Raw genomic sequence first — 57,671 nt, forward strand, 5'->3', positions numbered from 1 at the left:
GAGAAACTTCCCGAAGTTCAGTCTGCTTTGGTGTTGCAATATCAGAAGGAAAATAAGGAACGGTTGAGAAAGGTTTCTTTGGTGGATCATTTGGAGGAAAGGAAGGTGGAGAATGGGGTTTTGTACTTGAGAGAAAATAAAAATATGAAAATTGCGGAATCGGGTATGAAGTGGAATAGGTGACAAGTTGATAAAATAGTTTTGTTTATTTTTCGCCAATTCAGTAGCATTAATATTCAAAAAAAACATTTGAAGTTTAACATAAAAAATTAGACTTTAAATTCTTTTGTACAGATAATCTTAAGTTATTAATAGAGCTTACCACAATTTTTACTATTTGTGAATATTTTTTTTCTTTATATCTTTACTTCATATAAAATCTTAAAGTGTTTTGCTTTAAGTCCCTAACAGAAAACTGGTAATTTTTAAGACAACGGGACTGATAAGTAAGAACGCTCACGCCGTGGCGTGGGCGCTCTCTTATCCGTTGTCGGGTATACCAGTACCCCTGTTTGGGTAAGTGTAATGTCCTGCGCCATTTTTTGTAGGACTCCACGTATGAAAAAATACTGATAATGAGCACTATACCTGAAAGAAGCCCTGAAATTGACAATAGCATATTTACTGTTGGGAAATATAATGTCTCGGGAAAATCAATTATTAATCTTACAAATCGATTCTATCTAGATATTTCTAAAAAATTTCTGACCGACCAAGAGTTTGAGATAATGGAAAATATACTTCTGAAAGGATATTCTTTTCAATCTGTTTCATCCGAATTTGGAGTGTCAAAAGAGTCAATCCGATATATTTACAAAAAGACATTTTTTAAAATCAAATCAGTCTCAAATCTTGTATTGGAAATTAATGATTTAAAGGAAAAAAGAAATCAGCTTCGTGCAAATTATATTTTAGAATATAGACAGTTGATTAAAAGAAAAATCGGCGATGAAACGTCATTTGTCGACAAAAAAATTTCAGACAGTCATTTTCCTTTCAGTAGGAGATTGTGGAATATGTTTGAAAAATTGGATATCCATAAATTTAGCGATCTATTTGCAATCCCACTTGAAACTTTTCCAAAGTTTAGAGGTTTTAAAGGAAAATGTTTGCAAGAGTTTATTCAATTTATTGAATTCGAAAATCTTGAAGAAAAATTTGAGGGTGATTTCTTTTTTTTCAAAAGAAAATTTAAATAGATGATAATTAATTTGCAGGACGCTCTATTTTCGGAACCTGGTTTAGAGAGACAGTTTCTACTGGATTATTTTTGAGGAAAGGAATTGCATTCTTTAAAGAAAGTTTCCAATTGGTAATCGGTTTTCCCAAATTATTTTTCCAGCAGTTTTCCATCCAAGCATCGTATTTTTCTTTCAGCAAATTTTCTAGGTGGTCTTGGTAAAATTCAACTGTTTTTGCGAAAGCGAGAAATTCAGCAAAAGTTGGAATTTGAGATTGTAAATCCGAAATTTGAGATTGTGATAGTTGGTGAATAGAACTTCGTTTAATAGATTTCGGTTTTGTAAAATTAATTTCAGAAGAAACATTTTTTGATTTTGGTGGAACTTTCTTTTCACTTTTAAGTTCTTCCTTGGCTTCGTTGTTAATCAGACTTTTATTAGACTTAAAATCATAATACACTGAACCTCCTTTTGGAATTTCGTAATCTAAAAGTCCACTTGCTCTTAATTTATCCCTGCAAATTTTTACTGTATTTCTTCTAATGCCCAAGTCTTTGGAAATCTGAGAATCTGAAAGCGAAAAATTTTCTGTCTGAAGTTTTTCCATTTGCCAAATCAAATACAAATACATTGCGACACTAGTAATTCCTAATGTTTGATAATCATAGGTATTCCAAAAATTTTTAGCAAATTTTTCATATCTCATTTCAATCACCGATTACTTTCTGAAAAAAGTTGAAGTGCTTTTTCAACATCAATCACAATCACTTTTCCGTTTTGGATAATTGCGTCACCCAAAATCCCCGAAGCTTTAATGTTATAAGCTTTCGAACGGGAAACACCCAAAATTTTTGCCAAACCTTTTATTCCGTATTCGTAATTCCTTTCTTTGGTAATTTCTTTGTGAAGGTCTTTGAACTCTTCAATCGTAAGTTGCCATAGATATTTCTTGTTATCAATGCCGTCAGTTACCTTCATTATATTTCTATTATTTTTGAATATTTTACTAATATAATCGGTTAAAATAACTCTTCAAAAGAGGATTTTACAAGTTGTGTAATTTTTAAACAGGTTGTTAACAGATCATTCCAAATACCCTTAAACATTCATTTTCTCTTATCTTTTGATATTTCATCGTAACCAAAAAGGTTAAACATTTCACGCATTCTTGAGCGCAGGCGATTTCCATAAATGGATTCAATTTCACCAGCGGTAAGATTAGTGGTTATATGCGTAATCAATCCTTTTTCCTTGTACAAATCGTAACGAGTTAGCAGAATTTCCGCCATTACATTGCAATCGTTTCCGAAATATTTCGAGGTAGTTTCCGCTCCAAGATCGTCAAAGCAAATAGAACGCATTTGCCTTGTTTCATTGTAAAGGTTGCCACGAGAGTATTTTTCAATAGTTTCAAATCCCGTTTGCATAAATTCTGAAACAACCTGACGTGTTGCATAAACTCCAAAATTTTTTCTGTTTGAAGGAATTTTTTGCATTAATTTCAACAAAGTCGTTTTTCCACACCCAATTGGTCCTGTTAGGAGAATTCCTTTGCTTAAATCAATTTTCATTTCCTTTGCCACCAATTCATCTTCAAGGAACCAAGCCAAAATTCCAAAGATAATTCCCTGTTCATTTTTGGGAATTTGAAATTTTTTGCCGAGATGTTTTTCAGCAGTTTCGATGAGGAAGGAAACCACTTTTTTGTAATCATAAGACATCTCGATTTCTCTTGTCGGAAGTTGCATTGCGAAATTTTTATAGTTTTTCTTGATAAGATTTCTGTACGGTAGCGTTTAGGTGGTGTGGTTGAGGAATCCTACCGAAATTTGGAATCGAAATTTTTGATTTTTCTGTGGTGGAAAAATTATACTTTTTGCAATTCAAAAGCCATTTTCTTGCGCCTGCTTGCCAATTTTTCATTGGCGAGTTTCCGCCGACAAGCCAACCGTTGCTTTCGTAATGATTGAAAAATTTTTCGGCTTCCCATTTTGTGGAATCTTTTTCTTCAAAATACATTTGCACTTCAAAAAATTCAGGTGGGATTTTTGAACCCTGCTTTTCAATTTTGATTTTTACTGACTTTTTATCTAACAATTTTTTTTGAGGTTGCGCTAACTCTTCCTCTGTTTTATAGTTTGTATTGTTTGATATGTTTGTAGAAGGTATCAATTCTTGTTCAAAACCTGTATCGATTTTGATATTGTAGTTGTTCATCACTTGTTCACTACCTGTTCGATTTTTGATGTGGTTCTTGTTCAGTTTTTGATACGCTACCTGTTCAATTTCTGATACGGTTTGGCTAAGTTTTTCACTACTCGCAGACTTTCTGATATGGTTAGATTTAGAGATTTGTTCATTTTCTGATTTGGCTAAATCGTAGTCATCTGAATCATCAAATTCAAATAAATTTACAGTGCTCCCTTTGTAGGGATTGAAAGAGGGTATATATTCAATATAGCCGAATTCCTGCAATTCTTTGATGCATTTGTGGTAAGTTCCGTAAGCCGAAATCTTACTTAACTTCATCATTTCGTTTCGCGAAATACTGATGGGATTTCGAAAATGATTGACGTTCCAAAATTGAAATAATGCAATATAAAGACTGATGTGAGTAGGGTTTAGGCGCTCATCTTCTTGGATTTTGTCGAAGAAACCCGTTAAATGCCGAATATAATTCATTTCAAAAATTATTTTTTATTCAACATTTTTTCGATGTCTTCGTAATTGTAATAAAGTGTTCCGCCCACTTTCGAAAACCTTAAAGTTCCATTAATGCGCAAAGTTTGTAGAGTGCCAGATGAAATTTTCAGAAGTTCTTTCACTTCTGAGGATTTGAGCCACAATTTCTGCTCGGTTGTTTTGAAATGAAACAACCCTTTAATTTCTTGTAAGAGTTCTGATTTGAAATTTTGAAGGTCTTCTTTTGTCAATACTTCGAGTGCCATAATTAGTATAATTTTGATTATGGCGACAAAGTTTATGCTTTTCTATGGTGTTTTATCACAAGATAAACCGAAGTTGTGAATGATTTTTTATTAAAAAAAAGTCTTAAAAAGTCACTAATAATTATGCATTTTTATCCCTTATAACTTATGAAATAAAAAATCACAAGCCCTTGCAACTTGTGATTACTAATAGTGTGAAGTTTCTAATATTATAAAAATATTCTACCAACTAAATTCTTTAATAAACCCGAAACCTTTCTTTAAATATGAGATAGGTATTTTGTAGCAATCTTCATTATTTGTTGGTTCTATTTTTAATTTATTTTTGTTTTCATTAATCATATCAATGGAAACAAAATTTGGTTCCTCGATAATACCGCCGTCTTTTGAACGTTCGTAAATTGCCAAAATAATTGGCGTTTGGGAACTTTCTTGCATATTGGTATGCTTCAGTATATCTTGAACATTAAAATAAAAAACTTTTGGATTTTTGTCTGGATAAAATCTCTTACATTTTACTTCGATTTCCAGATTTCGATAGTTTCTAACAAGAAAATCTCCTCTTTTATAACGAGTAGAAGTTTTATCAAGCTTATAATTAGCAAAACTATCTACATCTTGGTTAATTTCTTCCAACATTAAACTTTCCCTCCTTGTCTGTTCTTTAAAAAGTTGTTGAGCTTTCATTCCTGCTCGGAAGTCCAGGTTGCAATAATCTTTGTATTTTTCTGAATCTCCAACGCGCACTGGTTTCCAGTTTTCTTCGCCTTGATAGATAATTGTGTCCTCCTTAATCTTATCAGAAAATGCAAGCTCTTTTTCAGTACGAATATATTCATGCTCAAGAACTCCATTCTTTAAATTAACAATGTGAAATCCCATATTTTTTATTTTTATAATTTATTTTAATTTTCATCTGCATCGTCCATTCGCTTTATCAGAGTTTCTTTCAGATTATCTAGAAATTTTGTTTTGGAAGATTTACGTATTCTAATTTCAAGGAAAACTCTATGAAACTGTCCTAGATCGATATTGAACATTTTCTCAAAACTTTCTGCAACTTCTTTCAGTTCCAAAGCGCCATTGTTAAAAACTCCTTCAGCATGTAAAGCATAAAGCAATTCAATTAGTGAAACTTTTGGTGCTGTCCATTTTAATCCTGAATGAAGCAATGGTTTTTCATCTTTACAATAATTTTTATAAAGGTTTGACAATTCATTTTCTAAATATACCTGTAGTTGGTCGTTCGCAATAATTTTCGCAACCTTATAGTCGTGAGAGGTTGTAAAAGTGTGATCGGATTCGAAAAAATATGTGTCTAAACTTAATTTTATATCGTATTTTCCACGTAAAAAATAATGATTATCTAAATAGTTGCTTCCTGTTCGATAATATTTGTAAAATTCTAAATTATTCTCAAAGTAGTTCTTGAGTTTGGCTAATTCTGCCTCATAATATTTCCTTATTATCTTCTCACCACCATTTGGTTTTTTAGTTTCAATTCGAAAAATTGAATTATGATAAATTAACTTAGAAAGAATCCTCGGTTTTACATTTTTGAAAAAGTTGATTTCTTCATCAACATTTTGGAATGGGTTTTTGAGAACGTAGTTCTTTAGTTTCGAGAGTGAATCCAAACTCAACTTGATGGCTAGCTCGGAAAATACGATAGGATTATCTATTTCCATAGATAGTTCCCGGATGTTCTCCTGTAGCGTTTCAATTATATTTACAAAATATTCTTGCATTTAATATTGATAAGCAAAGCAAAAATATTATTGAAATATCGTAATCTAAAACCTTACAGGTCGTGATTTATAAATTAGGACAAGTTTATTCTTCATTTGTATCTAAAAGTTCATAATCTACCAATTCGTTATAGACGGTTTCCATTTCAGAATTTAGTTGTTTAATGTATTCATCGCAAATGTGAAAGTACATATCATCTTTTTTTTCATCTTCCAGTTCAAATTTTAAGAGACCTTTTTTAAGTTCTTTTATTAAATTATTAAAAATTGCTTTGACAGAATTTGGATTATCCTCTGTTAGAATTATTTCCAAAGGAGTGTCTAAATTAAGAATTAAGGAGGTTGCTGTTGCCTCTCGTTTGATATTTGCTGTTTTAGTTTCCATATATTTTTCCTCTTTCTCCGAAGGCTTCTTTACCTCCTTCTAATGTTTTCATACTTATTTCTTTCCAATCTAATTCATCATGAATTCCGTAAATACATTTCAATTTATTAGAAAACGGATTTCCTGTTAATGTGTAATATTGTCCTTGGTCGTGAAGCCTATATATCGAGTTGTAGGGCAAAGTTCTCACTGCAATGTTTGCGTCATGAGTCGCAATTATCACTTTTTTACCGAGCAGTGCTTTTTCCCTCAACAAAGGTACAATTACATCATTTATATAATCATTTCCTAAACTTTTTTCTGGTTCATCAATCAAGTAAATTTCCTTGTCCTCGCTTAATTCTTTATGCAATAAGATCATCGAAGACTCTCCATTAGAAGGACTATAAGACTCATTATTCAGAATGAAATGTTTGTATTTCAAAAGTAAATCACTTACTGAATTAATTGTTTCAATACCATCGATCGCATTCAATTCTGTAATTTTCTCGAATAAATTATTATTATATAAAGATCTCTGTATCGCTATTATTGATTTTGCGAAATCTTTTTGAGGTGTTTTTCTACCTTGCTTTACTGGAGTATAAGCACTATCAGTAATATTGCCATCTTGAATTTTAAGATTTGTTTTGCAAAAAATTTCACCTTTCTCTCCTAGGCTTCCAGCGTATTCTTCAATCGGTTCAATTTGTTTACTAATATTTTGAAGAATTTTTTTTATAGTTTTTTCAATTTTTATACGATTACTTGCGTATTCTGCAAATCCAGTTTTTGCAGGTTTTTGAGGTTGACCCGTTTTTTTTGCAATTTCTGTACTAAAAAGATTAATTATTTGATTTAGCATTTTTACACTTGTTTTCTCAATGAATTTATCTTCTGTATGTTTTTTCAATGAAAACAAAATTTTATTCAAAACTCCAATTAATTCCTTAAGCAGTTCCAAATCAATATAATCTTTTAAATTGTCGTTATCTCTAATATAAGTAAGGAAATCATTAAATTTTTGCGAAATCGTATTTAACTCACTTAATTTGCGAGATATTATAGTATCATCTTGCAGAATGGTGTCCTTAATTTTTAGATTTTTTGAAATTTTATTTGTTTGCTCTAAAGCGAAATGTTGTTTGTATTTTGAAATACTCGTAATATCTTCTTCACTTACTTGCTTAATAAACTGGATTTCTTCTTCGCATTCATCTATATTCAATGTAGAAAAATCGATATTAGCTGAACCTCGTAAATCAAATGCCTCGTTTAGATGTTGGTCATTGGATTTATAAACATTTGTTTTGTAACCTAAATCATTGTAATATTTTGACAAATTATCCAAAATTTCTGTCTTTCCAGTTCCTTTCGAACCAAACAAAATATTGATATCATTGAAAATTTCTAAAGATATCTTATCGGCTACTGTAAAAGGAACAAGTTCTACATTTTCTTTTGTTTTGCTATTGAGAAGTGTATTTATTGTTGCTTCATCTTTTTCAAGTAGTAAAGTAAATTGTTCAAAACTTTCGACCGGGAGCCTAAGTTCTGGCAAATTTTCACTTTCTTTAATGTAGCTATCCCAATCATGAACATCAGAACCGTAAATAGAATTATGACCATGACTAATATAGATACCCGCAGAAATAGAATTTGTCGCTTCTTTTATAATTCTCTTTTTATTTGCAATTTGATTTCCTAAAAGTTCTAGTTCTTCATCTCCAATATTTGGTTTTTTTACAAGATAATGGGCAACATAAACGCAATCCAAATCATCAAATGAATCTACCATTTCCTTTATTGAGCACGTAAAAGTATCTACATTTTTTTCGGCAATCAACGCTTTAACTCTTTTATCAAATTCCTCGTGGTTTATAGGATTGCAAATTACAATAAGGTGACCCCTTTTATCATTCTCAAAAACATCGAGTTCAATACCTGGCCATAATTGGCAATGATCTTTGACTCCCTCCCTGAACACTTCATATTGTGTTATATCAAAGTGGTTATGGTTTGTAATTGCCATAATCTTTACATCGGTATTCTTCATTATTTCAATGAATTTTTCCGCTTCAATATTTCTTGAAGGTGCGTCGCCTGTTTTTATTTTTCGAGTATGAACATGAATATCGATTTTCATATTACTTTTATTTTTAATAAAGATATTTTAATTACCTAATTCCAGTTGATTTTTAACCAGATTAAAATAGTCTGCTTTTTTGCTTACCAATTCTTGGTGGTTTCCCTGCTCAACTATTTGACCATTTTTAAGTACAATAATTTGATCTGCATTTTTTACTGTAGAAAGTCTGTGTGCCACTATTATCACCGTTTTTCCTTTAAAGAAAGATTGTAAATTATCATGAATAATTTTTTCATTTTCTGCGTCTAAAGCCGATGTTGCTTCGTCAAATAAAATGAAGTGAGGATTTTTATAAACTGCCCTTGCAATAAGAATTCTTTGTTTTTGCCCACCTGAAATACCGTTTCCTGAAGCACCAATTTTCGTGTTAAGTCCTAGAGGAAGTTCTTCCACAAAAGACTTGATATTTGCAGTTTCTAAAGCTTTATTTAGTTTTTCATAATTAATAATTTCATCACTTGTGGCAATATTTCGCTCAATTGTATCAGAAAAAATAAAACCGTCCTGCATAACTACACCGCAATTCTTTCTAAGATCTGTTGGAGAAACTTCATTTATATTGAGATGATTAAATTTTATCTTACCTTCTATTGGTTCATAGAATTTCAAAAGCATTTTTATCAACGTGGTTTTACCGCTGCCGCTAGCTCCAACAATAGCAGTAATTTTTCCTTCCGGAATAAATAAATTGATACCTTTTAAAACACACGGAGATTGAGGTCCTTCATATTGAAAAGAAACATTCTTAAAATAAATTCCTTTCTCTATTCCATTATTTTCTGTATATTTTTTGCTAAGTAGCGGCACTTGATTTTCGTGTTCTTCTTCAGGATTATTTTGCACTTCGTTTAGTCGTGCTAAACTCAATTTTGCATCCTGTAATGATCTAAAAAAATTAATGAGTTGGCTAACAGGAGAATTCATCTGACCAATGATGTATGATACACTTAAAAGTGCCCCCAACGTCATATTTCCTTTTATTACAAAATAGGCAGAGAGAAAAGTCACAATAATGTTTTTGAGCTGATTAATGAATTCAAATCCAGAGAGTTGGATTTGATCCAATTTGAGAATGCGAATATTGATTTTAAAAAGCTTTTGCTGGATTTGCTCCCATTCTTGACGCTTAAAATCTTCAAATTGATTGAGCTTCATTTCTGAAACACCGCTAATAATCTCATATATTGAGTCTTGATTGGCACTTCTTTGTAAAAAATGATAGTAATCAAGAATTTTACGCTTTTTAAGCCAGTATAATGACCACATAACTGAAGCAATTGTCAGAAGTGTATAAACAGCAAGGACAAAAAAATTATAATACCAAAGAACTCCAAAAAATACTGAAAAACTAACTATAGAAAAAAAAGTAACTAGACTCTGTGAAGTTAGAAAATTTTCTATCCTTTCATGATCTTGAATACGTTGGTTAAAATCTCCAATTAATTTTGTCTCAAAAAATTTTATTGGAAGCCTTAAGAGTTTTTTAAGAAAATCTGAAATGATCTGGATATTAATTTTTGTTCCTACAATAAGCATTATCCAGTTGCGGAAAATATTGATAACAATGTTGCCAAAGAAAAAAGACAGTTGTGCAAGTAAGATGTATGTTATTAGTGATAAATTTTTTTTTAAAACACCATCATCAATAAGTCTTTGAGTTAAGATTGGAAATATTAAAGTTAATACTGTTCCAAGCATCAATAAGAAAAACATTTGTACCATTTTTATCTTGTGGGGCTTCAAATATTTCATCAAATATTTAACCGACAATTCTTCAATTATAGGAGGTTTTTTTTTGAAAAACTCTTCAGTAGGCTTTAATATCAATGCAATTCCTTTTTCATTCTCCGAATCAGAATACCATGATTTTTTAAACTTTTCTCCTGATAATGAAATAAATCCGTGAGCTGGATCCGCTATTCTATATTTTTTTTCTTTTGAAATTAAACTATTTGAAATATCGTACAGTACTACAAAATGGTTTTGATTCCAATGCAAAATTGCAGGTAAAACATCTTTTTTAATATTTTCTATTGACATTTTTAGTGCAAAACTATCAAGACCAATTTTTTCTGAAGCTTCACTTATACCCAATAATGATACTCCATCCCTAGTAATAAAACTATTGTCTCTCAAATATTGTAGACCATACTCTATACCATAATGAGATGTTATCATTGCCAAACAGGCTGGACCACAGTCCATTTGGTCATATTGGGGATAAAATTTAAGCATATTTTACTGTGATAATATGGTTTTCAAATAAAACATCAATAATATATCTTTTGACTTGTTCAGCCCAAGAACTATCTAACGTAGTGAAAACAGCTTCTTTGTTTAATTCATTGCCTTTATTTAATTTTTCAACTAAATCAGTAATTGTATTATTATTAATTAAACTAATTTTTTTCCTCGAATGAATAAATGAAGTTGATTATCTATATAAAAAAGAATTTTAAAAGGATCAACAATTTTAATAGTAAAATCTTTATTATGATCTACCTTATGTTCTTTTGGAAAAGGAGGCTCCCAAAAACCAGCATTACTGTATAAGGCCATTTTATAATCACGATATGTATCTTCTAACATACTTAAAAAGTCTCTATTATTAAAATCGCTATGAAAAAGTTTTTTAATATCCGCAAAATTTTCCAAATTTTCCGGTGGAGAAACATCCATAGGAAGTATTTCGAAACTTTCCTCTAAACTATTTATAAGCAAATTGTCTATGATTTTCTTAGATAGGGAGCTTTCAGTATGATTATTAAACCATAACGTTAGTCCTATTGATAGCTCATCTGATTTTCCAACATGATATTCTCCGTAAGGCATAAAATAAATATCTCCATCTTTGAAATCAAAAACATTGGCATGGTCTAAGATTTCTTCAATGTTTGTATTATTAAATCTATACTCCGGTTCAACAATTTTTTCATAAGTTTCAACATCCCATGTATACATAGTTTTCCCTCCCTTACCTAAATGAAAATGCATAACATTTTCACCTAGCCCGTCTGTATGAATTCCTAAAGGTGTCCAGCCATAGTTTCCAATAAATATCGTAAATGTTACGCCAAGTCGTGGTATACCAAATTTTTCAGTTAAAGGTTTTATTTTTATCGCAATTTTTTCGACCAACAATGGATTAAATTTTTCTCCTCTGTTTATAATAATTCCAAACTTTTTTCCCTCAAAAGCTCTTTCGGTCCATTCTTCAAATGTTTCACTAATATTTGGAGTATAGTTTTCAAAAAAATTTATTAACTCTTTTGAAGCAACATTTTTACCTTCAATATATAGACGAAATCCATATTCGGGAACTTTATTGATGCTGATTAATCTTATTATTTTCATGACGTCTTCTCTCATGCTCTTAGTTTCGTTTGGTAGCATGCAATTATGGAAAACATTTGTAGTTGTTAGCATATTTGTATTTGCTAAAAAGTTATCCCACCATTTTGAATCAAAAGCATTATGAATCATATCTATTTCCATCACTCTATTATTGATTTAAAAAAATGTTTAATTTTAGTTTGAATTTCATTAAATTCTTCTTTAGAATTATGTGTTTGCTTTAACTTTAAATCAATCTTGGTTGAATTATTTATTTCATTAATAATAAAATAAAGATTCTGATTATCTAAAGTATATGTGTTATCTTCAATTTTTGGGAAAGTATTTTTCAATTTTTTTATTACATCAATCTTGGAAGATTCCCCGTACGCAAGTGAGATAGCTATTGCATCGCTTGTTTCACTATAAGAATATGTTATGCCTGTTTTTGTTACATTAGCAACCGCAATAGGCAACGACTGACTGAATATGTTCGTGCTCATTGAATAAAATATTATAATTAAAAGTATTTTTTTCATATTTAGATTTTAGGATTTAAAACCTTGAGGAATTAACCTCAAGGTATAACCAATTTACACAAAAACAGTAACAGGTGGTTGCGGCGTTTGCGGTGGCTGCGGAGAATCACTTTGCTGTTGCTGCTGCTGTTGCTGCTGTTGCTGTTGCTGTTGTTGATAGCCTCCTTTGATCATTCTTTTTTCAAGAGGAGACAAAACCTGAACTCCAAGGAATTCAGCTGGATCAAATGTTTTCTTTTCCATCTTAAATAATTTAGAAAAGTTAAAATTCAGTTTTTGCTTTAAAGAAAGCGATATTTAAACATATTAAATCTGTATTGCGCACTACAAACAAATTATGTAAAAATCTTAAAATGTCGATGCAGGATCTGTGGAGTTATTTAGTTTTTTCTGCATCTGCAGTTTCTTACCGCTTGAGAAATCATAACTCAAGCCGAGCACAAACATGTTTTTGTTGTTATAAATGTTTGAAATCCTTTCATTAGATACTATACTACCTGCCAAAGTCTTATTATGATAGTGTGACGGCATGCCAATCCAATAAAAACCAGTTGAAAACCTTAAATTTTTATAATTATAGGACGCAAATAGATGGTTTTGATTTTCATCTATACTTAAGAAAGCACCGTTAATCTGATAAATTGGTAAATTGAAATTGTAATAAACTCCAACATTTTTAAATTGAGATGAAAGTCCAAAACTACTGCGTACAAATTCACTTTTAAACGATCGTCCATCATTAACTTTTAACATCATTGAAACAGGTTGAATAAAAGTTTTTATGACCAAAATTTGCGTTCCGAACGGCTTATAAGCGCCACTAAATTGAATTCCTTTTTCATTAAAATCAGCATTTTGATACGTCAATGCATAACCGCTTGTTTCGGAATCCACTTCAAAAATCTGAGCAAAATATTTGTCAACGATGTTATAAAAAGCATTCAAATTAAAGTCAATCTTTTTTCCACCATAGGAATAAATAAGATTGTTTCGGAATAAATGCTGAGACTTCAATAAAGGATTTCCACGCTGTACAATGTTAGGAACGATTTGTACCACGTTGCTACTCAACGCTGAAGCCCAAGGACTATTCGATGTATAACTGCTCGTTAACCGCAAACTCTGATTTTTTGCCAATTCATAACTCAAAACCATTTTCGGCGTTGGTGCCCAATCGTCTTGTATAGTTTCTGCACTTTTGTTGTGGACGTTGGTTACCCCAATTCCGAAACGGTACGAAAGTTTATCTTTCTTACCCGAATATTCCGTGTAGAGATATTGCGTGAGATAATTCACAGAATATTCAGACGAACCAATCAAATTCACCAAATCATTATTTATAAAAGTATTGGAAATTCTGTAACCGGAACTCAATTTCCCTTTTTCAAAATTATGGGTGTGTGCAATTTCCCCGACAATTCCCGTCTGCTTTGCCTTTAGGTTCATATCGTTATTAAACACATCGGTGTTGGTGGCGATATTCCATTCTCGGTCAAACTGATAAGATTTGGTATCGTAGTAGGATCCGATTAAATTCAAACTTAACTCGTCTTTTTTACCGATATTTTTTGAGTAATACAAATCTACAGAAGGGTTCAAATAATTGGAATTGCTGTTGTGAATGGTATTATGCAAGGTTTCTGAAGCATCCTTTGTAAACAAACTTGCTCCAAGTCCTTTATTGAAACTTGAATTCAGAACCATATTAAATTTTGCCTGAAATGCATACTTTCCTGCATCCACATTCGCATATCGTAACCCTATATTCTGATAAGTGTATCCAAAATGGTCTTTTTGCTGTTCTTCCGAGCGGTAATGACTATTGTTTAAAGAATAGCCGTAAACCTTGTCCACGATACGGTTGTCATAATCCCTCAAATTGATGGAATATTCCAAGCCAAAATCATTTTTACCTTTCGTATATCCTGCGTAAGCCGAGCCGTTTACAAATCCTGTAGTTAATGCCGAAGTAACGTCTCCACCGTAAGAATACCCAACTTCGGGATTTCTTGTAATGATGTTTACCACGGTATCGGCGCGTTGGGAATATCTTGCAGGCGGAATATCGAAATATTCAACACGAACAACATTGGTCGGTACAATGCTCTTTATTTGGTTGTCCGAGGCTTCAATGCCGTTAATCAGAAAAAGCGTTTTTCCTCCTTTAATGCTTACGATGGTATTTGAAATGGGATCAAGTTGCAATTCTGGAAGTGTAGATAACAAATCCTTGGAATGTCTTGCTTTTTCCAATGCTTCTTTATCAAAAGTATAATTGGCATGGTCGGAAAATTGTTTTTTTCGTTGCAATTTTATAAGAACCTCTTTAATTTCTTTTGTAGTAATACTATCATTTTTATTTTGTGCTCCTACAAAATAAAAGGATGTTAAAGCACAAGGAAAAGAAATTAATTTTATAAAATTTATTTTTACCATAATTCTAAATTTACATTTTATAAATGTAAACAATCATCTAATGAATTATATTACCAATTATGCCCATCTTTTACAGGAGGATCTTTAGGTGTATTATCCATTTGGGTATTGTTTTCTGCATTAGTCTGTATATTTGCAGAATCATTAACCGTTTTTGCTGCAAACTTTAAGTTTTGATTTTCAGAAAAATCTGAGATTTGTTCTGCTTCTCGACATCCAATTGCTGAGAATAATAAAGTAGCTAAAGCTACGAATGAGATAAACTTTTTCATATTTTTTTATTGTTTTAAAGTTTATCCCGGCCGGGAAATTTTTGTTTAGAATTCTGTGGCTAATGTATTAGGGTTAAAAAAATAGTGCAAGGATATGGCGTCCTGAACCAAGGAATTTAAGATTAGTGACGTCGCCATTTATAAATTACGACGCAAAAAAAATATTATTAACTGAAAATCAATATATTGAGTATTACATTATTTTTCTCGAATTTTCAGCCTGTCTAATGAAAATTGTCTATTTTTGAAACGAAGGTTCCATTTTAATATATTTCGATGAATTTTAAATCATACATCTTTTTAGTGTTTGTAGTATTCTCGTTTTCATTTTTATCAAAAATGAATGCGCAAGAGACTTACATTGATGCTAGAAAAAAATATGAAATGTATGAGCAGAATGACGATTCAGCGCTTCCCATAGTTAATAAATTTATTTATAAGGCTAAATCCGAAAAAAATTATGAACAATTAGCGCAAGGTTATGAAGATGCCTTTTATTTTAGTTCAAACCCAAATAAGAAATTAAAATATGCTGACAGCTGTATTAATGCATCTTTAAAAACTCATAATAATAATCTTATAAGTCGCTCTTACTTGGGAAAGGGCACAATTTATTATTTTAATTTTAAAAAATATCAGCCAGCGCTTTCAGAGTATCTGAAAGCATATGAATATTCTAAAAAAGGATCCGATGAATATCAAAGGTATAAGGTAATTTACCATATGGGTGTAGTCAAAAGCTATTTGGGATATTTCAATGAGGCTGTAAAACATTTCAAAGAATGTATTAGTTTTTTTGAACCTAAAACAAAAGGAAATTATCACCCAAATTTAATTTACAATAATAGCAAAGGATATCTCAATAGCTTGCACCAAGCAACCATTTGCTACAGAAACTTGAATAATTTCAGAAAAGCAGATTCTTTAGTGCAAGTAGGGTTGCAATTCACTAGCAGAACAAAAGATTTTCCTTTAGAAAAAGCCTATTATACAAAATGTAAAGGAATACTTGAATTTCATCAAAAAAAGTACGTTGAAGCAATTGGTAAACTTAATAGTGCCTTACCAATCTTGAAAAAAAATAATGATTTTGCATGGATTTCAGTTGCTGACTTTTATATTGGAAAAAGTTATTTGGGAATGGGAGATCAGGCGAAGGCTATAAAACAATTTGAAAAGGTAGATTCTATTTTTCAAAAGCATTCTTTCATCGTTCCAGAACTCAGAGAAAATTATGAATTATTAATAAAATTCTGCAAAGAAAAAAAAGATTATAAGCAAGAGTTGTATTACACTAATAATTTGCTTCGAGCCGACAGTATTTTAACGAAGGACTTTCCATACCTTTCTGCAAAAATTCATAAAGATTACGATACTCAAATTTTAGAAGATGCTAAAATTAAACTTGAGAATCAAAATCATTGGAGCTTACGTGCCATTTTTCTATTAGTTTTTGTAGTTGGAATACTTTTATTTACTGCTTGGAAACTTTATAAAAAGGAAAAGAATATTAGAATAAAATATTCCGAGTTAGAGGTAAAATTACTAAACCATCAAAAATCAGAACCATTAATTTCTTACGAAAACATACCTCAAAAAAGTAAATCTGTAATAAGCAAGGAAGTATTTTCAGATTTGGAAAAAAAATTAGATCAATTTGTGATTTCAAAAAACTTTAAGGAAAATGGATTAACACTTCCACAACTTGCGGAGAATTTCGGAACTAACACAACTTATCTTTCACAATACATTAATGATGTGAAAGGAATGAATTTTAATAAATACCTATCAACATTAAGAATTAATTACATTACCGAGCGTATGTATAATGATCCTAAAGTTTTGGGGTACTCTGTACAGGGATTAGCAGATGAATGTGGAATTTTTTCCAGGCAAAATTTTTCGGATTTGTTTTTAGAAATTAACGGGATTCGTCCGACGGATTTTATTAAGCAAAGAAAAAAAGAATTAGAAAATAAGTGATTTTATCTCTATTATTTAATTTTAATCCTCCTAAAAATACCATTTCATTCCTCCCATTATGTAACCATGCATCGCGCTTATTTTGCTCTCTTCTATACCTTGGGAGGAAACCATGTTGCTAATAAATTGAAAGCTATTTAAATTTAATACATTATTAAATAACAAGGTAAATTCAATATTAGAATTTTCTTTACGATAAGACACTTGCCCACCTAAAAGAAAATTTTCCCGTTTATTTTTGGGTGTTTTCTGCATGAGATAATCGCCCAAAACATTAGCAATAACGGTTTTTTTGATGTTCGTTCTGAAGCCTAAAGAGACTTTTATGCTTTCCTGCGTAGAGGAAACATCAAAAAGAGTCTGGTTATACCAAGTTTCAGTAAGTGTATATCCAAAATCGAACTGTACAGGGAATTTTTTGAAATTTGACGATAGTTTTTGCCCTATTTCTATATTATTAAGCTGCAAATTGTTTGGTAATGTATTTATGAAATTATTAGAATCTGTTTTTAGTCCAATAATTTTGGATTTCAAAGAAAACAAGCCAAATCGCCTGTCATCAGAAATTATGAGCAACCAACGGTCTTTTAAATTCCCTGTAAGGTTATAAATCTCAGAAAAAAGACCAAAATTTAATGTATTTGTTGTAAAATTAGGTTTAGATTTCTCATACATCAGAGTAAAGTACAAAAGGTTTCCTTTCTCGAGATTAAATCTCAGGTAACTGAATTTATAGGTATCTGTAGAAGATAATGTTTCAGGGAGCAAATCTTTGTTTTGGGTAAATGTAAGATTCCTATCGAAGTTTTTTACATACAGTAGCTGCGAAAAATCCGGTAATTGGAAATGTGAGGAATATTCTAATGAAAAATCATTTGTGATACGGCTTTCAGGACGATATTTTATTCTGAAATTTTTTGATAAAAAATGTTCATTTTCGTTATTTAATTGCATATAATTTGACGCCACTGATCCCGAAAAATCAAATTTACCAACAACTTTTCTTATAAAGAGTTCGTTGTTATAAATGTAGGATTTCAAACTTTGAGTAGAATTGTTTCCAAACGAAGTTTCCGACCAATATGCACGATTTTCTGATATATTTATTCCCGAATGAAATGCTATATCTGCAAATTTGAAATTATTTTTTAGATCAAAATCAAGATTATAATTATTAGTTTGTATATCAAGACTTTGGGCTATTTCTTTAAAGGGCGTATTAAATAGATTTGAGGTGGAATTGATATGCAAATCATCTGAAGAATAGTTGTTTTGCTGGGCAAATGCTAAGATAAGATTAATATTATTGATTTTTTTATTCCAAGATAAAAAATTGGTGATTGAATTATTCGATGTTTGATTTTCAATTGTATATAATTCTGAAGTAAAATCTGTACTTCTATTAATTTGCTGTTTGAAACTATCTCGAATAGGATTATAGCCAAAATTATAATACAAAAAACTATTGTCCCTAAAAGATTGTTTCAGTTTAATTTGAGTTGTGCCAAAATATCCGCTGTTATCTTCTTTGCGCTGTTCATTGAAATTAAATGATGTTGATATAGTAGGAAAAGCGGTTCTGTTTGTTGCAAGTAATTTTGACAATTGTACATTATTGAAAACCGAAAATGCAGCTACTGAAAATTTTTCAGATGATTTTGAATATTGTAGAGCACCAAATTGGTTTGCTTTGGAATCGACCTTCCCATCGTTATTCAAAAAACTTGGAATTTCTATTTGTGATATATTTGTAGAATATTTCACGTCTTCCTGCCGATTCATTTCTCTAAAGTCTGAATAGCTGATCGGATCACGAGCAATATTATTGCCATCACCAACGAATGCCAAATTACCCATCTTATTAAACCTAAAAAGATTCGCGTGCCCAAGGTAATTGTTTTTATTTCCGTAAGATCCTTCTAAGTTTCCAGAAATTTTACCTTTATATTCGTCTTTCAGTTTCAAGTTCAACGCGGTTGACTGAGAACCACTAACTGTCGTATAATTTTGCCATAAATCCACACCCTCCAACATATCAGCAGTAATATTTTGCGTAGCCAACTTGTGATTTTTGCCGAAAAACTCATTGCCATCAATTAATACTTGCCCAATTGCATTACCTTTAAAAGTCACTTTGCCATTATCATTTATATCAAGTCCAGGAAGTTTTTTGATTAGGTCTTCTGCAGTTCTTTCAGTGCCATCCTTTACGGTTTTTAAATTATACGAAATCGTATCCTCTTTACTCTTAGCAATCTTCGGACGGGCTTTTATTTCAACAGTTTCAATTTCAGTGATTTGAGGTTCAAGTATAAAACTAAAATCTGTGTCCACATAAGTATTTATTTCAACAACTTTGGTTTTAAATTGCATAGAAGTAAACTTCAATGTATAATTTCCCTTTTCAGCAATTGAAAAAACACATTTTCCATTTTTGTCAGTTCTTTTAAAATCAATTGTATTGCTTTCTCGCTGTAATTGCACATTTACATTTTCAACAGAATTTTTTAAATTGTCACGAACAACAATGCTTATATTTTGTGCAGAAGTCAAAAAATAAAAAATAAAGAAAAGAAGTTGTAAAATACGTTTCATAATCAATTAAAAAGCCTAACAATAATGCTAGGCTTTGTGTATCATTACTGTTAAACAAACTTTTTCAAGATAATAATATAATGCTTTTATAACTGAATAGATTTTTTGATAACCGTAGGAGTTTCCTTTTGCTTTTTTATTTGCTCAGATTTTAGTTCCCACTCTTTACCGGCATAAACTTTAAGTTTTGGATTTGGTTTTTCAACTTCCTTTCCACTTGTATTATTGCTCACTTTTGTGGCATATATTGTGAAATCGGGTGCTTCGACTTTTAGAACTAATCCCGGAAAATTATAATACCAAGACGGTCCAATGTTAACTGGAATTTGTTCAGTATACCAAATCTTAATTATCCTGTCCGTACTTGTTGTAATTTCTGCAAGTTTACACTCAAAATTATCAATCTTTTGTGTTTCCTTTTTATACTCTATCTTTTTCCAAGTAGGTGTATATAATTCGTAAAATTCTTCATCTTGTGTACTATGATAAACATACAGCCCGTTCGAGTCAGCAGTTCTGTAATAGCGTGACACTTGAGGGCTTAACTTAACAACAGATTGTGCTTTGGTATTGTTAGATATTTGTTGTTCATTTCTAGAAAGTTCGGCAGCTACAGTCTCGCCATTAGTGTAGAAACTGTCACCTTTGTAATAGTATAAAAATTGTTTTTCAGGCTTCTTAAGTTGTTCCTGCAATTTAGCTTTTGCTTCATTGCTAATTGGCAAGTTTGCTACATTAACTGTTTTTACCATTTCATATTCAACACGCAACGGTTTTTGTGCATAACAAATGTTCATAGCACAAAATAAAAAAATCTGGAATAATATCCCTTTTTTCATAACAATAAAATAAATGTGTTAGGTAAAAGTAATTTTTTTTATCTAATAGACAAATTCCAATGCCCTTTTAGAGGGCACTGGAGTACTTCTAACAATCGTGCTCAATTTCAATATGGATTTCTGTAACAGTTATCGTAACAGTGACAGAACCATCTGCATTTGATTCAACTGATATGCTCTCTTCGCGAATATCAATAACTGTCAAACATCTTTTGAGAAATTCTTCTGCTTCCTGAATCGAATTGAATTTAAAAGACTTCACTGATTGGTTAATTGCCTTTTCAGTCTTTAACTCTGTTTTCACAACACTTTCATTAGTTTTTGCAAACCCTAATGTAATTCCACTTAAAAGGAAAGCAACAAAAAATAGCTTTTTCATAAGAATTAATTTTAATGATTAAATTATAAATGATAAACTTCAATGAATTTGTATTGCGCAATACCAAATATCAAATTTCTGTCGCTAAAATTATTATAACAACTACGATTATTCAACACAAGGTGGTCTCAAAGCATATAATTTACGAACTAGGACGCTAATATTTTAGGTAATATATTGGTTTATATAAAGTTAACGTTATCTGTTGGATATAGAAATTTACATCCATCATTACCATTTTTTAAATATTAGTATGCATCCTGTTATAATCCGTGTAAATTTTTCCATCAGACTTGGCTACATTCCAAGTCTTTCAACACTATTAATTTGAATATTTTGTTTTTGCTGAAAGACAAGTTTTAGATTTTCCATATCTGCACTTACTGTAGAATCCAAAATCTTTGCATAATGTTGCGTAGTCTTGATACTCTTGTGACCAAGCATTTTGCTCACGCTTTCAATAGAAACTCCATTTGAAAGTGTAACTGTAGTCGCAAAAGTATGTCTTGCAATGTGGTAAGTCAATTCTTTATCTATATCACAGATATCAGCAATCTCTTTCAAATAGGCATTCATTTTTTGATTGCTGAGAACGGGTAAAAGATTGCCAGAGTTGAGGCAGGTTTTATGGTCTTTATATTTTTCAATGATACCTTCTGCCTGCGGAAGTAATGGAATATTAGAGGTGGTTTTAGTTTTTTGTCGTTTCGTGAAAATCCACTTATTGCCATCTAACCCAAGATTGATATTTTTATGGGTCAATTTCTTTGTATCAATATAGGCAAGACCTGTAAAGCAACTAAAAAGAAAAATATCTCGAACCTGAGAAAGACGCTCATTTTTGAAATTCTTTGTCGAGAGTCGTTCCAATTCATCCTCATTTAAAAATACACGAGTAACTTCATTGAATTTAGATTGATAATTGAGATATGGATCTTTATCAAGCCAGCCATTCGCTAAACAAATCCGAATAATCTTTCCAAAATTTTTCAAATATTTTACTGCCGAATTATTGTTGCAACCTTTTTCTGTTTGTAGATAAAACTCAAAATCGTTAAGAAAGGCGTAATCAATTTTCTTTATATCAATATCATTGGTTTTGAATTTCCATTTTAAAAATGCTTTGGTGTGGCTCATACAGGTTTTGTACCTACCAAGTGTTCCGATGGCAAATTCTTTACCCACCAATTTTTCCATCCTATCGTTATGATCTTGAAAAATTGGGATGAGCATTCTGCTTTTGATATCCGTTCCGAGTAATTTATTTTTGAGCGATTCACAAGTGATTAATTCTTTATCCTTCATCAACTCGTGGTAGGCGTCATATACCCTCTGTTCAAAAGTTTTAAGATAGAAATTAAACGATTTAATCGCTTCGGAATTTCCATTCAACTTCTGACCAGCCGAATTCCATAACTGTGGTTTTGCAGTTCTTTTAACGCTTATTTCGGTAACGCGTCCATCGATGGTAATTCGTAAATAAATTGGAGCTTCACCTTGGGAGTTTATTTTCGTTTTTTTGACGTAGAAAAGTAGGTTGAAAGATTGGTTCATTTTGCCGTATCATTTTGGAGTTAAAATTACTCTGAAATAAACCCTGCTACAAGATGTTCAATCTTTGAATAAGCCCTTGCACAGGTGTTTTTCAAACTTTCCAGTGACCCTCTTTCAACCTTCTCGATAGGTCACTGAATAGGTCACTTTCAGATTGTGATAATTTGACTCTCTTTGGTGTCGGCACAAAACAAAAAATGCAGTAAAACCTCTATTTTGCTGCATTTTGTACTATTTTGATTTAATAGTTGCGATCCCTGCAGCTCAGAAACTCGGGTTTATGAACCACTGGCTTTGGGAAGACTGGAATAAGTTATTTTTGATATTTATTAATATGTAGGCCTTATATTAATTTTTTTCATTACATGTTATTATGTTTTTTACCCCAATAACCATTATCTAATGTCGAAACTAAATCTTTAATATAGATTTCATTTTCAATTTGTGGTTCTTTTTTAAAAAAAAGATGTACGAGAGTATTTATAAAAAAGCCAGACTCTTTCGGTATAAATTTGTTAAAACTATCCTTATTATATTCTATGTTAAAAGTCTTAAAAAATTTAAGTAATAACTCTGCGACATCATCACCGTCTAAACCTAAATCAGAAAGAGACTTATTAATATTTATTTTTTTTTTGTCAATACCAATTTCGTTAGACAAGTAATCTACTATGGCATTATAATTATTATTTTCCATTTATGATACCGTTATATATGGTTTGAGTATTATAAAGTGTTTTTCCTACATCGTACGCAAGAATTCCCCATCCAATTGGTCCTGCCATTCTACCTAAAAAACGCCCGAATACTTTAGTATATCTTAATGTTCCACCTCTAATATGTGTCGGAAGTCTCATTGGCATTTTCTGTGGTAATAATTTTGCTCCATATTTTGAAGCAAAAGAAGTTCCGTTAGACGCCCCTTCCATAACGAAGGGTTTACTTAACAATCCTTGATTATCCAAAGCTGCCGCTAATGACATAATATCTTTTATTCCAAATTGCTCTGCTGCTTGATCCACCAATATAGCACCATAAAGAGAACCTTTAGAATCATAATTTTTGCCATTGTACTTATAAGGCGGATCTTCAGTATCTTGAGAATTGCTTCCAATATCTCCTTTTCCCTTCTGGTAAGAATCATTTACATCAATTTCATGCATCGCGTGATTCAATCCTGCAACAATACCTCCAATTACCGCTCCTTGCCAGAAGTTTCCACCTGTTAGTTCCGCGCCAATACCTCCCGACAGCGCACCAAAAGCAATCTGGCCGACAGCTCTATTGGCAACATTTCCAGCGATTGCACCAAAAGCACTTGCTCCCAAACTTCCTAAAGCGCCAGACCAAAAAGCTTGAGAGAATGACCCTCCCTGCATCAATGATAAAGCTCCTTGCGCAACTGCATGTGCACCTGCCTGTACAAAGGCTGTTCCAACCTCTCCAAGAGCTTTTGCGAACGAGGTAGCGACTTGCACCCCGTCTTTGACGACGCTAAAGATACTGCCAATTCCAAAAGTAACCGCACCGGAAACCGCACCCCAGAACATAGATTTCAATGCTCCGCCAATGTTCCATTGCTTAATATTTCCAGTTACTGCAAGACCCACGGTGTAGCTGGCCAGACCAATTGCAGCACCAATGATTACAGCCTTCCAAAATAAAACGCCTAACCCAAGAAAAACAAAAAACTCACCACTCGGATCACTAAACATCAACGGATTATTCAGTACATACCCGTACTTGTTATAGTTTTGGGTGTTGAACATATCCTGTGTGTTCTCGTCTGCATTTAAGAATCTTCGTAACAGCGGGTCGTATAGCCTACCGTTCATGTGGATAAGTCCTACTTCGGTAAAATGTTCGTGGGATGTGTAGCCGCGGTCAATAAGCAATCCGCCATTTGATATAAAATCCCTTATCTGGTTTTCATCCGTTACAATGGCTCCGCCATTCACCTGCAGGTGTGTCAGGTTGCCCCAGGCGTCGTAATGCCTTTGCTCAACTTTATTTCCAGCCTCGTCGCTTATCGACAGAATACTGCCCAGGTAATCCTTGTGCAAAAATTTATAGGAACCGCTGCTCTCTGTATAATTCTTAACGAAAATAATGTTGCTTTCGTATGGAGAGCCGCCAATGTAGAGGATATGTTTCTCTTGGCCGGTCTGGTTGTTCCTCGTTATCTCGAAGGAGCCGTCCTCGCTGTAATATTTCGTAAACCTGCCCTCGCCATCCGTTGCGAAAGTTCCTCCATATGTAGCCAACTGTCGCATCTCGGTAAGACCGTACTCAAACCTTACATCGCCCTTTACGCCGTCTATAAATACAGGGTCGTTGTTCTCGTTATAGACGATCGTCTGCACAAGGTCGCTTGCAAGGTTCTGCTGTCCCGCAGCATTCAGCACGACCGAGGTAGGCCTGTAGACAAACTGGTTGTTCTCAAACTTCACGCTTCCCAGCATGTCGTTCTCCTTTATCCTTCCCTCGGCATCGTAACCGTTGGAGGAAATGCCGCCGGTTCTCGGATTAGTCCAGGAAACAAGCCGGTTGTTATCATCATAGTTAAAGCTCTCGAGAATATTGAAATCGCCTCCCGTGTTGCGGCTGTTAAGTTCATTTTTAATAGCATTGAAACTATAGTTAACCTGCAAGATAGTCTTACTCGCCGTAGTATGGCTGATGTTCATCAGGAAGCCGTTCTGATCGTAGATGTTCAGTATGTCTGTAGCGCCTAGTTTTGCCCGTGTTACCTGCCCCTTGGCGTTGGTCTCCTGCAATTCCCACAGTACCTTGCCGGTATTCTTATCTTTCAGCTGGAACAGTTCTCCACTCCAGCTATCGTACACATTCTCAATATTTGCCTTAGTGTATATGCCGGAAGAATAAAGCCCCTTCTCATAAGATGTTACCCGACCTTTGTCGTCGTAAACTAAGCCTTTCTGTGTGAAAACTCTGCCGTTGCTGTTCTCCGTAGTTTCCAGCACACGCCCGTAATTGTCATAGCTGATAGAGGAGCTAAAGGGCTTGCCTTTCGAGGTTCCGGACTTGCCGGTTATCATGCCCTTGCTGTTGTAGGAATAGCTGATCGTTTTATCCGTATTCTGGGTGCCGTCAGTGGTCACTTCACGTTGGGTAATGAGCTGGCCGAGGCTGTTGTAGGTATATTCCTTATAGCCTTTCGGGCTGGTTTCCTTTAACACCTGTCCAAAGGCATTATACTGGTATTTATAAAGACCGTTGGATGGGTCGTAAAACTCCGACTTCCGTCCCCATTCGTCATACTGGGTCGTTACGGTATTATTGCCATATTTTGCCTCCCGAACCTGGCCTGCGGCGTTAAGTTTAAAATTGATGACGCCGCCCTTGTCCTCGGACATAATGATGTTGCCCAGCGGATCCGCAGTCTGCTTTTTAAAGCGGTTGTTAGCGTTGGTCTCGGTGACTGTAACCGTCCTACCATTATAGGAGCTTTCTACTATTTTCCCCGTAAACGATGTAGCCTTTATCGGACGCGAATATTCGTCATACTGGATGGTATTCCATTTGGAGGCACCCTCGCCCTCATAGTAAGGCTCACTTTCGGCGGTCTTTCTTCCCAATTCGTCATATTGGGTATCCTTCGCAACATAGCGACCGCTGTTCACGGACTTCACCCTGGTCTTATAATTCTGGCCTATTTTATTGGTATAGGTCGCTTTTTCATCACCGTCAGGACCATATTCCGTAATGCGTGCATCGCCGTTATAAAACTTTTCATAGGTATATGTGGTAGTGCCGCCAAGGTTAGTCTTGGAAGTCAGCATTTTACCCCAGGCATCGTAGGTATTGGTCAGCTTATTGCCAAGTGGATCGGTCTGATCCAGCACCTGCCCCCAGTCGTTATAACTTATAGATGTCTGCAGGCCGAGGTTGTCGGTCTTCTTCACTACAAAACGTCCAGTAGCCTCATATTGCGCGCTCTCGCTCTGAGTGTTTCCATCTGCACTGTTGCTGATGGTTTTCGAGATCGTGTTTGCGAAGCCGTCATAAGAATAGGTCTCCCTTATCCAGCCGGAGTTATTCTGGTTCCAACTGGTCTTGCTTTTTAGTAGGTTGTTCTCGTATTCGTAATCCTCCTTGGCACCCTTGCTGTCGCCATATACCTGTACGGTCTCCGTCTTGGACTTCGGACGTCCGATATAGTAGTCTTTGCCGGTTCCTCCCGGATTGTGGAGATATTCCAGATTGGTCGTGGTAGTGGCAAAGCCGTTGTTGATGCTGCTCACCGTCTGCGTAGGCAGGTAGTATTCGTTATAGCTAATTACCGTACTAGTCGTCGTAATATCACGCTGGAAGTCCTTAGTCGTAGTTGTAACAGGCACAAGTGCATTCACGCCGTATGGCAGTGCGTCTTTCCGGTATTGCGTTGATTTGAAGGAGAGCAGTTGCGAGTTGTTAAACGATATGTCAGAAGGGAAAATTAGGTTCTCGTCTGCGGTCTTGATACTCCACTCTTTAACTGGAACACCTTCCTGTGCTGGGTCTATCTCTGCGCCACTCCAAACCACGGTACTGTTATTATAGATGCTGTACCATGAAGACCTTGCTGTTTGGCGGAAGCCTACCATACCGCGTCCGTGAAGATGTGAAACAAGCCCCTTATATCTAAAATCCTGCTTACGGTATTCCTGGGTAAGGCTGCCGACAATGTAGCTCTTATTCACCTTGTTGAGGGCCATGAATGGATACTGCATAGGATTATCTGCTTTATACTGATAACCCGGAACCAATTCAGCATACTGGACATCTGTAGTCAATTTTCCTTGGGTGATGGAGCTGATTCTCGAACTTGTCGGGATATGCTTGTAGTCCAGATATATGACATGTAGACGGGAGCAATTGCTTGTCGGACAGTCGTCGGGAGCACCAATTAAGATAATTTGCCGGTTAGTCTTGTTGATAAACAAAGGTTGGAACGGTATGACCTTCTGTCCAAAAGTTGGAGAGGAATAACTGAGCGTATTACCAAAACTAAATGGTAGCGTCGTGCTTCCCACAGCCGGAGTAGACGCCGGCCTGCTAGGCGAATACACGGATAGGTTCACATTCGTATATTCTTGAGAATCGTGCGCATTCCAACCATGGTTTCTCATAACAACCTTGTTTACGACTATCTCGCTCTTGCCATCCTGGTCCAAGTCTGTAGCCTGGTATTGGTAATAAGTTACAGTGCCATAATAACACCATGGCTCAGTGAAAAAATTCCTGTGCCTGCCATTCTCACTTATTTCCTGATTAACAGAAAAATAGATGAAATTATAATAGTCGTAAACGTCAAAACCTTTCCCGGTAGACAGATAGAACTTCCAATTGGATGTCTTATCAGCCTGCGGAACGGCCATATCCACCTTGCCGTCACCGTTAAAATCACCTAATATCTTTTTCGAGCCCAGACCCGACAAGGAGGTATACGGCATTGTCGATATCAGGGAATAGTTGCCGCCAGCATCGCGCTTGATATTGTAAAAATCCTGTAGGCTGTTTCCGCGGTCTGTATAAAGTTCTTCGATGCCGTCTCCATTAAAATCAGCACTTTCTAAAGACTGGTTTGTCGATGAGAGATTAAACCTTAAATAACTTTGGTCGTAAGGAACCTCCTGTTTTAAATCAAAAAATACAGTTGAGTTTTCGGTGTAGCTCTGATACTCAAAGCCCACATCCGGAGGCATAATTTTTTGCAATGTTGTATCGGTGGTATGATCCTTATCTACGGATGGCACCTGCGTATTGTCCTTTCTTAAATTTGACTGCGGCATTAGGATGGTGTCCTGTTCAAGATCGGTTATTGGTTCGGCACTGGCGACTGTAGTTTTCGACGCCTTCTTGTTGGCACTATACGGATCAATTGGCCCCTCGCTATAGCAAGTCAGTTCGTATGTGAAATCTAAGAGCACCTCCGATATACCGTCGCCATCATAGTCATATGATGCCACCCTCAGCAAGTTGGAAGGACTGCTATAGCAATTTGCTGGGTCGGACCATTCTCCTTCACCGTAAGCCTTGAAGTTTCCATATAATAGGATCTTAGAATATTTAAAATCAAGCGTGCGGCTCTGCAAGTTAAGCGCATAGATTCTAAACTCATAGTCGTACGCATTCGAGCCGTCTGTCCGGTTTTTCCTTACCGGTATTACAATGCCCGCATTCTCTCCAACGACGTTATTATGCTTATAACTGATAATTGCGGCGTCTCGAAAGTTGGCCAAAGTAAATTCAGAAGTATTGTAGCTAATGTTTACCGCTTCTGATTCAACATAGACCGACTTCTTGAAAGACAGTGTCCCGCTGTTGTTCATTTCGATAAAATCCGTCACGCCGTCATAGTCAAAGTCGCCATACTTCCTTGTGTTGACATTGCTCACGCTTGTTTCAATACGTGTAAGCGGACTGTTCGATGGATTACCCTGATAATTGAAGACTGCCGGATTGGCAGCCTCATCCTGCGAATTATATTCCGTTATAAGCGAGATTTTAGGATACCCATCGCTGGATGTGTGGGTTATCTGGTATCTTTTGAACTGGTTGCCGTTAGTTTTAACCTGGATGGAGTTCAATACCTTATCTTGTAGGAACTTTACGCCGTTTACATAGGACGTCTCGGTAAGCTCGCGGGTGGAGTAATAAAAATTAATCTGGTTGAAGTGGTTTTTGCCGAGGTTTTCATTTCCGCCCCAAGATATGCTGTTTATAGCCGCCACATTGTTCGACTGGAAATAGTTATAGCTTATGTAGTTTCCCTGAGCGTCCTTCCATTTGGTAATGTTATACTCGGCAGGAGTACGAGATTCCGCATTGTTCCCATACCATGCTTGGCTACCATCCTCGAAGGTTACCTCCCAATATTCAGGACCCGACCAGCCGTTTCCAGAGACGCTGCCAAGCGACCTTATCTTTACATTAGAGAATTTTTCCGTTAGATATTCCGCTCCACTAGCCCCGTAGGTGCCAGATTTTAAAAGCAGGCGCTGCCCGTTGAAACTGAAGAAATCACTGTCATCCAACTGGATTCCCTTTACCTCGCCGTCTTTCTCAATTGTCTTGCTCATTCGGGAAATACTCGTAATCCCGGACAGGCTCCAGCCATAGCCAGCAATTCCGTTGCCGGCACCGCTTGTGTACACAAGGTTAATTTGGGGTGCAACGGATTTTACCCCCTGCGGAAGTGCTATCGGCAGCGTATATTGCAACTGGCCGCCGCCATTAACATCAATATTACCCTGTGTGTCATGAAAATTCTGTGCAGGAATTATCCCTGCCATTAAAAACAGGAGGAAAAAATAAAGTGGCTTCATAGGAGAAAGTTTAGAGTTTGGTAATATTCCTGCTCATGGTGCGACCGTCCTTAAGCTGGAAGCTGAGGATATAAACACCCATGTACATTCCGATCATGTTTATATTTACGGTACGGTTCAGGTTGGGAAGGTTTTTCTTTGAGAAAACATTTGCCACCGTATTGTGCTGGTATAGGGTGACATTATCAATAAGCTGGTCGGCTTCGTCCGTCCAACTGATAGTAAGCATGTCCTGAACCGGGACAGGGTATATCTGCACCGTCGACCAGAACTGGTCCTCAGCGGTCTTGCTTTCGGTGGCAAGCTCTAGGATTGGATCCTCTTCTTTGGTGGGTTTTGCATATTGGTTGTCGCCGCGGTAGCGCTGGTTGCCCGCCTCGTCATATTTAAAATACAACTGCGTCTGGGCAAAAGCGGTACAGCAAGTAAACAGCAAAAAGAATAATAGTAAATTTGATTTCATATATTAATGTATTTTGATTAGTAATTTAATTTTCATCCGCATCCTCCATCCTTTTCTCTAAAGTATCTTTCAGGGTATCCAGAAACTTGGTCTTAGAGGATTTTCGGATTCTTATTTCAAGGAAAGTCCTGTGGAACTGCCCCAAATCAATGTTAAAGAGTTTCTCAAAATTTTCTGCAACATCTTTTAGTTCCACAGCGCCATTGTTAAAAACTCCATCAGCATGCAGAGCATAAAGCAATCGTCAACCTCCATTGTAAGTTCACGAATCTCCCCATCGTAATTCCTAACTTTTTGGCCTCATTACTTCTGGCAATAGCGCAACCATCGTTATTACTGAGAACAACAACCGGTTTATTACGCAACTCTGGTCGGAAGATCCTCTCGCAGCTCGCATAGAAATTATTACCGTCAATAAGGGCGAACATTATTTACGTAATTGGTGTAAGTTCCACGTAACTACACCCCAAAGTTCAAAATCTGTGTCCTCTGAAATATCCATATCCGAATAAGCAGGATTCTCGGATTTCAATTTTATTGTCTTTAGCCTATTTGACTCTGTACTGTATTTTGGTTTGTATCTTTTCACAAAAAATTCACCCTGATAAAACACTACGATAATATCGTTTTCAATAGGAATTTTGCCCTTATGAATAACCAAAATATCACCGTCAAAAATACCAATACCGTTTAAAGAGTCTCCTGTTACTTTGCCAAAAAATGTTACTTCTTTATCCTTAATCAAAAGTTTGAGAAGTTCGATATTGTCTTCAGCAAAATCTAAAGCCGTACTTTCAAAACTGCCATACCCACCGGCTTTAACCTTGGCAGGAAGAACAGGTAAGGAATAATCTTCGGTGTCTGAAATCGTAAATAAATCTATTTTGTTTTGTAGCCACATCATTCAAATTTAAAAAAATAAAGCAAATCAATGCAGAGTGGTGACCCAAATATTATGACAACTCATTAATAATCAGAATTATAAAAGTTATCCGCAAAAAAAAGTGGATGGAAAATATACAGCAAAGCAATGAGCAATCCCAAGCGTGGTGAAACAATGTGCAGGGTTGAGAAATGACGATTTTAATTATCTTTTGGAACAAAAAAAAGAATCTACCTCAGTGAGATAGATTCCTTTATATTATTTTTTGATGATTTAATTTCAATTGCTTTCACGAACTCTTCTTAATTGCTCGTCTAAATCTATATCACAAATTGGAAGTTCGTTAGCAATTTCAACTAATTGTTTCGCTTTTGCAACTTCAGGATAAGTAATTTTTTCTATCGTGGGGAAGTCCGGCACAAACCCCCTTTCTCTGTAGGTTTTCTTTTTAAGAATATAAGATTTCAAAATTGAATAAAAGTCAGGTTTTTCTGCATTTAAAAAGTATTGAATTAAATATGAAATATTTATAACTGATAAATCATTAATTTTTCGAAATTCAGTTTCTGGCTTTATCTTCCTAAATTCTTTAGTTAAATATGATTCCACCGCAGGTAATGAAAACAATGTTTCACTAACGACAATTACAGGGTAGATTTCAATAGAGGATTTTTTATATTTTTTGGTTAAGTTTGGATCTACTTTGTGTAAATTCTCATTTAGGGATTTGATAACATTTCTTAATTGAGAAATTCCTTTTGGTTTATTCTTACCATTCTTGATTTTCATAATGAATCTCTCATCAATAAATGATTTTGTATTTTCATATGAATCATCCTGAATAAATTCTTTTGATAACGCGTTATCTTTGAATTCAAAAATAAAAATAAAGTTATTGTATCGTAAATAACAGTCTGGAAATCCAGTAAAAAGAGTAGTATCATAAGAAATAAAAGTTCCTTTTCTACCATAGCTTTTCTCAATAGCTTTTCTAAAAACAATTTTTTCCGAGACCTCTTCTGCAATCATTGATTTATAAGTGTCAAATTTGAGAGTAACATTATTTTTGTTTTTGTACAATTCGTATAGTTGGTACGTTATTCTATGAAATAAATGCTGACCAAAATGAGACCAGTTCATCACATAATATTTACCATCTTTTTTATATAAACTATTTAACTTCAAATCTACCTCGCTTGCAATAGATTTTCCAATAATTTTATTTATCAAGATTCCATCACAATAATCTGCAATCCAATGGTCACCTTCAACGTAAAAAGTGATATTTTCATAATTTTCAGCCAATGTCAAGATGCGAAAAATTTCAAAAATCCAAAGGTCTGGATTTTCAATTTTATTAAGATTATAGAATTGCTCCAACAGGTCTCTTTCATTGAGAAAAAAATAATGAAGATGAGCTTTTATTTTTACAATATCTGAAAAGAAATCTGTAACCTCTTGATCAATGATAGTTTTCTTAATCATTAATATTTGTGCAAACTCTAAAAAATGCTCTGCAGGAATCTCTTTAAGAAAATTTTCAGTAGTTGAATCATAAATCAATTGGTTAAAAATCAAATACGATCTAAAAAAATTTATTTCAAGAATTTCTGAATCGTCAGCAAGTTTATTCTGGTCTAAAAAATCAAAATTTTCCACGACAAACTTTAAGAAATTAAAGTTTGCTTTTTCATTAAAGAATACATTATTGCGGTTTGAATTAAGCCTAAAGTCAATCTTTAATATTTCAGACTTAAAAAAATGATTAGTGAAGCTACTTGTATAGGATTGAAAAATTTGATGAGAGCTTATGCCCTGCAATAGATACGCATTTGTTTTTCCCAAAATTAGCAACAATTTTTCGGGTGAAACACCTGTCAATAAGTCAATTACATCAACTTCGGAAGATTTTCCAAAAACATCTCTATAAGTAAGAACAACTGTAAGATTTGCCATTAGCTTTTCTTTAAATATACTACATTTTCTCCTTAACAAAAGCCGAAACCGTCAGTCTATGAACATTCAGGATTCTACCGATTGCAGAATAAGACACTTTTTTGTCGAGAAGTTCTTTGATTTTCTTTTCCTGTCCTGTGAGTTTTGTTTTTGCTGATTTTCTTCCTTTCGGACGGCCAAGAATCACGCCTTCAGCTTTCTTCCTTGCGAGTGCTTCTTTTGTCCTTTGAGAAATGAGGTTGCGCTCTATTTCTGCGGATAAGCCAAAAGCAAATGCCAGAACTTTTGAATTGATGTCGCTTCCCAAACGGTAATTGTCTTTTATGGTCCAAACCTGAATATCGCGGTTCATACATTTGTTAAGGATTCCCATAATCATTAAAAGGTTTCTACCTAGACGAGAAAGTTCGGAACAGATGAGCACATCTCCTTTTTTCATTTTTTTGAGAAGCTTGCCGAGTTTTCTTTCTTCCAATTTTTTGGAACCGGAAATGGTTTCTTCCAGCCATTTGTCTACTACCACAATACTTCGTTCGCAAAACTGGTTGATTTCGTAGCGCTGGTTTTCTACTGTCTGTTTGTCGGTGCTGACTCTAATGTAACCGTAAATCATAGTTTAATTTTTTAAATTTAAGTGTTTAAAATAAACCAAAATCATATAAAATAAAACTTAGTTATTTTTTCATCAAGGAAAATGAGGATTTTGAAAGTAAAAGACTTTCAGGAAACAAAACCGATTTTTTCTATTCCGAAATTGCGAAACCTGCTATTGATGCCGTAATTGAAAGTTTGGAATACACCCATTTCAACCTGAAAGATTTTGAAAAATTTGTCCGAAATGACATCAAGGAAGACGATAATAACCTGATTGCACTTTTCAAAATACTATCTCCACAGCATTTGCTTAAACTTCCGTTTATCAATGACAGTAACACTCTCGACAAAAGTTTCTATAACGAATTACTGCATATTATTGGACTTGTTGAAACCAAAGATGGCGGAAAAAGATTAATCGAAAGGAATAAACCTGCACAAAGAAACTCCGGATCTTTACTTGAGGATACGATCATTCAACTCGACACTTTGGATAAAGTAAATCGTGTTAAAAAATCGTTTCTGTACGGTGAAACTACGGACGAGAAGTTATTCAATATTGCGTTGGAACTCAATATTACCTGGATTAACCGTGTTTTATTTTTGAAATTATTGGAAGGTCAGCTAATCAATTATCACGGTGGTGATAAATCCTATGCGTTTCTGAACTTTTATAAACTGCGCCAGTATGACGATCTCAACACTTTGTTTTTTCAGGTTTTGGCCAAAAAGTTTGAGGACCGCAATTCTGATGTCCGAAAAGCATTTGAAAAAGTGCCTTATCTGAACAGTTCCTTGTTCGAACCGACCGAATTGGAGCATACCACATTAATGATGAGCAATCTTCGGGATGATAAAAAAATTCCGTTGTTGGGAAATACCGTTTTGAAAGATGGACAAGGTAAAAAAAGAACAGGCGAACTCAATACCTTACAATATTTGTTCGAGTTTTTGGATGCTTATGATTTTGCAAGTGAAGGAACGGAAGAAATTCAGGAAGAAAATAAAACTATTATCAACGCCTCGGTTTTAGGACTTATTTTCGAAAAAATCAACGGATATAAGGACGGAAGTTTTTACACACCTGGTTCTATCACAATGTATATGAGCCGTGAAGTATTGCGGAAAGCGGTAATTGAAAAATTCAACAGTTTAAAAGATTGGAACTGTCAGGATTTTACCCAACTCTATAACAAAATTGAGGATGTAAAAGAAGCCAATGAGATTGTAAATTCAGTCAAAATTTGTGATCCTGCAGTGGGTTCCGGCCATTTCCTGGTTTCTGTTCTTAATGAAATGATTTCTATTAAAAATGATCTTGGAATTTTAGCGGATAAAAACGGTAAAAAATTCAAAGACTATAATGTTGAAGTTGAAAGCGATGAAATTGTCATTACAGATACCAACACCAGCAAACTGTTCCGCTACAACCCTAAAAACCAAGAAAGCCAGCGCGTTCAAGAAACCCTTTTTCACGAAAAGCAGACCATTATTGAAAACTGCCTTTTTGGAGTTGACCTAAACCCGAATTCCGTTAAAATTTGCCGTCTTCGTCTGTGGATTGAGTTGCTGAAAAATGCCTACTATAAATCTGAAACCTAACTTGAAACCTTACCGAATATTGATATCAATATCAAAAACGGAAACTCGCTTATTAGTCGCTTTCCTTTAGACAGCGATTTGAAATCAGCGTTCAAAAAATCAAAAGTTACGGTTGAAGATTACAAAAATGCAGTTCGCGAGTACAAAGAAGCAGAAAGCAAGGAGAAGAAAAGAAGTCTTGAAGAATTTTTGGTTGCTCTGAAAAATGATTTCAGAACTGAAATCAGCCGAAACAGCAAAGAGATGAAAAATCTCAATCTGTTGCGCGGAAAATATTTTACAAAGTATGGAAGTGAGCAACTTTTCGGTGAGGAATTAACCAAGGCACAACAAAAAGACAAAAAAGACCTTGAAAATAAAATTCAGAAAATTGAGGATGTTATTGAGGAAGTAAAAAGCAATAAGATTTATGAAAATGCCTTTGAGTGGCGCTTCGAATTTCCGGAAGTGCTGGATGATGAAGGCAACTTTATTGGCTTTGATGTGATTATTGGAAATCCGCCGTATATCCAGTTGCAGAAAATGGGTGCGGAAAGCGATGCTTTGGAAAAAGCAAGTTTTAAAACTTACACCAAAACCGGTGACATTTACAGCTTATTCTATGAGCAGGGATACAATATTCTGCGTGAAAATGGTTTACTGATGTTCATTACTTCCAACAAATGGATGCGGGCAAATTATGGCGAAAGTCTTCGTCGTTTCTTTGTGGAGCAAACCAATCCATTAACTCTGATTGATTTTTCCGGAAATCAAATTTTTGATACTGCCACTGTAGATACCAATATTCTGATGTATGCTAAGCAAAAAAATGAGTTCAAAACACAGGCTTGCATCATCAAAGAAAAGCTGTTAAATAATTTGAGCGTTTTTGTTAGTCAGAACTCTGTTTTTTCAGATTTTAGAAATTCTGAAAGTTGGGTGATTCTTTCAACTATTGAAAGGCACATTAAAGACAAAATTGAGAAAGTAGGCAAACCCCTGAAAGATTGGGATATTTCAATTAATTATGGGATTAAAACAGGTTTTAATGATGCGTTTATCATTACGGGCGAAAAGCGAAAAGAACTGATAAAACAGGATCCTAAAAGTGAAGAAATTATACGACCGATTTTACGTGGCAGGGACATTAAAAGATACGGATATGATTTCGCTGATTTATGGTTAATTAATACACACAATGGAATTAAGGAAAAAGGGATAAAGCCTGTAAATATCGAGGATTATCCTGCAGTTAAAAAACATTTGGATTCCTACTATGATTCATTGAAAAAAAGATTTGATAAGGGTGACACTCCGTATAACTTACGGAACTGTGCGTATATGGAGATTTACATCCTAACACCATTTTTAATAATAGCAAAGGCTACCTCAACAGTTTACACCAAGCCACCATCTGCTACAGGAATTTGGGAAATTACAAAAAGGCGGATTCATTAGTAGAAGTGGGACTAAATTTCACAAATAAAAGTAAAGAGTTTCCTTTAGAACAAGCCTATTTTACAAAATGCAAAGGGATATTCGAGTATTATCAAAAAAATTATGATGATGCAATTCAAAATCTTACCAGCGCGTTACCAGTGCTTAAAAAAAACAATGATTTTTCCTGGACATCAGTTGCAGATTTTTATATTGGGAAAAGTTATTTAGGATTGGGAAAACAAGAACAGGCGATACAGCAGTTTGAGAAGGTTGATTCTATTTTCCAAAAACACAAATTTATTGTTCCGGAACTACGCGAAAATTATGAACTGCTCATCAAATATTGGAAAGAGAAAAAGAATGATAAACAAGAACTCCACTACACCAAGAATTTGCTGAAAGCAGACAGCATTTTAGCCAAGGACTTCCCTTATCTCTCTGCAAAAATTCATAAAGATTACGATACTCAAATTTTAGAGGATGCGAAGGGTAAATTAGAAAAGCAAAATTATTGGAGTTTAGGTGCAATATTATTATTAATTCTCGCTGTAATTGGATTAATTTTTATAGCATGGAAGCTTTATCAAAAAGAAAAACTCATCAGAAAAAAATATTCCGAATTAGAAGAGAGATTACAAACTCACCAACCTACACCAGCAGTTTCTTACGAAAATATTCCGCAACAAAGTAAAGCCGTAATTAGCAAAGATGTTTTCACTGATTTGGCTGAAAAGCTAAAAGAATTTGAAGATACAAAAAGTTTTAAAGAAAAAGGAATAACCCTTCCTCAACTGGCGGAAAATTTTAAAACTAATACAACATATCTCTCCCAATATATCAATGATGTGATGGGCGTGAATTTCAATAAGTATATCTCTACTCTACGGATCAACTATGTCACCGACCTCATGTATAACGACGCTAAAGTTTTGAGCTATTCAGTACAGGGTTTGGCAGATGAATGTGGGATTTCTTCGCGACAAAACTTTTCAGATCTCTTTTTGGAAATAAATGGGATCCGTCCGACAGATTTTATTAAGCAGAGGAAAAAGGAACTTGAATAATATCATAAAATTAAGAGTAAATATTCCTTAAAAGATTAAAATTACGTCATTATTTATAAATTACGACTTATATATTTTGTGTCATAAACATTTAGGTCTTATTTTTCTGAAAAAATGAATTTCATTTTTTGCAAAGGAAAAAATTAGACTGTATGAATATAGGTATTCTTAAAATTGCAGATGATAAAATTGAAGAGGCATTTAATTTATTTTCAGAACTTCCATTTGAAGATTCTGTTTACAGCCTTCTTCTGCTGAAAAAAATAATGGAGGAAAGCAGGGAAATGCTTTCTTTTTATATTGATTTTTTCAAAACGATTTTTCCTGATTTTTTAATCAATCTTCAAAGCAGTAATTATTATTCTAATGAAGAAAAAATTCCTTTTTCCTTGAAATCATCCTTCCAAAAAAATCATAAAAGATTCCTACAGGTTGTACGAACTCTCCATGTAAGCAAACAAACACTAACTTTTCAAATTGGATTCAAAATCGACCATATTGATAATCCAGTTTATTTGTTACACACGGTAATATTGACAACTCAAAATATAGACTTTAAAAATCATAGATTTAAGTACTTGAATAAAATTTTAGTTCAAGCATTAAATGAGGAAAATTTTTCAATTAAAAATGAATCCGAAATTAACTATCGACAATTTCTTAAGGATTCCAAAGACTATTATGGCTCCTCGCATCAAGCCTTTGTTTTGAAAATGAAAATGGTAAACGCCATCAGAGACATTATGTTTACCAATCTCACTTTAAAAGAAATTGCATTTAAAAACAATTTTTCAAGTTACATAGCCATGTATAATGCCTTCCACAAGACCAACTTTCTAAATCTCTCTAAAATACCTAGATATTGCAAAAAGTTTTAGTAATCAAAATTAATAATACATCAAGCATCATTAATAATGTTTTCTGAGATAAATAATATAATATTCTCAATAATCAAAATGTTTATTATTCCAATGTTAGTGAATTTTGTGTTACAATTTAATTCAGAATTAAATAAGAAAATTAACTCTAACCAAAGTTTTTTATGGCAACCTTTTTTTACAGAAAAAAAGACCTGGACAATGAAAAATACGCATCTATTAAAAATTGGAATTTTCACGTTATTTATTTTGGCTTTGTTATTCTCAATCCAATCCTTTGAAAAATCTGAGAATGTTGTTACTGACACTGTTTATTACTACAACAGTAGTGATACGACAGAAGGAGCTTTCGGAAATGTTTCAAATTGGAGTCCAAGCGGCAGCTCATCCTGTCAGTCCAATGGAGCAAGACCTTGCCATATTTTGGTAGCCGAAGGCACTTCTCTAGAAGAATACATTGGTGGAATGAGCAACTCACAAGTTTTAGCAATTAATCCTGGAGAAAGAAAACCTTAGCCAATTTTTAAAGCAGGGATGCCCACGCATCCCTGATTATCTTGGATTCTGTTGCATGCCAGTTAATTTAATAATATCTTCGGGAATTGCTATTGCATACTTTAAATCATTTGGTTGCAAAATGTATGATTGACCATTTACATTTCTGTTCAGAACAATATTCTTTCCTTGCAAATTTAGACGCTTTATGTCTGCCCACCTCAAACCCCTTAATATCAGCTCCTTTCTCCGTTCTGTCAAAACAATCTCCAAAGCATCTTCTTGTGTAGAAGCAGAAAAAGGAATGAAAGTCCCAATTTTCCATCTTTTTTCTGATAATTCGTTAAGTTTTGCTAAACCATCGACAATATTACCTTTCCTTATATAAGATTCAGCTGCCATTAAAAAGATTTCATCAACAGCTATACCGCATAAAGGGCCATTAGAATTTAGATAATAGCCTTTAAATAGAATTTCTCCAGATGCATTGGTTCTGAAAAAAATATTTTTCCTTAAGTCGTTGTCACTGTAACTGTTGAATAACGAAAGAGGAATTTTGGCCGGTATAAGATGATAATCATATTTCATGGCTCCCCAAAACAAAATTTCTTCATTCAAGTCATTTATTGGAAAATCCGCTTGTTGATTTAGTTGATTATAGTTCAAAAGTTTGCTATTACTCTTAAGAGATTCCAATGAATATTTCAGCGAATTTTCATAATCTCCCATATAAAGGTAGGTTCTTGCCAAAATACCTTGTGCTGCTGTTTTGGACATTCTTGTTACAGATATCTGCTTCTCTGGCAGTAAATCGATTGCACTTTTTAAATCAGCAATTATTTGCGCATAAGTATCTTGAAGCGAAGACCTTGTCGACGGAGCATTCATGTCGGGGTCAAGTTTTAATGGTAATCCCAAATCGTTTCCTGCAGTAGCAGAATTGTAGGCTTTGCACCATGCTTGAACACCATCTAAATAACGTATTGCCCTTAATGCTAGCGCTTGTCCTTTAACATTATCAGCATCAATTCCTGTCAGATTGTAATCATTAATATTTTTTAATACAGAATTGCAAATATATATTGCGCGATAGCAATGCACCCACGCATTGCCAACTGATACAGGCGGTGTTACATTATCTGGCTGCCATGTATATAATCGTTTATATTCATCATAAGGGAGCGAATTATAGTCTGAATCATTGAGATAAATATCATCAGAGCTGGTTTCGGCAATACTTGAAAAATCAATATTTATAAATCCATACTGATCTAACAAAGCCTGATTGTCTTCAATTTTTTCTGGTATTGCCAATTTAACATCAGATTTTTCTGATAAAAAATCACGGCAATTAGTTAAAGTAATTAAAATTATCACTAAAACTTTTAATCTATAAATTCTATTCATAATTTTTTAAAATTTTGTTTTTAATCCAAATGCAATAGTTAATGGGGCTTTGAGTGTATTGTTTCCAAGACTAAAATCCGGATCAATATCTTGCTTAGTTGCTTTCCATAGAAGTCCAATATTTGAGATGTTACAATATAGATCCAAAGATTTAAGCGGAAGGTTATTTAGCATTTCCTGAGATAATGAATAATTAAAATTGATAAACTGTAATCTTACGTGATCCCCTTTTTCAACTAAAATACTTGATCCAGCGTAAAATGCATCTCTGTTTGTATTAGTTTTATATATATTTGAAGGTACGTTTGTAATAAGTTCGTCCCCAGGTTTCTGCCATCTTAATGCATAATCGCTATGCCCAGCCCAATCTCTATACAGATTGGTATAGTTAATCGAGCTTCTCCTAAACCAGTAGCCAAGTTTATAAGTAACTCCCAAATCCAAAGTAAAATTTTTGAATGATATTGTATTAATAAAAGAACCATATAGTGTAGGAACAGCAGAACCGAAATACTGTAAATCTTTTAAATCCGTACCTACCCCTGTTATTTTTGCATAATCCTTACTTATTTCTCCGTTTAGATAACCTTGCGGATCTCCAGTAGCAGGGTCTAATCCAGCCCATTTATAAGCAAATATGGAATATACCGGTAACCCTTCCACACCTGAAATTGGGACTGGTGAAACGACAAACTGCCGGCCAACAGTATTGGATAGAAAATATTTTGTAACTTTTTCTTTTGCGACGCTAAAATTAATAAGACTGCTCCACTGAATTTTACTATTAATATTTAATGTTCTTAATTCTATATCAGCACCATTTGACTTCATCCCTGCAACATTCCATAGCATACTTATTATTCCGGTCGTATAATCCATTGGTGTCTGGCCAAACAAATTACTCCCCTTTTTATTAAAATAGTCGATTGAACCGCTCACTCTTGAATTTTTTGACGAAAATTCAAGACCCAGATTAAATGTTTTTATTGTTTCCCATTTAAGATTTGGATTAAAATAATTACTAAACTGAGCCATTTTTGTTCCTGTGTAAATTGAATTATTTGCTGAGTAAGAAACCGTAGAAACCGCAACCATTGCAGGATCAACGTTTCCATTATAACCATAGGAACTGCGGATCTTTAATTTAGGAAGCGTATCCCATTTGTAAAATTCCTCATTCGAAATGATCCAAGCTAACCCGCCAGACCAAAACGGATTCCATTGATTATTTGTCTTAAGCCCGAATAAATTACTGGCATCCCTTCTAGCGCTTGCTGAGAATATCAATCTTTTATCGTAAATATATGCTGCGTTCGCAAATACAGAAACAAACCTGTTAGTAGTTTCCCCCATAGCATTTAAATTGTCAATGAATGAATTTCCACCGGTGATAACAGGGTACGGTTTGGTAAAGTCAACAACACCAGCAGTATGATTGTTTGTATTATATCCGTAAAATCTGTTATTCATATATTCATTGTTAATATCTCTAATTTCAATACCGCCCAATCCATTAATCTGACTTTTATTCCAATTGGTACCATAATTTAGCTGTGTTCTTAAATTATTTACTCTCAAATGAGAAACGGATCTTCCATATATGCTCCCACGCGGAACAGCATAAGTTAAGCTTCCATTAGAATTGAGTTGCGTAAACCTATTAATGTAATTAATAGTGTAGTAGCTTTTTTCGTCCTGTAAATTTTCTGCAACACCAATATTATTTTGAAATTGGTATTTTAAATCCATATCCAGTCCCTTCATAATTTTATAATTTAAACCAGCAGCAATAATAATCTCATTGTTTTTTGAGGACGAAATATTATGCTGCCAATCCGTTAAAGGATAATAATTCCAATCTAATAATTTCCCGTTGCCCAACGCGATTTTATAATCCTGATTATATCCCGCAAATACGGGTAAGCCATTACCAAATTCGTCGGCTAACTGCATATAAGGAACAGCGTTGTTATTTTTCATTGATACTGTTCCATACGGCGTTCTTCCACTTTTTGTTTCTGTAGCATTGTATTGTATCGAATAGTTAAATTTGATTGCATCGTTTGGCTGCCATGTATTTTGAATCCTCGAATTTATCCTTTTATACCGTTCGTCCAAATTACCTTCATTATCATCATAACCGAGATTATAAGACCAGGAAAATCGATTACTTCCGCCAGAAACATCAAAAGCATATTGTGTGTTGATAGAGGCTTTGTACATATATCTTTTAAACTCCTCCCTCATATCAATCTGTTTCCATTTGTTAAGCTGCTCAATTACCGCGGAATGATCTACCAGACCTTTTTTTTCCTTATCTAACAATGCAACTACTGGCGATATAACTGGATGGCTGGAAGAATTAATATCCGTATTGTAAAACCCTCTGCTAAACAACTCCTGTTCTAACTCAATAAAATCGGCACTGGATATTTGCTTAATGTAACTTAAATCAGGTTTCCCCGTAACGATGGTATTCATTGTGAAGTTAAAAGAAGTCGGCTGATTGAATTTGCCTGTCTTGGTAGTAATTACAATAACCCCGTTTGCTGCTCTGGCTCCCCAAATACTCGCTGCAGAGGCATCCTTGAGAATGGTAATGTTTTCAACAATATTCGGATTTATATTCCCGAGGTCACCATCGTAAGGAAAATTATCAATTACAATCAGAGGTGATTTCGGTCCTCTGATTGTACTTAGCCCCCTTATCATAAACTGCGGTTTTGTTAAGGATGTCCCTTTATCCACGATGATTCCAACCGCTATTCCCGGCAAACGGTCTAGGACATTTGTGGAAACCTGATTTTTGAACAACCGATTGTCAACCTCAGTAAATGAGCCGGTAGCTCTTTCTTTAGGGATTTTCTGATATCCTGTTGAAAGCAGACTAACACCTTCAATTTCCTTTATTTTGTACTTAAGCCTAATTATAAAATTAGATTTATTCAACTGATCCACAGAAAATTCAACTGTCTCATAGCCGTTAAATCTAAATTTGACTTTTTTGCCTTCCTGTGTTATTGGAAGTTCAAATTTTCCATATTGGTCTGTGAGCGCAAGTTTGTCAGAATCTTCAAATGATACATTAACTCCGGTTAAGGGAAGATTAGTGGATTCGTCTATCACAGTTCCACGAAGCATTTTTTGGGCATGAAGTAATGATCCCAATATTATTAGCGTAATAAACAAAGATTTCTTCATATTGTTAATTTTGTTTTTGGTTATTTTCTTCAACTATCAGCATCAGAAGATTTCTTGAAGCCTCTATTAATTCAAGATCATATTGCAAAAGTTCTTTCTGCAGTTTTTCAACTGTTGTAATTGATGAGATTTGCATATCCACATTAGAAGTATAATTTGTTTCATCAATGATGGGTAATGAAATTGGTGTTTTGCCGTTCAACATATTTACCATGACAGAAAGTGGTGCATTCTGGATTATAGAGGGTGTTCGCGGAAATGTTGAAATTCTTTTCCCTCCCTTAGTTCTTATCTTATCTTTTTTAGATGTTCTTTTTAATACTAAACATTTAGTGGGAACAACTTTAAATTTTGATTTAAACCCAGTATAACGGTTAAGGTTATCAAGCATAAAATAATAAAGTGAATCTGCCTTTTTCTCTGGGACAATCAGATCCAAACTGTAAAGGTTATCTTTATCAATATAGTCGTCCGTCAACTGAAAAATTTTAGATTGATCCGCTACATTGATTACCGCCCTCTTCTCGTTGAAAAGTGCCACTTCTCCTTTCTGTTTAAAAATTTCCAGGCCTATCGCAAAGAGAATATCACTAAGCGGAAGGTTGCTGAACATTCTCCCATTAATTGCACCTGTAGGAGATTTTCTGAATGAACTTCCAGAACCAATTCCGTTAACGGCACCTTTTGAAAGAATAAAATAGTTTTGCAGTGTTGTGGCATCATTATCAAAATAGCTTTCTTTAAGAAACAAAGGCTTAGAAGCATCCATCTGCTGTATATTTTTGAGAGAAGATTTTTTTTCCTGCAAAATATCACTAACTGATTCTGCAGAAAGCTGTCCGGCATCAGTGGTACTCATAACTTTGCCGTCGTAAATCCAGATCAGGTAAGGGACTCCATAATGAGGAAAATACTTTCCAAGTATACTGTCATCTGTTACTGATATTAAATCGGTATATTTTCTTCCATAATCCCCCTGGAAAAACTTTGCAATAACACTTTTTGGCTGTTCTGAAATAGGCAATATGATCGCTCTGTTTTTAAACTGATTATTGATTTCAGCTACTTTTGGAATATTTTTTAGACAGGCTGAACAATTACTTGCCCAAAACTCAAGAATTACCAGACGTTCTTTAAAATCTGAAAGACTTATAGTTTCTTTTGTTCCGTTGATCAATTTAAGTGGATGAAACCGGAGGTTTTCAGGGATTTTTTCACCGGGAAGCAATGATTTTATTTCTGGATTTTTTGAGAGTGGCTTCTTATTCTGTGCTGTAACTTGAGTCCTTAATGTACTCAATATCAAGACAAGGCAACCCCATCCCAAATACTTCAGGAAGATTTTCATAGTTTTGTAAAGTTTTAGTTAGAAAATTAAGACTATGCTCTTCTCTGCATGATTACCCCATAATATGCAGGAAGGGCTTTTTGTTTTGGAAAATTATTACATAGGCTTTTGTTTTAAAGCCTTGCCAATGAGAAAAACGATACTTACTCCATTATCCAAAATCATCAGATGGCTTTTCTCAAATGCAAAGCCGATTGATATGAAAATAAAAACTAAATGAAGCACTTTGGCCGCAACAGTTGTGCACACTGCTGTAGAGGTCTAATCTTAGCGAGACTTATTAAAGAGTTTTCGATGAACGCTGAGTGTACTGCACAAAAAAGGCGTGGAACTCAACTTACCGACTGGGGGTACTGGTATACCTTGGAACGATAAGAGAGCCCACGCCCGGGACGTGAGCCTTCTACTTATCCTCTCGTTCCTTAAATTACCAGTTTTCCAGTCGAGATTCAAAGCGAAGCTTCAATATTTTTTTAGAAGTGTCGCAAAATTACTTTTTATTAAGTAATCTGATAAAACAAATATATAAAACATTTTTCAATTGTGACAAATATGTCAATGAAAATTTTGACAATTATGTCACATTTATAAGATGAATACAATACAAGACAAGTATTTTATTGCTCTAACAGACCATTTGCAGAAACTATTGGAGTTTAAGAGTATTGAAGTTGCGGAGTTGGCAGCGGCAGCTAATTTAGACAGACGGCAAATTTATCGGCTATTAAATAAGGAAAATGTACCAAAACTTTCTACACTCATTCGAATTTCTTTAGCCGCAGGAATTGAGCCTAAAGAACTCTTTGATTTCAAATTTGATTTTGGAACATATATGAAAGATAATAAGCTTTTGAAAATAGGAAAAACTAAGTAAGAGTCGTATTTCACACTTATACAATAATCAAATGGAAGTTGAGAAAAGAATTATTTGACCGTAAAATTTAATTAATTTTATCTTTTAAATCTTCATAACATACCATTTTAATTATTTTATTAAAAGATTTATTGTATTCAACTTCTACGTAGAAAGAAAATAATTTATATAATATGTATTCTATATTACCGTAAATTGTAGAATCAACAAAAACACCCTACCTTATTTCAAGGAAACACGTTCCAACCAAAAAAGTCAGGATGTATTTCGGAACCTGGATTGACGCGGAAGGTGAGTATTTCGACACCGCTCATTTTCCTAATAATCTGAAACAGTATCCTTTCCAGGGCGGCGGCTGTTATCTGCTTTTGGGAATTGTGGAAGTGGATTTTCATTTTCCGACCATTACCATTAATAAAATGCCAAAGATGCCCTTTATACCAGATCCGCGTTATGCAGAAGATAATGAAAATCAGATTGAGATACACCAAAAAATTAATGAAGACATCAGCATGATATGGCGGCAACCTTATCCGCAAGAACATAAGATTGGTTTGCCGAGAATTTCGATGCGTGCTTGAGGTTGATTTTTTTTAAAAAGTAAAAAAAGGTTAAAGATTTTACTAGCATAAGACATTTTATTTCAGAAAAAATCGCTGAGGTATTAAATGAGGAAGTACTACTTAGAATAGTTAAAAACCTAAAACCGGCTATGTGCCGAGTTTTTTGTTTTCCTTTTTCATTCCCAGCACTTCCTGAAGTCTATACATATCTTCGCCAATTTTGCGGTCAATGATTTTTGCATAATGCTGAGTCATTTTTAAACTGGAATGCCCAAGCATCTTGCTAACGGTTTCGAGAGGCACACCGTTACTCAATGTCACCGTAGTAGCAAAGGTATGGCGTGCAGTATGAAAGGTAAGATCAAAACCAATTTTGCAGAGATCTGAAATTTCTTTCAAATACTCATTCATCTTCTGATTGCTCAGTATCGGTAAAACTTTTCCCTCGTTCAGACATTTTGGATGGTCTTTATATTTCAAAAGTATTTCCTCAGCAATCAGCAGAATGGGAAGCCGGACATCGATTTTTGTTTTGGTTCTTTTGGTCGAAAACCAAAAATGTCGCGCACCAAAGTTAACCGCTCTGTTCTGAACACTTTATTCTGAATTGCTGCCAGTTGATTTTCATCCAGAAAATTTGGGGTTACCGGCGTAAGCTTGGCTTTGTAACTGATAAACGGGTTCTTCTGAATCCAGTCATTGGCCAGACAAATATTTACAATTTTCTGGAAGTTCTTGATATATTTAACCGCTGTGTTGTTACCGCATTTCTTAACGGTGCGTAACCAAAATTCATAATTGCTCACAAAGGCCGGACTGATCGCCAGAACATCCATATCCTCCACATTGTATTTCCACTGCATAAACTTAACGGTATGCCGTGCAGAGGTTTCATAACGCTTCCAGGTACCGTGAGCAAATGATTTCCCAATCAAAGGTTCCATCTGCCTATTTTGATCCCTGAAAACTTCCATTATGGTAATCTTCTTTTCATCAATACCTAAAAATCGGTTTTTGAGAGAATCACAGGATATTTCTTTATTTGCCGTAATGAGTTCGTTATTGCACTGTAAAAATTTCAACCGAATACTGACCAGAAAGGCATTAACTGTTCTGGCCTGGTTTCCGGTTCCGGAAAGTTTTCCGGCTTTGGAATTCCAGGATGAGGTAGTGATGGTTTGTCCTGTGGAAAGTTCGGCTCTTTTCCCTTTTACAGTAATTCGCAGATAGATGACTGAAAGTTCGGGATTGCCTTTGGTTTTCTTGGCATAGAAAAGCAGAGTGTAACTGTTCATTGTGTGGTGACTTTAAGGTTAAAATTAAATTTAAACCAAGCCTCCTGCAAGATGTTCAATCTTTGAAACAGTGTTTGTACAGGCTGTTTACAAAAATCGCGGTGAGTAGTTGAGTGTTATTTAGGTACTCACCGAATGACACTCCTTAAGTTTGTAATTTTTTGGTATTTATTGAAATGCTATAAAAAAAGAAAACCCTTTAAAATGGGGGTTTTAAAGGGTTTTGCAATGTTTTGATTGCTTAGTTGCAGAGAGGAAGGCTCCGCTCAAGATATTACGACGGAAAACGGAATGAATACTGAAAATAAAAGTTCTTATATTCGAAAGAAAGTGTAAACCAGTTCTGAACATAGTTGTTTTTAATTTCCTTACCATCAACAGTCTCTACCAATATGGAGGCGGGCTGCAAATTAAATCTCGCAATAAAGACATTGCTTCCAAAAGGTATTACATTTCCGCTAATCTGAACGCCAAGCTGCCTTGTATAATCGGCATTCACATTCCTCAAAACAAAACCATCCAAATTGCTGTCGAATGTGTAGAACTGTGCAATGTCCCTTTTCAGATAATTGTATAACGCTGTGGCATTAACATCGAAATATTTGTTGTTAAACGAATAGGTCAGATTATTTCTAAAAGTATGTTTCGGCTTCAAGAAGGGGTTTCCACTACGGTAAATATTTGGAACTATTTGGGTAACGTTACTACTCAATGCTTCTGCCCACGGACTTTGAGAGGTGTAATCTGTTGTCAGTCTCAAACTTTGGTTTTTCGCCAAATCGTAACTCAACACTAGTTTCGGTGTCGGCGCCCAGTCGTTCTGCGTGGTTTCTGCGCTTTTGTTGTGGATATTCGTCACGCCGATTCCGAAACGGTAACCCAACTTGTGCCACTTTCCGGAATATTCGGTGTAGAGGTATTGTTCCAGATAATTCACATCGTAATGCGACGCACCGAGAAGGTTCACCAAATCATTTGAAATCGCGGTGTTCGAGATTCGGTAGCCGGAACTCAACTTTCCTTTTTCAAACTGGTGCGTGTGCGCAATCTCGCCGACGACTCCGGTCTGTTTTGCCTTCAGATTCATATCGTTGTTAAATACGTCGGTATCGTCCGCAGTATTCCATTCGTGGTCGAATTGCGAGGAAGTTGTGGTATAATGCGAACCGATTAAGTTTAAACTCAATTCGTCCTTCTTCCCGATATTTTTGGAATAATAGAGGTCCAAAGTCGGTGCGGTGTAGGCGGAATTGCTGTTGTGGACTGTGCTGTGGTTTTCTGCGAGATTGTCCTGCGTGAAAATACTTTGTCCAATTCCTTTGTTAAAATTTGAATTGAAGAAAATGCTTACCTTCGCCTGAAAAGTGTAGTTACCAGGAACGACATTCGAGTATCTCAAAGCGATATTCTGGTTGGTGTAGCCAAACTGGTCTTTCTGTTGTAGTCGTAGATTTTATCGACAATTCTATTGTCATAGTCTCTCAAATTGATTGAATATTCCAAACCGAAATCGTTCTTTCCCTTCGTATAACCAGCGTAAGCGGAACCGTTCACTAAGCCTGTTGTTAATGCAGAAGTCACATCCGCGCCATAGGATTAGCCGACTTCCGGATTTTTTGTAATAATGTTCACCACGGTATCGGCTCTTTGGGAATATCTTGCAGGCGGAATGTCGAAATATTCCACACGCACCACGTTCGTTGGTGCAATGCTTTTAATCTGGTTGTCGCTGGCTTCAATTCCATTAATCAGAAAGAGAATTTTTCCACCCTTGATACTTGTAACAGTATTGGAAATCGGGTCGAGTTGCAGTTCGGGCAGCGTGGTAAGCAAATCTTTGGAATGTCTTGCTTTTTCCAATGCCTCCTTATCGAAGGTGTAATTCGTATGGTCGGAAAACTGTTTCTTCTTTTGGGATTTTATTAAAACTTCCTGGATGTCTTTTGTAGAAAGTGAATCTTTTTTCTCCTGGGAAAATGCAAGGGCAGGAGTAACAGCAACTATTAAAAAAAATATCGCATGAGGGAATCGATATAACATTCGCTAAATTTTCTTCTAATTTAAAAACACATCTCACAAGCACAAAGTTTAATCGGTAAAAACAAGATTTTTATCGGTAGAAATATAAGGATCACCGATTAACAAAACTAAAAACCAACTTTATTAATCTTTTGTTCTTGTAATTCTTGTTTCTGTTGGAGGATAGATGTGAGATTGCTCATATCGTCGCTTACTTTTTTATCCAAAATCTTCGCATAATGTTGTGTGGTCTTTATATTTTTATGACCGAGCATTTTGCTTACACTTTCAATGGAAACGCCATTTGACAAAGTAATAGTAGTAGCAAAGGTATGTCGTGCAATATGGTATGTCAATTCTTTATCAATCTGACACAAATCTGCAATTTCTTTCAGATAAGCATTCATTTTCTGATTAGTGAGGATGGGCAATAACTTTCCACTCACAGAGCAATACTGATTGTCGCGATATTTTTCAATAATACGCATTGCTTGTGGCAGTAGTGGAATATTAGAAGCTGTTTTTGTTTTTTGTCTTTTCGTAAAAATCCATTTGTTTCCATCCAGTCCAAAAGAAATGTTTTGTTTGGTTAGTTGTTTTGTATCAATATAAGCCAAACCGGTGTAGCAACTGAACAAAAAAATATCCCTGACTAATGAGAGTCTTTCATTTTTAAAATCCTTCTCCGTTAATCTAGTAAGTTCATCTTCATTCAGATATACTCTTGTAACTTCTTCAAATTTTGAATGATAATTTAGAAAAGGATTTTTTTCAATCCAACCGTTAGCAAGGCAAATTCTGATAATCTTTCCAAAGTTTTTCAAATATTTTACAGCCGAATTATTGTTGCAGGCCTTTTCAGTCCGCAGAAAAAATTCAAAATCATTTAAAAAGGCATAATCAATTTTCTTAATATTAATATCAGAAATTCTATACTTCCATTTAAGAAATTCTAAAGTATGGTTAAGGCAGGTGCGGTATCTACCCAGCGTTCCAGGTGCAAATTCTTTACCTACGAGTTTTTCCATACGATTATTATGATCCTTAAAAATACCGATAAGCATTCTTCCGGTTGCTTCTTTTCCAGTTAATCTGTTTTTTAAAACTTCAGTTGTAATATGTTCACCATCTTTCATAAGATCGTGATAGGCATTGTGAACCTGCTGCTCAAAGGTTTTCAGATAATGGTTAAGTTGTTTTATGGCCTCCGTATATCCTGTTGCCTTTTGTGCAGCAGCATTCCATTGGGATAATTTTATCGTCCTTTTCACACTTATTTCCGTAGCTTTTCCGTCGATTGTAATTCTAAGGTAAATTGGACATTCTCCCTTAGCATTTTCTTTGGCTTTTTTCACATAAAAAAGCAGGCTGAAAGTCTGGTTCATTTTACTAATATTTTAAGCATTAAATTTAAAATTCCTGAAAACCGTCCGCAAGATGTTCACTTTCTAAACAAGCTCACAGTAAGGCTTTCGGCGATTTCCAGTGACCCTTTTTTCCTTGGACATAGGTCACTGAAAAGGTCACTGCACACACTCGAAAAAAAAATCCAAAATTTGGTCTGAAAAAATCATTTCAAAATCAATTTTCAATCGCTCGCTTAGATTTTTTCCAGTGACCTATTTTTGAAACCGAAATAGGTCACTGAATAGGTCACTGAAAATATGTGCGAATTTGTTGCTCTTTGATTTCAGCATAAAAAGAAAAATGCCGTAAAACCTATGTTTTACAGCATTTTGTGCTACTTTGGTAAAGTAATCGCGATCCGGACGGGACTCGAACCCGCGACCTCCGCCGTGACAGGGCGGCATTCTAACCAGCTGAACTACCGGATCAATTTTTTTAAAGATAAAAATTGAAAAATCTTAAAGCGATCCGGACGGGACTCGAACCCGCGACCTCCGCCGTGACAGGGCGGCATTCTAACCAGCTGAACTACCGGATCATTTGTTTTTAAAGAGCTTCTTTCGTTTTCGTGAGTGCAAAATTAGCACTTTTCTGGTAACCTACAACTTTTTTGCAAAAAAATGCTTCCCAATTAGGAAAGCACTCATTTTCAAATAGATTATTTTCTATAAGTGGGCAGATAACTTCTCTGTAATAAACTCTTTCGAGTTAACACCTACAATCTTATCAACTACCTGACCATTCTTAAAGATAAGAAGTGTAGGGATATTACGGATTCCGTAATCTACAGAAACCTGCTGATTGTTGTCCACATCCACTTTCCCTACAATCGCCTTCCCTTCAAAATCCTCTGCAACTTCTTCAACGATTGGTCCCAGCATACGACAAGGTCCGCACCATACTGCCCAAAAATCTACCAGTACTGGCTTATCTGAATTTAATACAACCTCTTTAAACGACTGATCTGTTATTTCTAATGCCATTTCTTTATTTTTTAAAATTAATATTCTTTGTACAAAATTACGGATAAAGTTTTAAATATCCTTATTCCCTATCTATAGGTACCATCAGCATTTTCTATGATGAATGGCTGTGAGATTTCCTTCAGGGCTTCTGCCAGCGCATCAATGTCCTCTTTAGTGGTAAGATGGCTGAAGGAGATCCTTAAAGGCGTTGTGCGTTGCATATCCTCGTCATCCAATAGCATCATCATCACCATCGATGGTTTTGCAGCCCCGGAAGAGCAGGCACTACCCTGTGATATGGCTATACCTTTCATATCTAATTTAAGGCCAATCATAGGATCTTTAAAGGGCAATAATACACTCAGCACCGTGTATAAGCTGCTTTCTTCAGCACTTCTACCGTTAAAACGGATACCAGGAATTATTTGTGTAAGCTTTTGTATCGTGTATTCTTTAATGCTTTTAATATGCTCGGTGTATGCCTGCATGTTTTTCAAAGAAAGCTCCAGCGCTCTGCCCAAACCTACGATTCCACACACGTTCTCGGTACCTGCACGCAATGAGCGCTCTTGTGGGCCACCGGTAATAATCCCTTTAAGGCCTGAAGATTTGCGTATGAAAGCAAAACCACTGCCTTTAGGTCCATGAAATTTGTGTGCGCTGCAGGAGGCAAAATCCACCGGAATGTCTGAGAAATCAATCTCCATATGGGCCATCGTCTGTACCGTATCCGAATGGAAAAGCGCCCCGTGTTCCTTACAGATCTGTGCTGTTTTCTTCAGGTCGAGCAGGTTGCCAATTTCGTTGTTGGCATGCATTAAACTCACCAAAGTCTTCTTATCGGAACTTTTCAGTTGCTGCACAAGATCATCAAGGCTGATGTCACCGTTACTGTCTGGCCGTAGATACACCACTTCTAACCCTCTGCGTTTCTTCATGTCCATGACAGTCTCTGCAACGCATTTATGCTCCATCGGCGAAGTGATAATGCGCTCTACCGCCAAATGGTTGACACACGATTTTATAATCATGTTATTAGATTCGGTCCCGCAAGAGGTAAAAACGATCTCAGCAGGCGTTACCTTCAGATAATCCGCGACCTCGCGGCGTACGGTTTCGATCAGGATCTTCGCTTCCTGGCCAAAACTGTGTGTGGATGAGGGGTTGCCGAAATTCACTTTCAGTACCTGTACCATGGCATCAATAACTTCTTCTGCGAGTGGCGTGGTAGCGGCATTATCCAGATATATTCTATCCATTTTATCTTAAGGTTTAGGGATGGGGTAAATTTAATGAAAAAATTCAAAATGGCTTTCATCTGCCCAAGCCAACATCTCGCGGTCGCCAGTAGAATCACCGAAAGCAATGGTTTTATCGAACTTTTGGTGGGCAATGGCGGTTTTTATCCTGCAGCGCTTTTCGTCACCATTGCAGTTTTTGCCCATAAAATTGCCTGTGAATATTTCATTATCAAAATCAGCCTGTGTAGCGAGCAATTTAAAGCCCCAGTTATCAGCAAATGGTTTCACCCAAATATCCAGTGAGGCTGAAACGATGTAGATTTCGGTTTGATTTCTGTTGATTTTATCAATAAATTGCTGTGCGTTGGGCCGAATGAGCGCCTTATGATGCCGTAAGAAAAACTCCTGCGCGCGGGCCTCTATTTCCTGTCTTTTTTCTCCTTTCAAAACAGCTGAGATGAAACTTTTCTTCACTTTTTCAGCGTCCGCAAGTTTTAGTTTAAGTAATACGAACAGCGGAATATGTACTAAGAATGACAGATAAAATCTCCTTGGATGATAGAACTTCAGGAAAAGGAACATGGTATCCCGAAATGTGAGGGTACCATCAAAATCGAAAAGATAGAGTTTTCTCATGTATCGGTTATAACTTCATTTTCTTGAAAATAAACTCAGGAACAGCACGGATCATCATCATGATAAGTGACCAAACCGGCAACACATACACTACGTTGCGTTTCGCTTTGTAGGCTTTGTAAATAAGGTTGGCAGCCTGCTTCGGTGTGGCGGTAAGGGTTGGGTTAAGCGGTAATCCCTCCGTCATCTTAGTATCCATAAAACCTGGTTTTATAGTGATTACATGTACGTTGCGCGAATACAGATAGTTGCGTAAACCGCTTAGGTAAGCGGTAAGTCCTGCCTTGGCGCTGCCGTAGATGAAATTGCTCTGTCTTCCGCGTTCGCCAGCGACCGATGACAGCACAATCATGGTACCGGAACGTTTCCTTTCCATTTTTTCTGCAAAATAATTAAGGATAGGGAGGAGTCGTGCATAGTTGATACCCACAATACGGTCGGTGTTTTTCGTGTTATACAAGGCCTCTTCGGTACCCTCGCCTAAGTAACCGGAGGCACAGAAGAGCAGATCGCTCTGTATATCAGAAAACTTCGTAAAATCAGTATCGTTCATCAGATCAAGTGCGATGATTTCTGAGTGTTGCAGATATTTGACATCAATATGACGGGCAAATTTCTCGGCCGTATCCCTGTTGGAGGTGAATAAATAGACAGAGGGGAATTTTTCACCGGTTTGCAAAACTCTTTCTACAAATGCCTGCGCTACTTCCGAATTACTTCCTAATACAATCATGGTTTACTATTTAGGCCTTGATTAAAAACCTTAGAGATTACTGAGGATTCTTTTATGCTGCAAAGAAACGAATTTGGCATTCTGTACCTGCTGTAGATAATTAGTGAGCGAAGATCTACTCATACTGTCTTTGGTCAGGTAAATTCGTCCGCCATATTCCGAGACAATATCATCCAGTTGCTGTACCAGTGCGCTGAGTTTGCTATTGACCTTAAAATCCAGCGCTAGGGTGTACCCTTCAATAGGAAAAGAATTAAAGGCCTGTGGATTGTTTTTCCCGAACAACTTCAGCACCGCCAGGAAAGAGCCATTCTTGCTGTGGGCGATGGTCTCCAGAATCTTGCGCATCCCATCTTTTCCGTTGGCTCTCGGGATAACCATCTGATATTGAATAAAGCCTTTTTTGCCGTAAATCTTATTCCAGTCGTTTACTACATCAAGCGGATAGAAGAAACTTTCGTAGTCTACAATATCCTTTTTTATCTTGGTACGCTGTTTTTTAAAATACAGCACATTGAAGAGTTTTACCGTAAGATTATTAAGTATAAACCCCGGAAAATAAAACGGGACGGTGGGTACTATTTTTTTCTTCAGCCTAAGCGGTGTACCCGCAAGTTTTGCCGGCAGTTCCTGTAGCAGCGCATGCTCGCCACGCATCAGGATGCTTCTGCCGAGTTTGGGCCCTTTCTGCAGACAGTCAATCCAAGCGACATTGTATGTCCAGTCTTCACTTTCATCGAAAAGTTGGAAAATTTCATCAAGATTTTCCGCTTTGATACTTTCCTGCTTGATATAAGACGTACTGATGTTCTTTAGCCTGAATTTAGCATCCAGAATAATACCTGTAAGTCCCATTCCGCCGATGGTAGCCCAGAACTTATCGGGATTTTCCTTGCGCGAACATGTAATGACCTCCGCATGTTCATTCAACAAAGAAAATTCGATCAAGTATTCTGAAAAGCAACCTTCCTGATGATGATTTTTGCCGTGTACATCAGAAGCGATAGCGCCACCTACAGTGATGAATTTGGTCCCTGGGGTTACGTAAAGAAAATAGCCTTGCGGTACGATAACCTCTAGAATTTCGGAGAGTAGCATACCTGCTTCGCACGCGATGATGCCATTTAGCCTATCGAAGCTGATGAACTTATTAAGTCTTTTGGTGGAAAAGATATGTTCTGCCAACGCGGCATCACCGTAGCAACGGCCATTTCCCCGCGCGATTACCTCATTATTGTTCCGTACAAAATCCTGTATTTTCAGCAAAGAGTCTTCAGACCGGATTTCTTTTTCAACTACAGGAAAATTTCCCCAGTTGGCCACCTTCTGTATGAAATTGGGTTTCATTATTTGAAATAGATTTGAAGTAAAAATGCGGCAAGCCACAACACCAGCGTTACCTGAATATATCGGTCTTTATAGATAATTTTAGTCGGTGATTCGGTTTTGTTATATACGAGTGTCTGCTGAAGATATCGTAGGAAAGCGAATACAACAAAAAACACGGTGTAAAATACCCTGGAATGGAACTTCTGCTGTACTTCTGGCGAGAGGGTAAACATCAGGTAACAGATGATGGCCAGGGTACAACTTATCGAAAGCGCGATATCCGCGAACTGCACATTATACCCATCAAGCGCCCGCCTGGTTTTACCGGAAATCTGTGCATTAATGAGTTCTCCCCTACGTTTACCAATTGCCAATACCAGTGCCAACACAAATGTCAGCAAGATCGCCCACTGAGAAATATATATCCCCGAGGCATAACCACCAGCTGATACACGCAGCACAAAGCCAATCGCAATAATGCAGACATCAATAATCGCGACGTGTTTCAGACGAAAAGTGTAAGCGATATTCATCACAAAATAAAATGCAATGACCGCGGAAAACTTCAGCAAATCGCGGTGCAAAAAATGCTGACCGAAAAATATCAAAAGGATAATGGAACAGACCAGTGCTATAAAAACCGAAATCGCTACAGGCTTTCGGATAGCACCACTGGCTAAGGGACGGTTCTTTTTATCAGGATGCTTACGGTCCGACTCGATATCAGAATAATCATTCACGATATAGATGCTGCTTGCTGTAAATGAAAACACTACAAATGCAAAAATACTTTTGGCCAGCAGATCCAGATTGGTAATATTTCCCGAGAAGAACAGAGGTGCGAAAACAAAAAGATTTTTTACCCACTGCTCTACGCGAAGAAGTTTTAAATATTTCGTCATCTGTGAAAAAATCAGAAACAAAAGTAATGATTTTAAAATAAAAAAGCCCGCCGTGGCGGACTATAAATATAATGATAGGATTTGGTCTTAATTGTTGTTTTGTGCCTCGTTAATCATTTCCTCGTTCGCGGTAATGGCAAACTCTACACGTCGGTTTTCGGCTCTGCCTGCATCGGTGTTATTACTTGCTACAGGTTCTTTTTCGCCCATTCCCATGGTAATCATGCGCGATGAAGCGACCCCTTGGGAAACCAAATATGATTTAACCGCGGCCGCACGTCTTTCAGAGAGTGAAAGGTTATAAGCATCAGTCCCTTTGCTGTCGGTATGTCCGTAGATATTGATGTTCGTATCCATATTATTTTTAAGGACGGTCGCCAGTTTATTAAGGTTAGCTTTAGCCGCAGCGGTGAGTTCTGAAGAATCGAAACCGAAGTTTACCATATTCTCTTTCATCGTCACACGTATACCTTCACCTACACGTTCTACTTCCGCGCCTGGCAATGTTTCTTTAATTTCTTTGGCCTGTTTGTCCATATTACGGCCAATCACATTACCGGCTACACCACCTACGATGCCACCCAGCACAGCGCCGGCTGGCGCATTTTTACCTTTGCCGAGATTGTTACCCAACACCCCGCCTAATACAGCGCCGGCTGTTGCACCGATAACGGTACCTTTTTGTTGGTTATTGGCATTTTGTACAGTTTCGCAACTGGTAAGCAGTAAACCTGCTGACAGAAATA

51 protein-coding genes, 2 tRNA genes and 2 pseudogenes (2 of these 55 cut by a window edge) are annotated in these 57,671 nt (G+C 35.4%); 10 read left to right on the forward strand and 45 right to left on the reverse strand.

Going from position 1 to position 57,671, the window contains the following annotated elements; genetic code table 11:
- Together CO230_RS07495 and CO230_RS07500 are read left to right on the forward strand one after the other, a co-directional pair.
- Positions 1–183, forward strand: the 3' end of a protein-coding gene (locus CO230_RS07495; RefSeq protein ID WP_122028927.1) for an Eco57I restriction-modification methylase domain-containing protein. It extends 4,908 nt beyond the left edge of the window; the window shows 183 of its 5,091 coding nt (coding positions 4,909–5,091); its start codon lies off the left edge, out of view; the stop codon is at positions 181–183.
- 392 nt (positions 184–575) lie between these two features.
- On the forward strand, positions 576–1,199 hold the full coding sequence (locus tag CO230_RS07500) for a hypothetical protein (RefSeq protein ID WP_122028032.1): 624 nt from the start codon (positions 576–578) through the stop codon (positions 1,197–1,199).
- Positions 1,200–1,206: 7 nt separating this feature from the next.
- Here the strand turns inward: CO230_RS07500 and CO230_RS07505 are convergent, their stop codons facing one another.
- The 15 genes from CO230_RS07505 to CO230_RS07575 all read right to left on the reverse strand — a co-directional run bounded on the left by CO230_RS07505 (position 1,207) and on the right by CO230_RS07575 (position 14,970).
- Positions 1,207–1,887 (reverse strand): hypothetical protein, encoded by a 681-nt coding sequence (locus CO230_RS07505; protein WP_122028033.1) that lies wholly within the window; start codon positions 1,885–1,887, stop codon positions 1,207–1,209.
- Positions 1,888–1,892: 5 nt separating this feature from the next.
- On the reverse strand, positions 1,893–2,159 hold the full coding sequence (locus CO230_RS07510) for a DUF3853 family protein (RefSeq protein WP_122028034.1): 267 nt from the start codon (positions 2,157–2,159) through the stop codon (positions 1,893–1,895).
- A gap of 128 nt (positions 2,160–2,287) precedes the next feature.
- Positions 2,288–2,929, reverse strand: a complete 642-nt coding sequence (locus CO230_RS07515) for an AAA family ATPase (RefSeq protein ID WP_122028035.1) — start codon at positions 2,927–2,929, stop codon at positions 2,288–2,290.
- A 10-nt stretch (positions 2,930–2,939) separates the two neighbouring features.
- Positions 2,940–3,863 carry a transcriptional regulator gene (locus CO230_RS07520; RefSeq protein ID WP_122028036.1) on the reverse strand — a complete coding sequence of 308 codons (924 nt, stop codon included), beginning with the start codon at positions 3,861–3,863 and terminating at the stop codon, positions 2,940–2,942.
- A gap of 8 nt (positions 3,864–3,871) precedes the next feature.
- Complete coding sequence (locus tag CO230_RS07525) at positions 3,872–4,129, reverse strand: helix-turn-helix domain-containing protein (protein ID WP_122028037.1); 258 nt, start codon at positions 4,127–4,129, stop codon at positions 3,872–3,874.
- A 222-nt stretch (positions 4,130–4,351) separates the two neighbouring features.
- A complete protein-coding gene (locus CO230_RS07530; protein WP_122028038.1) occupies positions 4,352–5,011 on the reverse strand; it encodes a hypothetical protein in 660 nt (219 codons plus the stop codon).
- A gap of 23 nt (positions 5,012–5,034) precedes the next feature.
- Positions 5,035–5,817: an RteC domain-containing protein gene (locus CO230_RS07535; RefSeq protein WP_317124746.1), complete on the reverse strand. Its 783-nt coding sequence runs from the start codon at positions 5,815–5,817 to the stop codon at positions 5,035–5,037.
- Positions 5,818–5,962: 145 nt separating this feature from the next.
- Positions 5,963–6,262, reverse strand: a complete 300-nt coding sequence (locus CO230_RS07540; RefSeq protein ID WP_122028040.1) for a hypothetical protein — start codon at positions 6,260–6,262, stop codon at positions 5,963–5,965.
- The gene (locus CO230_RS07545; protein ID WP_122028041.1) at positions 6,252–8,387 is read right to left on the reverse strand and encodes a hypothetical protein; all 2,136 of its coding nucleotides are present in this window, start codon (positions 8,385–8,387) and stop codon (positions 6,252–6,254) included. Before CO230_RS07545 ends, CO230_RS07540 begins: the two co-directional genes overlap by 11 nt.
- A gap of 27 nt (positions 8,388–8,414) precedes the next feature.
- Complete coding sequence (locus CO230_RS07550) at positions 8,415–10,625, reverse strand: peptidase domain-containing ABC transporter (RefSeq protein WP_122028042.1); 2,211 nt, start codon at positions 10,623–10,625, stop codon at positions 8,415–8,417.
- 159 nt (positions 10,626–10,784) lie between these two features.
- Positions 10,785–11,888 carry a hypothetical protein gene (locus CO230_RS07555; RefSeq protein ID WP_162990002.1) on the reverse strand — a complete coding sequence of 368 codons (1,104 nt, stop codon included), beginning with the start codon at positions 11,886–11,888 and terminating at the stop codon, positions 10,785–10,787.
- The gene (locus CO230_RS07560) at positions 11,885–12,262 is read right to left on the reverse strand and encodes a hypothetical protein (protein ID WP_122028044.1); all 378 of its coding nucleotides are present in this window, start codon (positions 12,260–12,262) and stop codon (positions 11,885–11,887) included. The genes CO230_RS07555 and CO230_RS07560 overlap by 4 nt, the downstream gene beginning before the upstream one ends.
- Positions 12,263–12,316: 54 nt before the next feature.
- Positions 12,317–12,505, reverse strand: coding sequence for a hypothetical protein (locus CO230_RS07565; RefSeq protein ID WP_122028045.1), 189 nt, complete (start codon positions 12,503–12,505; stop codon positions 12,317–12,319).
- Between the two features lie 105 nt (positions 12,506–12,610).
- Positions 12,611–14,698 carry an outer membrane beta-barrel protein gene (locus CO230_RS07570; RefSeq protein ID WP_122028046.1) on the reverse strand — a complete coding sequence of 696 codons (2,088 nt, stop codon included), beginning with the start codon at positions 14,696–14,698 and terminating at the stop codon, positions 12,611–12,613.
- A gap of 50 nt (positions 14,699–14,748) precedes the next feature.
- A complete protein-coding gene (locus CO230_RS07575; RefSeq protein WP_122028047.1) occupies positions 14,749–14,970 on the reverse strand; it encodes a hypothetical protein in 222 nt (73 codons plus the stop codon).
- A gap of 339 nt (positions 14,971–15,309) precedes the next feature.
- Here CO230_RS07575 and CO230_RS07580 point away from each other — a divergent pair, with 339 nt between their 5' ends.
- Positions 15,310–16,953, forward strand: coding sequence for an AraC family transcriptional regulator (locus tag CO230_RS07580; RefSeq protein WP_228438070.1), 1,644 nt, complete (start codon positions 15,310–15,312; stop codon positions 16,951–16,953).
- A 30-nt stretch (positions 16,954–16,983) separates the two neighbouring features.
- Here CO230_RS07580 and CO230_RS07585 read toward each other — a convergent pair whose 3' ends face one another.
- The 12 genes and pseudogenes from CO230_RS07585 to CO230_RS07640 all read right to left on the reverse strand — a co-directional run bounded on the left by CO230_RS07585 (position 16,984) and on the right by CO230_RS07640 (position 33,566).
- Complete coding sequence (locus CO230_RS07585) at positions 16,984–19,548, reverse strand: hypothetical protein (protein ID WP_122028049.1); 2,565 nt, start codon at positions 19,546–19,548, stop codon at positions 16,984–16,986.
- Positions 19,549–19,634: 86 nt separating this feature from the next.
- On the reverse strand, positions 19,635–20,387 hold the full coding sequence (locus tag CO230_RS07590) for a GLPGLI family protein (RefSeq protein WP_122028050.1): 753 nt from the start codon (positions 20,385–20,387) through the stop codon (positions 19,635–19,637).
- 88 nt (positions 20,388–20,475) lie between these two features.
- Positions 20,476–20,766, reverse strand: coding sequence for a hypothetical protein (locus CO230_RS07595; protein WP_122028051.1), 291 nt, complete (start codon positions 20,764–20,766; stop codon positions 20,476–20,478).
- A gap of 297 nt (positions 20,767–21,063) precedes the next feature.
- Positions 21,064–22,320 carry a site-specific integrase gene (locus tag CO230_RS07600; protein WP_122028052.1) on the reverse strand — a complete coding sequence of 419 codons (1,257 nt, stop codon included), beginning with the start codon at positions 22,318–22,320 and terminating at the stop codon, positions 21,064–21,066.
- A gap of 361 nt (positions 22,321–22,681) precedes the next feature.
- Positions 22,682–23,017 carry a DUF1493 family protein gene (locus CO230_RS07605; protein ID WP_122028053.1) on the reverse strand — a complete coding sequence of 112 codons (336 nt, stop codon included), beginning with the start codon at positions 23,015–23,017 and terminating at the stop codon, positions 22,682–22,684.
- Positions 23,007–29,651 carry an RHS repeat-associated core domain-containing protein gene (locus CO230_RS07610; RefSeq protein ID WP_228438073.1) on the reverse strand — a complete coding sequence of 2,215 codons (6,645 nt, stop codon included), beginning with the start codon at positions 29,649–29,651 and terminating at the stop codon, positions 23,007–23,009. The genes CO230_RS07605 and CO230_RS07610 overlap by 11 nt, the downstream gene beginning before the upstream one ends.
- Before the next feature lie 10 nt (positions 29,652–29,661).
- On the reverse strand, positions 29,662–30,114 hold the full coding sequence (locus CO230_RS07615; protein ID WP_122028054.1) for a T9SS type A sorting domain-containing protein: 453 nt from the start codon (positions 30,112–30,114) through the stop codon (positions 29,662–29,664).
- A gap of 25 nt (positions 30,115–30,139) precedes the next feature.
- Entirely contained in the window at positions 30,140–30,355 is a 216-nt protein-coding gene (locus tag CO230_RS07620) for an RteC domain-containing protein (protein ID WP_122028055.1), read from the reverse strand.
- A gap of 31 nt (positions 30,356–30,386) precedes the next feature.
- Positions 30,387–30,542: pseudogene (locus tag CO230_RS07625) on the reverse strand (SOS mutagenesis and repair protein UmuC); the annotation flags it as partial.
- Positions 30,542–31,018, reverse strand: a complete 477-nt coding sequence (locus CO230_RS07630; protein WP_122028056.1) for a LexA family protein — start codon at positions 31,016–31,018, stop codon at positions 30,542–30,544. The pseudogene CO230_RS07625 and the gene CO230_RS07630, both read right to left, overlap by 1 nt.
- Before the next feature lie 258 nt (positions 31,019–31,276).
- Positions 31,277–32,953, reverse strand: coding sequence for a hypothetical protein (locus CO230_RS07635; RefSeq protein WP_122028057.1), 1,677 nt, complete (start codon positions 32,951–32,953; stop codon positions 31,277–31,279).
- A 19-nt stretch (positions 32,954–32,972) separates the two neighbouring features.
- A complete protein-coding gene (locus CO230_RS07640) occupies positions 32,973–33,566 on the reverse strand; it encodes a master DNA invertase Mpi family serine-type recombinase (protein WP_122028058.1) in 594 nt (197 codons plus the stop codon).
- A gap of 176 nt (positions 33,567–33,742) precedes the next feature.
- Between CO230_RS07640 and CO230_RS12415 the strand changes: the two genes are divergently transcribed.
- From CO230_RS12415 to CO230_RS07660, 5 genes are all read left to right on the forward strand, one after another.
- Positions 33,743–35,149, forward strand: a complete 1,407-nt coding sequence (locus CO230_RS12415) for a hypothetical protein (protein ID WP_228438075.1) — start codon at positions 33,743–33,745, stop codon at positions 35,147–35,149.
- A gap of 78 nt (positions 35,150–35,227) precedes the next feature.
- Positions 35,228–36,586, forward strand: coding sequence for an Eco57I restriction-modification methylase domain-containing protein (locus tag CO230_RS12420; protein ID WP_228438076.1), 1,359 nt, complete (start codon positions 35,228–35,230; stop codon positions 36,584–36,586).
- Entirely contained in the window at positions 36,556–37,632 is a 1,077-nt protein-coding gene (locus tag CO230_RS07650) for a helix-turn-helix domain-containing protein (RefSeq protein ID WP_162990003.1), read from the forward strand. Before CO230_RS12420 ends, CO230_RS07650 begins: the two co-directional genes overlap by 31 nt.
- A gap of 152 nt (positions 37,633–37,784) precedes the next feature.
- A complete protein-coding gene (locus CO230_RS07655) occupies positions 37,785–38,510 on the forward strand; it encodes an AraC family transcriptional regulator (protein WP_122028060.1) in 726 nt (241 codons plus the stop codon).
- 78 nt (positions 38,511–38,588) lie between these two features.
- Positions 38,589–39,026, forward strand: coding sequence for a hypothetical protein (locus CO230_RS07660; protein WP_122028061.1), 438 nt, complete (start codon positions 38,589–38,591; stop codon positions 39,024–39,026).
- A gap of 36 nt (positions 39,027–39,062) precedes the next feature.
- Here CO230_RS07660 and CO230_RS07665 read toward each other — a convergent pair whose 3' ends face one another.
- The 3 genes from CO230_RS07665 to CO230_RS07675 are packed head-to-tail and all read right to left on the reverse strand — an operon-like array spanning position 39,063 to position 44,961.
- The gene (locus CO230_RS07665) at positions 39,063–40,412 is read right to left on the reverse strand and encodes a RagB/SusD family nutrient uptake outer membrane protein (RefSeq protein ID WP_122028062.1); all 1,350 of its coding nucleotides are present in this window, start codon (positions 40,410–40,412) and stop codon (positions 39,063–39,065) included.
- Between the two features lie 6 nt (positions 40,413–40,418).
- Positions 40,419–43,613 carry a SusC/RagA family TonB-linked outer membrane protein gene (locus tag CO230_RS07670; protein ID WP_162990004.1) on the reverse strand — a complete coding sequence of 1,065 codons (3,195 nt, stop codon included), beginning with the start codon at positions 43,611–43,613 and terminating at the stop codon, positions 40,419–40,421.
- Positions 43,614–43,617: 4 nt separating this feature from the next.
- Complete coding sequence (locus CO230_RS07675) at positions 43,618–44,961, reverse strand: TlpA family protein disulfide reductase (RefSeq protein ID WP_122028064.1); 1,344 nt, start codon at positions 44,959–44,961, stop codon at positions 43,618–43,620.
- Positions 44,962–45,553: 592 nt separating this feature from the next.
- On the opposite strand from CO230_RS07675, the gene CO230_RS07680 reads away from it, so the two are divergent.
- Positions 45,554–45,835, forward strand: a complete 282-nt coding sequence (locus tag CO230_RS07680) for a helix-turn-helix domain-containing protein (RefSeq protein WP_122028065.1) — start codon at positions 45,554–45,556, stop codon at positions 45,833–45,835.
- Between the two features lie 218 nt (positions 45,836–46,053).
- Positions 46,054–46,416: pseudogene (locus CO230_RS07685) on the forward strand (DNA polymerase III subunit alpha); the annotation flags it as partial.
- Positions 46,417–46,545: 129 nt separating this feature from the next.
- Here CO230_RS07685 and CO230_RS12425 read toward each other — a convergent pair.
- The 15 genes from CO230_RS12425 to CO230_RS07745 form a co-directional block, all read right to left on the reverse strand.
- Positions 46,546–46,878: a site-specific integrase gene (locus CO230_RS12425; protein ID WP_228438078.1), complete on the reverse strand. Its 333-nt coding sequence runs from the start codon at positions 46,876–46,878 to the stop codon at positions 46,546–46,548.
- Positions 46,879–46,895: 17 nt separating this feature from the next.
- Positions 46,896–47,693: a phage integrase SAM-like domain and Arm DNA-binding domain-containing protein gene (locus tag CO230_RS07690; RefSeq protein ID WP_228438080.1), complete on the reverse strand. Its 798-nt coding sequence runs from the start codon at positions 47,691–47,693 to the stop codon at positions 46,896–46,898.
- Between the two features lie 274 nt (positions 47,694–47,967).
- Complete coding sequence (locus CO230_RS12430; protein ID WP_228438082.1) at positions 47,968–49,092, reverse strand: TonB-dependent receptor domain-containing protein; 1,125 nt, start codon at positions 49,090–49,092, stop codon at positions 47,968–47,970.
- The gene (locus CO230_RS12435; protein WP_228438084.1) at positions 49,089–49,247 is read right to left on the reverse strand and encodes a hypothetical protein; all 159 of its coding nucleotides are present in this window, start codon (positions 49,245–49,247) and stop codon (positions 49,089–49,091) included. The genes CO230_RS12430 and CO230_RS12435 overlap by 4 nt, the downstream gene beginning before the upstream one ends.
- A 42-nt stretch (positions 49,248–49,289) precedes the next feature.
- On the reverse strand, positions 49,290–49,733 hold the full coding sequence (locus tag CO230_RS12440; protein WP_228438086.1) for a hypothetical protein: 444 nt from the start codon (positions 49,731–49,733) through the stop codon (positions 49,290–49,292).
- A 107-nt stretch (positions 49,734–49,840) separates the two neighbouring features.
- Positions 49,841–51,097 carry a site-specific integrase gene (locus CO230_RS07700; RefSeq protein ID WP_122028066.1) on the reverse strand — a complete coding sequence of 419 codons (1,257 nt, stop codon included), beginning with the start codon at positions 51,095–51,097 and terminating at the stop codon, positions 49,841–49,843.
- Between the two features lie 376 nt (positions 51,098–51,473).
- A tRNA-Asp gene (locus CO230_RS07705) sits at positions 51,474–51,547 on the reverse strand.
- A 36-nt stretch (positions 51,548–51,583) separates the two neighbouring features.
- Positions 51,584–51,657 (reverse strand) — tRNA-Asp (locus CO230_RS07710).
- Positions 51,658–51,784: 127 nt separating this feature from the next.
- On the reverse strand, positions 51,785–52,102 hold the full coding sequence (trxA, locus tag CO230_RS07715; RefSeq protein WP_122028067.1) for a thioredoxin: 318 nt from the start codon (positions 52,100–52,102) through the stop codon (positions 51,785–51,787).
- A 68-nt stretch (positions 52,103–52,170) separates the two neighbouring features.
- Positions 52,171–53,343: a cysteine desulfurase family protein gene (locus CO230_RS07720; protein WP_122028068.1), complete on the reverse strand. Its 1,173-nt coding sequence runs from the start codon at positions 53,341–53,343 to the stop codon at positions 52,171–52,173.
- Between the two features lie 30 nt (positions 53,344–53,373).
- Complete coding sequence (locus tag CO230_RS07725; RefSeq protein WP_122028069.1) at positions 53,374–53,961, reverse strand: HAD-IB family hydrolase; 588 nt, start codon at positions 53,959–53,961, stop codon at positions 53,374–53,376.
- Positions 53,962–53,968: 7 nt separating this feature from the next.
- Positions 53,969–54,694 (reverse strand): SDR family NAD(P)-dependent oxidoreductase, encoded by a 726-nt coding sequence (locus tag CO230_RS07730; RefSeq protein WP_122028070.1) that lies wholly within the window; start codon positions 54,692–54,694, stop codon positions 53,969–53,971.
- A gap of 30 nt (positions 54,695–54,724) precedes the next feature.
- Positions 54,725–56,041: an FAD-binding protein gene (locus CO230_RS07735; RefSeq protein ID WP_122028071.1), complete on the reverse strand. Its 1,317-nt coding sequence runs from the start codon at positions 56,039–56,041 to the stop codon at positions 54,725–54,727.
- Positions 56,041–56,925, reverse strand: a complete 885-nt coding sequence (locus tag CO230_RS07740) for a decaprenyl-phosphate phosphoribosyltransferase (RefSeq protein ID WP_122028072.1) — start codon at positions 56,923–56,925, stop codon at positions 56,041–56,043. Before CO230_RS07740 ends, CO230_RS07735 begins: the two co-directional genes overlap by 1 nt.
- A gap of 87 nt (positions 56,926–57,012) precedes the next feature.
- On the reverse strand, positions 57,013–57,671 hold the 3' portion of the coding sequence (locus CO230_RS07745; RefSeq protein WP_122028073.1) for an OmpA family protein. Its footprint extends 34 nt past the window's final position; the window shows 659 of its 693 coding nt (coding positions 35–693); its start codon lies beyond the right edge, outside the window; the stop codon is at positions 57,013–57,015.

This window comes from Chryseobacterium sp. 6424, from assembly GCF_003692615.1.
Taxonomy (GTDB): domain Bacteria; phylum Bacteroidota; class Bacteroidia; order Flavobacteriales; family Weeksellaceae; genus Kaistella.

Bases quoted from the DNA above. Each gene is read 5' to 3' on its own strand.
- CO230_RS07560 (WP_122028044.1), bottom strand. From the start codon at position 12,262: ATGAAAAAAATACTTTTAATTATAATATTTTATTCAATGAGCACGAAC.
- CO230_RS07735 (WP_122028071.1), bottom strand. From the start codon at position 56,041: ATGAAACCCAATTTCATACAGAAGGTGGCCAACTGGGGAAATTTTCCT.
- CO230_RS07535 (WP_317124746.1), bottom strand. From the start codon at position 5,817: ATGGAAATAGATAATCCTATCGTATTTTCCGAGCTAGCCATCAAGTTG.
- CO230_RS07520 (WP_122028036.1), bottom strand. From the start codon at position 3,863: ATGAATTATATTCGGCATTTAACGGGTTTCTTCGACAAAATCCAAGAA.
- CO230_RS07585 (WP_122028049.1), bottom strand. From the start codon at position 19,548: ATGAAACGTATTTTACAACTTCTTTTCTTTATTTTTTATTTTTTGACT.
- CO230_RS07660 (WP_122028061.1), top strand. From the start codon at position 38,589: ATGTTTATTATTCCAATGTTAGTGAATTTTGTGTTACAATTTAATTCA.
- CO230_RS07665 (WP_122028062.1), bottom strand. From the start codon at position 40,412: ATGAATAGAATTTATAGATTAAAAGTTTTAGTGATAATTTTAATTACT.
- CO230_RS07580 (WP_228438070.1), top strand. From the start codon at position 15,310: ATGAATGCGCAAGAGACTTACATTGATGCTAGAAAAAAATATGAAATG.
- CO230_RS07655 (WP_122028060.1), top strand. From the start codon at position 37,785: ATGAATATAGGTATTCTTAAAATTGCAGATGATAAAATTGAAGAGGCA.
- CO230_RS07500 (WP_122028032.1), top strand. From the start codon at position 576: ATGAGCACTATACCTGAAAGAAGCCCTGAAATTGACAATAGCATATTT.
- CO230_RS07575 (WP_122028047.1), bottom strand. From the start codon at position 14,970: ATGAAAAAGTTTATCTCATTCGTAGCTTTAGCTACTTTATTATTCTCA.
- CO230_RS07700 (WP_122028066.1), bottom strand. From the start codon at position 51,097: ATGAACCAGACTTTCAGCCTGCTTTTTTATGTGAAAAAAGCCAAAGAA.
- CO230_RS12440 (WP_228438086.1), bottom strand. From the start codon at position 49,733: ATGTTATATCGATTCCCTCATGCGATATTTTTTTTAATAGTTGCTGTT.
- CO230_RS07690 (WP_228438080.1), bottom strand. From the start codon at position 47,693: ATGAACAGTTACACTCTGCTTTTCTATGCCAAGAAAACCAAAGGCAAT.
- CO230_RS07675 (WP_122028064.1), bottom strand. From the start codon at position 44,961: ATGAAAATCTTCCTGAAGTATTTGGGATGGGGTTGCCTTGTCTTGATA.
- CO230_RS07590 (WP_122028050.1), bottom strand. From the start codon at position 20,387: ATGAAAAAAGGGATATTATTCCAGATTTTTTTATTTTGTGCTATGAAC.
- CO230_RS07610 (WP_228438073.1), bottom strand. From the start codon at position 29,651: ATGAAGCCACTTTATTTTTTCCTCCTGTTTTTAATGGCAGGGATAATT.
- trxA (WP_122028067.1), bottom strand. From the start codon at position 52,102: ATGGCATTAGAAATAACAGATCAGTCGTTTAAAGAGGTTGTATTAAAT.
- CO230_RS07515 (WP_122028035.1), bottom strand. From the start codon at position 2,929: ATGCAACTTCCGACAAGAGAAATCGAGATGTCTTATGATTACAAAAAA.
- CO230_RS07510 (WP_122028034.1), bottom strand. From the start codon at position 2,159: ATGAAGGTAACTGACGGCATTGATAACAAGAAATATCTATGGCAACTT.
- CO230_RS07595 (WP_122028051.1), bottom strand. From the start codon at position 20,766: ATGAAAAAGCTATTTTTTGTTGCTTTCCTTTTAAGTGGAATTACATTA.
- CO230_RS07640 (WP_122028058.1), bottom strand. From the start codon at position 33,566: ATGATTTACGGTTACATTAGAGTCAGCACCGACAAACAGACAGTAGAA.
- CO230_RS07720 (WP_122028068.1), bottom strand. From the start codon at position 53,343: ATGGATAGAATATATCTGGATAATGCCGCTACCACGCCACTCGCAGAA.
- CO230_RS07565 (WP_122028045.1), bottom strand. From the start codon at position 12,505: ATGGAAAAGAAAACATTTGATCCAGCTGAATTCCTTGGAGTTCAGGTT.
- CO230_RS07545 (WP_122028041.1), bottom strand. From the start codon at position 8,387: ATGAAAATCGATATTCATGTTCATACTCGAAAAATAAAAACAGGCGAC.
- CO230_RS07635 (WP_122028057.1), bottom strand. From the start codon at position 32,953: ATGGCAAATCTTACAGTTGTTCTTACTTATAGAGATGTTTTTGGAAAA.
- CO230_RS07730 (WP_122028070.1), bottom strand. From the start codon at position 54,694: ATGATTGTATTAGGAAGTAATTCGGAAGTAGCGCAGGCATTTGTAGAA.
- CO230_RS07615 (WP_122028054.1), bottom strand. From the start codon at position 30,114: ATGAAATCAAATTTACTATTATTCTTTTTGCTGTTTACTTGCTGTACC.
- CO230_RS07680 (WP_122028065.1), top strand. From the start codon at position 45,554: ATGAATACAATACAAGACAAGTATTTTATTGCTCTAACAGACCATTTG.
- CO230_RS07740 (WP_122028072.1), bottom strand. From the start codon at position 56,925: ATGACGAAATATTTAAAACTTCTTCGCGTAGAGCAGTGGGTAAAAAAT.
- CO230_RS07550 (WP_122028042.1), bottom strand. From the start codon at position 10,625: ATGCTTAAATTTTATCCCCAATATGACCAAATGGACTGTGGTCCAGCC.
- CO230_RS07570 (WP_122028046.1), bottom strand. From the start codon at position 14,698: ATGGTAAAAATAAATTTTATAAAATTAATTTCTTTTCCTTGTGCTTTA.
- CO230_RS07725 (WP_122028069.1), bottom strand. From the start codon at position 53,961: ATGAGAAAACTCTATCTTTTCGATTTTGATGGTACCCTCACATTTCGG.
- CO230_RS07540 (WP_122028040.1), bottom strand. From the start codon at position 6,262: ATGGAAACTAAAACAGCAAATATCAAACGAGAGGCAACAGCAACCTCC.
- CO230_RS07670 (WP_162990004.1), bottom strand. From the start codon at position 43,613: ATGAAGAAATCTTTGTTTATTACGCTAATAATATTGGGATCATTACTT.
- CO230_RS07505 (WP_122028033.1), bottom strand. From the start codon at position 1,887: ATGAGATATGAAAAATTTGCTAAAAATTTTTGGAATACCTATGATTAT.
- CO230_RS07600 (WP_122028052.1), bottom strand. From the start codon at position 22,320: ATGAACCAATCTTTCAACCTACTTTTCTACGTCAAAAAAACGAAAATA.
- CO230_RS07605 (WP_122028053.1), bottom strand. From the start codon at position 23,017: ATGGAAAATAATAATTATAATGCCATAGTAGATTACTTGTCTAACGAA.
- CO230_RS07630 (WP_122028056.1), bottom strand. From the start codon at position 31,018: ATGATGTGGCTACAAAACAAAATAGATTTATTTACGATTTCAGACACC.
- CO230_RS07530 (WP_122028038.1), bottom strand. From the start codon at position 5,011: ATGGGATTTCACATTGTTAATTTAAAGAATGGAGTTCTTGAGCATGAA.
- CO230_RS07525 (WP_122028037.1), bottom strand. From the start codon at position 4,129: ATGGCACTCGAAGTATTGACAAAAGAAGACCTTCAAAATTTCAAATCA.